The 54,414-nt window shown below is 74.6% G+C and carries 54 protein-coding genes and 1 pseudogene (2 of these 55 cut by a window edge); 31 read left to right on the top strand and 24 right to left on the bottom strand.

Going from position 1 to position 54,414, the window contains the following annotated elements; translation table 11 throughout:
- The 5 genes from ACGFNF_RS05135 to ACGFNF_RS05115 all read right to left on the bottom strand — a co-directional run.
- A protein-coding gene (locus ACGFNF_RS05135) for a condensation domain-containing protein (protein ID WP_393165843.1) crosses the window boundary here: on the bottom strand, window positions 1-1,154 show its 5' end (the start). The gene continues 1,852 nt to the left of window position 1, outside the view; only the first 1,154 of its 3,006 coding nucleotides appear in the window; it begins with the start codon at window positions 1,152-1,154; its stop codon lies off the left edge, out of view.
- 2 nt (window positions 1,155-1,156) lie between these two features.
- On the bottom strand, window positions 1,157-2,947 hold the full coding sequence (locus tag ACGFNF_RS05130) for an amino acid adenylation domain-containing protein (protein WP_393165841.1): 1,791 nt from the start codon (window positions 2,945-2,947) through the stop codon (window positions 1,157-1,159).
- A 4-nt stretch (window positions 2,948-2,951) separates the two neighbouring features.
- The gene (locus ACGFNF_RS05125) at window positions 2,952-3,773 is read right to left on the bottom strand and encodes a hypothetical protein (RefSeq protein WP_393165839.1); all 822 of its coding nucleotides are present in this window, start codon (window positions 3,771-3,773) and stop codon (window positions 2,952-2,954) included.
- Between the two features lie 76 nt (window positions 3,774-3,849).
- Entirely contained in the window at window positions 3,850-4,611 is a 762-nt protein-coding gene (locus ACGFNF_RS05120) for an ABC transporter permease (RefSeq protein ID WP_357578084.1), read from the bottom strand.
- Entirely contained in the window at window positions 4,611-5,555 is a 945-nt protein-coding gene (locus ACGFNF_RS05115; RefSeq protein ID WP_311414529.1) for an ABC transporter ATP-binding protein, read from the bottom strand. The genes ACGFNF_RS05120 and ACGFNF_RS05115 overlap by 1 nt, the downstream gene beginning before the upstream one ends.
- 154 nt (window positions 5,556-5,709) lie before the next feature.
- On the opposite strand from ACGFNF_RS05115, the gene ACGFNF_RS05110 reads away from it, so the two are divergent.
- The 6 genes from ACGFNF_RS05110 (at window position 5,710) to ACGFNF_RS05085 (ending at window position 11,165) form a co-directional block, all read left to right on the top strand.
- Window positions 5,710-6,015: a hypothetical protein gene (locus ACGFNF_RS05110; RefSeq protein ID WP_357578085.1), complete on the top strand. Its 306-nt coding sequence runs from the start codon at window positions 5,710-5,712 to the stop codon at window positions 6,013-6,015.
- Window position 6,016: 1 nt separating this feature from the next.
- Window positions 6,017-7,489, top strand: coding sequence for an amidase (locus tag ACGFNF_RS05105; RefSeq protein ID WP_393165837.1), 1,473 nt, complete (start codon window positions 6,017-6,019; stop codon window positions 7,487-7,489).
- A 121-nt stretch (window positions 7,490-7,610) separates the two neighbouring features.
- Complete coding sequence (locus ACGFNF_RS05100; RefSeq protein WP_393165835.1) at window positions 7,611-8,543, top strand: ABC transporter ATP-binding protein; 933 nt, start codon at window positions 7,611-7,613, stop codon at window positions 8,541-8,543.
- Window positions 8,544-8,551: 8 nt separating this feature from the next.
- On the top strand, window positions 8,552-9,376 hold the full coding sequence (locus ACGFNF_RS05095; RefSeq protein ID WP_393165832.1) for an ABC transporter permease: 825 nt from the start codon (window positions 8,552-8,554) through the stop codon (window positions 9,374-9,376).
- A gap of 38 nt (window positions 9,377-9,414) precedes the next feature.
- A complete protein-coding gene (locus tag ACGFNF_RS05090; RefSeq protein WP_393165877.1) occupies window positions 9,415-10,563 on the top strand; it encodes a sensor histidine kinase in 1,149 nt (382 codons plus the stop codon).
- Entirely contained in the window at window positions 10,560-11,165 is a 606-nt protein-coding gene (locus ACGFNF_RS05085; protein WP_091621387.1) for a DNA-binding response regulator, read from the top strand. The genes ACGFNF_RS05090 and ACGFNF_RS05085 overlap by 4 nt, the downstream gene beginning before the upstream one ends.
- 9 nt (window positions 11,166-11,174) lie before the next feature.
- Here the strand turns inward: ACGFNF_RS05085 and ACGFNF_RS05080 are convergent, their stop codons facing one another.
- Window positions 11,175-12,143, bottom strand: coding sequence for a peptidoglycan DD-metalloendopeptidase family protein (locus ACGFNF_RS05080; RefSeq protein ID WP_357578089.1), 969 nt, complete (start codon window positions 12,141-12,143; stop codon window positions 11,175-11,177).
- A 206-nt stretch (window positions 12,144-12,349) separates the two neighbouring features.
- Here ACGFNF_RS05080 and ACGFNF_RS05075 point away from each other — a divergent pair, with 206 nt between their 5' ends.
- Window positions 12,350-13,075, top strand: a complete 726-nt coding sequence (locus ACGFNF_RS05075; protein WP_393165829.1) for a Clp protease N-terminal domain-containing protein — start codon at window positions 12,350-12,352, stop codon at window positions 13,073-13,075.
- A 6-nt stretch (window positions 13,076-13,081) separates the two neighbouring features.
- On the opposite strand, the gene ACGFNF_RS05070 is transcribed toward ACGFNF_RS05075, so the two are convergent.
- On the bottom strand, window positions 13,082-13,600 hold the full coding sequence (locus ACGFNF_RS05070) for a hypothetical protein (RefSeq protein WP_357578091.1): 519 nt from the start codon (window positions 13,598-13,600) through the stop codon (window positions 13,082-13,084).
- Between the two features lie 123 nt (window positions 13,601-13,723).
- The gene (locus tag ACGFNF_RS05065; RefSeq protein WP_357578092.1) at window positions 13,724-13,915 is read right to left on the bottom strand and encodes a DNA repair protein; all 192 of its coding nucleotides are present in this window, start codon (window positions 13,913-13,915) and stop codon (window positions 13,724-13,726) included.
- Window positions 13,916-14,237: 322 nt separating this feature from the next.
- Here ACGFNF_RS05065 and ACGFNF_RS05060 point away from each other — a divergent pair, with 322 nt between their 5' ends.
- Entirely contained in the window at window positions 14,238-14,900 is a 663-nt protein-coding gene (locus ACGFNF_RS05060; protein WP_393165827.1) for a GNAT family N-acetyltransferase, read from the top strand.
- Between the two features lie 224 nt (window positions 14,901-15,124).
- Here ACGFNF_RS05060 and ACGFNF_RS05055 read toward each other — a convergent pair whose 3' ends face one another.
- Genes ACGFNF_RS05055 through ACGFNF_RS05045 form a run of 3 tightly spaced genes read right to left on the bottom strand, consistent with a single transcriptional unit; the run spans window position 15,125 to window position 16,891 of the window.
- A complete protein-coding gene (locus ACGFNF_RS05055; protein WP_393165825.1) occupies window positions 15,125-15,823 on the bottom strand; it encodes a TetR family transcriptional regulator in 699 nt (232 codons plus the stop codon).
- On the bottom strand, window positions 15,786-16,277 hold the full coding sequence (locus ACGFNF_RS05050; RefSeq protein ID WP_357578095.1) for a DCC1-like thiol-disulfide oxidoreductase family protein: 492 nt from the start codon (window positions 16,275-16,277) through the stop codon (window positions 15,786-15,788). Before ACGFNF_RS05050 ends, ACGFNF_RS05055 begins: the two co-directional genes overlap by 38 nt.
- On the bottom strand, window positions 16,274-16,891 hold the full coding sequence (locus ACGFNF_RS05045) for a hypothetical protein (RefSeq protein WP_393165823.1): 618 nt from the start codon (window positions 16,889-16,891) through the stop codon (window positions 16,274-16,276). The genes ACGFNF_RS05050 and ACGFNF_RS05045 overlap by 4 nt, the downstream gene beginning before the upstream one ends.
- Before the next feature lie 166 nt (window positions 16,892-17,057).
- Here ACGFNF_RS05045 and ACGFNF_RS05040 point away from each other — a divergent pair, with 166 nt between their 5' ends.
- Complete coding sequence (locus ACGFNF_RS05040) at window positions 17,058-17,414, top strand: STAS domain-containing protein (protein ID WP_393165821.1); 357 nt, start codon at window positions 17,058-17,060, stop codon at window positions 17,412-17,414.
- A 1-nt stretch (window position 17,415) separates the two neighbouring features.
- Here ACGFNF_RS05040 and ACGFNF_RS05035 read toward each other — a convergent pair whose 3' ends face one another.
- Together ACGFNF_RS05035 and ACGFNF_RS05030 are read right to left on the bottom strand one after the other, a co-directional pair.
- A complete protein-coding gene (locus ACGFNF_RS05035) occupies window positions 17,416-18,618 on the bottom strand; it encodes a PP2C family protein-serine/threonine phosphatase (RefSeq protein WP_357578098.1) in 1,203 nt (400 codons plus the stop codon).
- Window positions 18,619-18,710: 92 nt separating this feature from the next.
- Complete coding sequence (locus ACGFNF_RS05030) at window positions 18,711-20,162, bottom strand: glycoside hydrolase family 3 N-terminal domain-containing protein (protein ID WP_357578099.1); 1,452 nt, start codon at window positions 20,160-20,162, stop codon at window positions 18,711-18,713.
- Between the two features lie 166 nt (window positions 20,163-20,328).
- Between ACGFNF_RS05030 and ACGFNF_RS05025 the strand changes: the two genes are divergently transcribed.
- On the top strand, window positions 20,329-21,504 hold the full coding sequence (locus ACGFNF_RS05025) for an ROK family transcriptional regulator (protein ID WP_151455628.1): 1,176 nt from the start codon (window positions 20,329-20,331) through the stop codon (window positions 21,502-21,504).
- A gap of 154 nt (window positions 21,505-21,658) precedes the next feature.
- Here ACGFNF_RS05025 and ACGFNF_RS05020 read toward each other — a convergent pair whose 3' ends face one another.
- A complete protein-coding gene (locus ACGFNF_RS05020) occupies window positions 21,659-22,672 on the bottom strand; it encodes an ABC transporter permease subunit (RefSeq protein WP_393165818.1) in 1,014 nt (337 codons plus the stop codon).
- Window positions 22,669-23,679, bottom strand: a complete 1,011-nt coding sequence (locus ACGFNF_RS05015) for an ABC transporter ATP-binding protein (protein WP_393165816.1) — start codon at window positions 23,677-23,679, stop codon at window positions 22,669-22,671. Before ACGFNF_RS05015 ends, ACGFNF_RS05020 begins: the two co-directional genes overlap by 4 nt.
- Before the next feature lie 130 nt (window positions 23,680-23,809).
- On the opposite strand from ACGFNF_RS05015, the gene ACGFNF_RS05010 reads away from it, so the two are divergent.
- Together ACGFNF_RS05010 and ACGFNF_RS05005 are read left to right on the top strand one after the other, a co-directional pair.
- Window positions 23,810-24,604 carry an ABC transporter ATP-binding protein gene (locus ACGFNF_RS05010; RefSeq protein WP_357578102.1) on the top strand — a complete coding sequence of 265 codons (795 nt, stop codon included), beginning with the start codon at window positions 23,810-23,812 and terminating at the stop codon, window positions 24,602-24,604.
- Window positions 24,604-25,500, top strand: a complete 897-nt coding sequence (locus ACGFNF_RS05005) for a ribokinase (RefSeq protein WP_357578103.1) — start codon at window positions 24,604-24,606, stop codon at window positions 25,498-25,500. The genes ACGFNF_RS05010 and ACGFNF_RS05005 overlap by 1 nt, the downstream gene beginning before the upstream one ends.
- Before the next feature lie 62 nt (window positions 25,501-25,562).
- Here ACGFNF_RS05005 and ACGFNF_RS05000 read toward each other — a convergent pair whose 3' ends face one another.
- Window positions 25,563-26,312 carry a hypothetical protein gene (locus ACGFNF_RS05000; RefSeq protein ID WP_357578104.1) on the bottom strand — a complete coding sequence of 250 codons (750 nt, stop codon included), beginning with the start codon at window positions 26,310-26,312 and terminating at the stop codon, window positions 25,563-25,565.
- A 57-nt stretch (window positions 26,313-26,369) separates the two neighbouring features.
- Window positions 26,370-26,849: a DUF6232 family protein gene (locus ACGFNF_RS04995; protein ID WP_393165814.1), complete on the bottom strand. Its 480-nt coding sequence runs from the start codon at window positions 26,847-26,849 to the stop codon at window positions 26,370-26,372.
- Between the two features lie 698 nt (window positions 26,850-27,547).
- Between ACGFNF_RS04995 and ACGFNF_RS04990 the strand changes: the two genes are divergently transcribed.
- Window positions 27,548-27,949 (top strand): nuclear transport factor 2 family protein, encoded by a 402-nt coding sequence (locus ACGFNF_RS04990; protein ID WP_357578106.1) that lies wholly within the window; start codon window positions 27,548-27,550, stop codon window positions 27,947-27,949.
- Here the strand turns inward: ACGFNF_RS04990 and ACGFNF_RS04985 are convergent.
- On the bottom strand, window positions 27,946-28,422 hold the full coding sequence (locus tag ACGFNF_RS04985; RefSeq protein WP_357578107.1) for a DUF6232 family protein: 477 nt from the start codon (window positions 28,420-28,422) through the stop codon (window positions 27,946-27,948). The genes ACGFNF_RS04990 and ACGFNF_RS04985 overlap by 4 nt on opposite strands.
- Window positions 28,423-28,521: 99 nt before the next feature.
- Between ACGFNF_RS04985 and ACGFNF_RS04980 the strand changes: the two genes are divergently transcribed.
- Window positions 28,522-29,295 (top strand): enoyl-CoA hydratase-related protein, encoded by a 774-nt coding sequence (locus ACGFNF_RS04980; protein WP_311414554.1) that lies wholly within the window; start codon window positions 28,522-28,524, stop codon window positions 29,293-29,295.
- Between the two features lie 118 nt (window positions 29,296-29,413).
- Window positions 29,414-31,036 (top strand): acetolactate synthase, encoded by a 1,623-nt coding sequence (locus ACGFNF_RS04975; RefSeq protein WP_357578109.1) that lies wholly within the window; start codon window positions 29,414-29,416, stop codon window positions 31,034-31,036.
- Between the two features lie 45 nt (window positions 31,037-31,081).
- On the opposite strand, the gene ACGFNF_RS04970 is transcribed toward ACGFNF_RS04975, so the two are convergent.
- Genes ACGFNF_RS04970 through ACGFNF_RS04960 form a run of 3 tightly spaced genes read right to left on the bottom strand, consistent with a single transcriptional unit; the run spans window position 31,082 to window position 32,292 of the window.
- A complete protein-coding gene (locus tag ACGFNF_RS04970; RefSeq protein WP_357578110.1) occupies window positions 31,082-31,516 on the bottom strand; it encodes a PLD nuclease N-terminal domain-containing protein in 435 nt (144 codons plus the stop codon).
- A 27-nt stretch (window positions 31,517-31,543) separates the two neighbouring features.
- Entirely contained in the window at window positions 31,544-31,912 is a 369-nt protein-coding gene (locus tag ACGFNF_RS04965) for a DUF202 domain-containing protein (RefSeq protein WP_357578111.1), read from the bottom strand.
- Window positions 31,909-32,292 carry a DUF202 domain-containing protein gene (locus ACGFNF_RS04960; RefSeq protein ID WP_357578112.1) on the bottom strand — a complete coding sequence of 128 codons (384 nt, stop codon included), beginning with the start codon at window positions 32,290-32,292 and terminating at the stop codon, window positions 31,909-31,911. Before ACGFNF_RS04960 ends, ACGFNF_RS04965 begins: the two co-directional genes overlap by 4 nt.
- A gap of 40 nt (window positions 32,293-32,332) precedes the next feature.
- Between ACGFNF_RS04960 and ACGFNF_RS04955 the strand changes: the two genes are divergently transcribed.
- The 5 genes from ACGFNF_RS04955 (at window position 32,333) to ACGFNF_RS04935 (ending at window position 38,630) form a co-directional block, all read left to right on the top strand.
- Window positions 32,333-33,130: a GNAT family N-acetyltransferase gene (locus tag ACGFNF_RS04955; RefSeq protein ID WP_357578113.1), complete on the top strand. Its 798-nt coding sequence runs from the start codon at window positions 32,333-32,335 to the stop codon at window positions 33,128-33,130.
- 2 nt (window positions 33,131-33,132) lie between these two features.
- Window positions 33,133-33,540: a hypothetical protein gene (locus ACGFNF_RS04950; RefSeq protein ID WP_393165810.1), complete on the top strand. Its 408-nt coding sequence runs from the start codon at window positions 33,133-33,135 to the stop codon at window positions 33,538-33,540.
- A gap of 456 nt (window positions 33,541-33,996) precedes the next feature.
- Window positions 33,997-34,776 (top strand): electron transfer flavoprotein subunit beta/FixA family protein, encoded by a 780-nt coding sequence (locus tag ACGFNF_RS04945; RefSeq protein ID WP_393165808.1) that lies wholly within the window; start codon window positions 33,997-33,999, stop codon window positions 34,774-34,776.
- 11 nt (window positions 34,777-34,787) lie between these two features.
- On the top strand, window positions 34,788-35,747 hold the full coding sequence (locus ACGFNF_RS04940) for an electron transfer flavoprotein subunit alpha/FixB family protein (protein WP_357578116.1): 960 nt from the start codon (window positions 34,788-34,790) through the stop codon (window positions 35,745-35,747).
- A 174-nt stretch (window positions 35,748-35,921) separates the two neighbouring features.
- Window positions 35,922-38,630 carry an HAD-IC family P-type ATPase gene (locus tag ACGFNF_RS04935; protein ID WP_357580968.1) on the top strand — a complete coding sequence of 903 codons (2,709 nt, stop codon included), beginning with the start codon at window positions 35,922-35,924 and terminating at the stop codon, window positions 38,628-38,630.
- A gap of 118 nt (window positions 38,631-38,748) precedes the next feature.
- Here the strand turns inward: ACGFNF_RS04935 and ACGFNF_RS04930 are convergent, their stop codons facing one another.
- Together ACGFNF_RS04930 and ACGFNF_RS04925 are read right to left on the bottom strand one after the other, a co-directional pair.
- Window positions 38,749-39,546, bottom strand: a complete 798-nt coding sequence (locus tag ACGFNF_RS04930; protein ID WP_393165805.1) for an anti-sigma factor — start codon at window positions 39,544-39,546, stop codon at window positions 38,749-38,751.
- On the bottom strand, window positions 39,500-40,102 hold the full coding sequence (locus ACGFNF_RS04925) for a sigma-70 family RNA polymerase sigma factor (protein ID WP_132232488.1): 603 nt from the start codon (window positions 40,100-40,102) through the stop codon (window positions 39,500-39,502). The genes ACGFNF_RS04930 and ACGFNF_RS04925 overlap by 47 nt, the downstream gene beginning before the upstream one ends.
- A gap of 229 nt (window positions 40,103-40,331) precedes the next feature.
- On the opposite strand from ACGFNF_RS04925, the gene ACGFNF_RS04920 reads away from it, so the two are divergent.
- The 7 genes and pseudogenes from ACGFNF_RS04920 (at window position 40,332) to ACGFNF_RS04890 (ending at window position 46,817) form a co-directional block, all read left to right on the top strand.
- Window positions 40,332-41,162 carry a DUF4397 domain-containing protein gene (locus ACGFNF_RS04920; protein ID WP_357580966.1) on the top strand — a complete coding sequence of 277 codons (831 nt, stop codon included), beginning with the start codon at window positions 40,332-40,334 and terminating at the stop codon, window positions 41,160-41,162.
- Window positions 41,159-41,815 (top strand): class F sortase, encoded by a 657-nt coding sequence (locus ACGFNF_RS04915; RefSeq protein ID WP_393165803.1) that lies wholly within the window; start codon window positions 41,159-41,161, stop codon window positions 41,813-41,815. The genes ACGFNF_RS04920 and ACGFNF_RS04915 overlap by 4 nt, the downstream gene beginning before the upstream one ends.
- Before the next feature lie 120 nt (window positions 41,816-41,935).
- The gene (locus tag ACGFNF_RS04910; protein WP_393165801.1) at window positions 41,936-43,111 is read left to right on the top strand and encodes a cysteine desulfurase family protein; all 1,176 of its coding nucleotides are present in this window, start codon (window positions 41,936-41,938) and stop codon (window positions 43,109-43,111) included.
- A 197-nt stretch (window positions 43,112-43,308) separates the two neighbouring features.
- A complete protein-coding gene (gene mnmA / locus ACGFNF_RS04905; RefSeq protein ID WP_393165799.1) occupies window positions 43,309-44,382 on the top strand; it encodes a tRNA 2-thiouridine(34) synthase MnmA in 1,074 nt (357 codons plus the stop codon).
- Between the two features lie 104 nt (window positions 44,383-44,486).
- Entirely contained in the window at window positions 44,487-45,491 is a 1,005-nt protein-coding gene (locus ACGFNF_RS04900) for a methionine synthase (RefSeq protein ID WP_393165796.1), read from the top strand.
- Window positions 45,492-45,507: 16 nt separating this feature from the next.
- A pseudogene (locus ACGFNF_RS04895) lies at window positions 45,508-45,705 on the top strand (VOC family protein); the annotation flags it as partial.
- A 110-nt stretch (window positions 45,706-45,815) separates the two neighbouring features.
- Window positions 45,816-46,817 (top strand): ADP-ribosylglycohydrolase family protein, encoded by a 1,002-nt coding sequence (locus tag ACGFNF_RS04890; protein ID WP_393165794.1) that lies wholly within the window; start codon window positions 45,816-45,818, stop codon window positions 46,815-46,817.
- A gap of 158 nt (window positions 46,818-46,975) precedes the next feature.
- Here ACGFNF_RS04890 and ACGFNF_RS04885 read toward each other — a convergent pair whose 3' ends face one another.
- Window positions 46,976-47,506: a type II toxin-antitoxin system PemK/MazF family toxin gene (locus tag ACGFNF_RS04885; protein ID WP_393165792.1), complete on the bottom strand. Its 531-nt coding sequence runs from the start codon at window positions 47,504-47,506 to the stop codon at window positions 46,976-46,978.
- Window positions 47,507-47,706: 200 nt separating this feature from the next.
- On the opposite strand from ACGFNF_RS04885, the gene ligA reads away from it, so the two are divergent.
- The 4 genes from ligA to gatA form a co-directional block, all read left to right on the top strand.
- Window positions 47,707-49,842, top strand: a complete 2,136-nt coding sequence (ligA, locus tag ACGFNF_RS04880; RefSeq protein ID WP_357580271.1) for an NAD-dependent DNA ligase LigA — start codon at window positions 47,707-47,709, stop codon at window positions 49,840-49,842.
- Window positions 49,843-50,058: 216 nt separating this feature from the next.
- Entirely contained in the window at window positions 50,059-52,677 is a 2,619-nt protein-coding gene (locus ACGFNF_RS04875; RefSeq protein ID WP_393165790.1) for a putative bifunctional diguanylate cyclase/phosphodiesterase, read from the top strand.
- A gap of 250 nt (window positions 52,678-52,927) precedes the next feature.
- Window positions 52,928-53,233 (top strand): Asp-tRNA(Asn)/Glu-tRNA(Gln) amidotransferase subunit GatC, encoded by a 306-nt coding sequence (gene gatC, locus ACGFNF_RS04870; protein ID WP_121396190.1) that lies wholly within the window; start codon window positions 52,928-52,930, stop codon window positions 53,231-53,233.
- Window positions 53,230-54,414, top strand: partial view of an Asp-tRNA(Asn)/Glu-tRNA(Gln) amidotransferase subunit GatA gene (gene gatA / locus ACGFNF_RS04865; RefSeq protein WP_393165788.1) — the 5' portion only. The gene runs 291 nt beyond the window's last position; only the first 1,185 of its 1,476 coding nucleotides appear in the window; it begins with the start codon at window positions 53,230-53,232; the stop codon falls past the right edge of the window. Before gatC ends, gatA begins: the two co-directional genes overlap by 4 nt.

Genomic DNA, 54,414 nt, shown 5'->3' with positions numbered 1-54,414 from the left:
AACGCCGCGCGGACGGTGGTCGCGTCCTCGCCCGGCATGATGAAGAACTCGAGGTCGAAGCGGCTGTAGCCGTTCTCCACCATGACGTGGCGCACCGGCATCCCGGTCAGGGTGGCGGAGGCGTCGACGGTGCCGGGCACGTAGTTGAACAGGTGCCGGAAGAACGAGCTGCGCCACGAGGACGGCGCATCGCCGAGCACGGCGGGGGAGACGTGCTCCAGCGGTACGTCGGCGTGGCTGATCGCCTCCAGGAAGGTGCTGCGCGTCTGCTTGACGACGGCGCGGAAGTCGGCGTCCGGGTCGACCCGCACCCGCAGCGGCACCAGGTTCGCGTGGTAGCCGATGGCGTTCATGCTGCGCTGGTCGCGCACGTTCACCGGGGTGCCGATGACCACGTCGGAGCCCGCGCCGTGCTGGGCGAGCAGCACCGAGTACGCCGCGAGCAGCACGACGGCCTCGGAGGCGCGCAGTTCGCGCTGGAAGCGGCGCACCACGGCGCGGGCCGGCGCGGAGAGTTCGTGGTGGACGGTGCGGGCGCGCAGGGACGGCGCCCCGACGGGCGGCAGGGCGCACCACAGGCCCGCCTCGGCGGCCCGCAGCCCGTCGAGGTTCTTGCGCCAGTACGCGACGCTGCGCTCGTTCGGGGCGCGCTCCGCGAGCGCGGCCATCGGGGCGTCGTCGGGCCGGCCGCCCGCCGCGAGCGCCTCGTAGCCGGCGAGCAGCTCGCGGAGCAGGATCGTGGTCGACATGGCGTCGAAGTTCAGGTGGTGCACGACGACGCAGCACACGTCGGCGTCCGCTCCCGCGCGGATCCCCGCCCGCAGCAGGGGGCGGCCGTCGATCTCGAAGGGCTCGGCGGCGAACGCGGTCAGGTCGGCGTCCATCCCGTCGTCGCCGGCCGGGATGTCCACCACGGGCACGTCGAGCTGGTCGGCGGCGAGCACCTCCCGGGTCAGCGTCGCGTCGTCGGAGCGGAACACGGTGCGCAACACCTCGTGCCGGGCCAGCACCGCCCGCAGCGCCGCCGTGAACAGCCCGCGGTCGATCCGGCCGGCCACCTCGAAGGCGACCGCCACGTTGTTGACCCCGGTGTCCGGCACCAGCCGCTCGAGCAGCCACATGGCTGCTTCCTTCCTGCTGGCCGCGATGCTCATGCTCACTCGTCCCCTCGGTCGGTGTCGGCGCAGACCTCGGCGAGCCGCGCCACGGTCCGGTTTTCCAGCACGTCGCGCAGCGACAGGGTGAGCCCCCGCCGGCGTGCCTCGTTGACCAGTTGGGCGGCGCCGAGGCTGGTGCCGCCCCGGACGAAGAAGTCGTCGTCGACGCCGATCGAGGAGACGGCCGTGTAGGTGGCGAAGAGCTCGCAGAGCAGCGCCTGCAACTCGTCGGCCGGTGCCCGCCCGCCCGGGGTCGCCGCGGCCTCCGGCGCCGGCAGGGCCGCCGTGTCGAGCTTGCGGTTCACGGTCAGCGGCAGCGCCGGGAGGCTCACCACGGCGCTCGGCACCATGTACTCCGGCAGCGTCTCGGCGAGGTCCTTGCGTAGCTGCTGCGCGTCGATCCGCGCGCCCTCCCCGGGCACGACGTACGCGACGAGCTGCTTGACCTCCGGCGTGTCGGTACGGATCACCGCCGCCGCGTGCCGCACCTCGGGACGGCGCAGCAGCGCCGCCTCGATCTCGCCCAGCTCGATGCGGTAGCCGCGGATCTTGGCCTGGTTGTCGACCCGCCCGCAGAACTCGTATTCGCCGTCCTCGGTGGGCCGGACCCGGTCGCCGGAGCGGTACATGCGCGAGCCGGGCGGGCCGAACGGGTCGGGCAGGAACCGCTCGGCGGTCAGGCCCGGCCGGTGCAGGTAACCCCGGGCGAGCTGGCCGCCCGCGATGTGCAGTTCGCCGATCTCGCCGGTCGGCACCGGGCGCAGCTCGTCGTCCAGCACGTGGTAGCGCACGTCGGGCATGGGCTGGCCGATGGGCAGCGGCCCCGGCGGCACCGGCTGGTCGGGCTCGATGACCACGGTGCTGCACCCGACGGTCGTCTCCGTCGGGCCGTACTCGTTGACCACCCGCGCGCCGGGGTGCCGGCGGCGCCAGGCGTCGATGGTCTCGCCGAGCAGCAGTTCGCCGCCGGCCATCAGCTCCCCGGTCGGGGACGCCTGGGCCGGCAGCGCGGTGAGCAGCGGGATGTGCGACGGCGTCACCTTGACGAAGGTGGGCCGCTGCTGCCCGGCCGGTCCGGCGGCGGGCGTGCCCATCTCCTCCAGGGCGCCGATGTGCACGCAGCCGCCAGTCATCAGCGGCGCGTAGAACGCGGTGACCGTCAGGTCGAACGCGAACGAGGAGTGCAGCAGCGCCCGGCCGCGTACACCCGGGTAGGACCGCACGACGTGGCGCAGGTACGTGCCGAGCTGGCGGTGCTCGATCACCACGCCCTTCGGGCTGCCCGTGGAGCCGGAGGTGTAGATGACGTACGCGACGTTGGCGGGCCGCAGCGGGGTGAGCCGGTCGGCGTCGGTGACGTCGGTGTCCGGCTGGCCGGCGTACGCGTCCGGGTCGTCGAGCAGGACCCGCGGCAGGTCGGCCGCCGGCACCGCGTGCTGGTCGTCGCCGGTGGTCAGCAGCAGCATCGGCCGCGCGTCGGTGAGCATGTGCTCCAGCCGCTGCGCCGGGTAGCTGAGGTCCAGCGGCAGGTAGGCCGCCCCGGCCTTGAGGGTGGCGAGGGCGGCGACCACCAGGTGCGCCGAGCGGATCCCGATCGCCACGAGCCGCTCCGGGCCCGCGCCGAGCGACACCAGCCGGTGCGCGAGGCGGTTCGCCTCGGCGTCCAGCTCGGCGTACGTCCTGCGGTGCTCGCCCCACACGACGGCGATGGCGTCCGGGGTGCGCCGCACCTGTTCGGCGAACAGGTCGGTGAAGAGCGCGGGCTCGCCGCCCGCCGGGCCCGGTGCCACCGCGCTACCCCGCGATCCGCTGACCGGCGTCCGCACCGGTCATCAGGCCGGAGACCGTCGCGGCGACGTCGGGGTGGCGCAGCATCTGGTCGTGGTCGACGGCGAGCGGGATGGTGCGCCCGAAGCCCTGCCCGCGCTGGGTCGAGTGCGCGGAGGTGATCGCCGTCGCCGTCGCCCACTGCGGGGCGGGGTCGATCTCCGTCGCCGCCCGCAGGTAGCCGACGAACGAGGCGAAGCTGCCGCCCAGTTCGGCCCGGACGTCGTCGTCCAGGCCGAGCCGGCGGCCCGCCACGTCGATCGCGTCGGAGAAGATCCCGGCGAGCGCGGGACCGATGAGGGTGAGGTCCTCGAGCCCGTGCTTCTCCTGCACCGCCTGGCCGTCGGCGTGGAACGCGGTGATCTCCTCGGGGGTGAGGATGGTCTTCAGCGCGTCCGCGGCGGCGTGGAAGTCCCGGTACAGCCCGACGATGTTGGGCAGCTCCGGGTCCAGCAGGACCAGCCTGGGCGCCTCGTCCTGCGACTCGGCCAGCCGGGACGCGAGGGGGGCGGCGAACACCGCGCCCACGCAGTAGCCGATCACGGTGTCGACGGTGCGTTCCCGCCGGCGTACGCCCTTCGCCCACCGCTCGACGTAGTCGGCGCCGGACATGGTGTCCTCGGCGCCGGAGGCGGGTGCCACGGTCTCCCAGATCTCGCCGGGCGCGCTCAACAGGGGCACCAGGTCGCGGAAGCACGCCTGGGTGCGGCCGGTGCTGGTGAAGTCGACGGTGAGCGTGAGGCCGCCCGGCCCGCCCTTGCGCAGTATCTGCCAGGAGTTCTTCTTCACGATGGGATCCCTCGTCGTAGCGGTGCGTACGTTCGTCGTTCAGGGGTGCGGCCCGTGCGCTCCCGGTCGCGGGCGCTCAGACGCGGGCGCTGTCCTTCAGGTACCGCAGGATCACGGCGCCGCCGAGCACGACGGTCCAGCCCGCGAGCACCACGGCGGCGAGCCCGAGCCGGGCGGTGTCCTCGAACGGGCCGTGCCCGATCTCGGCCAGCCAGTGGCTCGGCATGATCGCGGACGCCGTCTGCATCCAGTCGGGGAACGCGACCGACGGGATCAGCGCGCCGCCGAGCACGCCGAGCAGCATGTGCGAGACGGAGGTGAGGACCTGCACGCTCTCGGCCGTGGCGACCTGGCCGATGAAGACGCCCAGCAGCGCGAACGGCAGCGTGCCGAGCCACACCCCGAGCACCAGTTGGAGCCAGCCGCCCACCGGCAGCCGGACGCCCTGCAACAGCGCGCCGGTGAGCGCCACCGCCGCGATCGCCGGCAGCGCCACCACCATCGCCGCGGCCAGCTTCGCCGCCAGGTAGGAGGTCGGGGACAGGGGGGTGATGCGCAGTTGGCGCTGCCATCCGGTGGACCGCTCGATCGCCACCCTCGTGCCGACGTTCAGCGCGACGAAGATCGCCCCGAAGGCGGCGAGACTGCCGAGCAGGTGCTCACTGAAGTTGATGCCGGCGCCTCCGCCCGGCCCACCGCGGGCCAGGTTGGCCTGCATCATGTCGAACAGGTTGGCCTGCATCAGGTAGAGCAGCGTCGGGAACAGGAACGCGACGATCCAGAACTTGCGGGCGCGGATCACCCGCTTCACTTCGAGCTTGAGGAAACCGGTGCTCATCAGGCGGCCCCGCCCTTCGTCGCGGTGAGGGCCAGGAACGCCTGTTCCAGGCCGAGGGCACCGATCTCGACGTCGTACGCCTGGGGAAAGCGCGCGAACAACTCGCGGGCGGTGGCGTCGGAGTCGGAACTGACGATCTCGACGCGCTGGCCCCGGGCCTCGGCGGTCATCACGCCGGGCAGCAGGCGCAGCTGCTCGACCGTCGCGTCCGGGACGGTGGCCGACAGCGAGCGGCCCGCCACCACGGAGCGGATCTCCGTGACCGTGCCGTCGGCGATGATCTTCCCGGCCTGTACGAGCACCACCCGGTCGGCGAACTCCTCTGCCTCCTCCATGTAGTGGGAGGCGAACACCACGGTGCGCCCGGAGTCGGTGAACTCCCGCATGGCGGCCCAGAACACGTGGCGGGACTCGACGTCCATCGCCACCGTCGGCTCGTCCAGCACCAGCAGCTTCGGGTCGGACACGAGGGTCATGGCCAGCCGCAGCCGCTGGCGCTGACCGCCGGAGAGCCGGCTGCGGCGGTCGGCGACGTCGGTCAGGTCGGTGCGGCGCAGCACCTCGGCGATCGGCAACGGGGCGGTGTGCAGCGACGCCACCACCGTGAGCAGCTCGCGGATCGACACGTCGTCGAGCAGCGCGCCGTCCTGGAGGGTCGCCCCGATGACGCCCCGGGTGATGGCCTCCCGGGGGGTGTGCCCGAAGACGCGGATCTCGCCACGGTCGGGGCGGGTGAGCCCCAGGATCATGTCGACGAGCGTGGACTTGCCCGCGCCGTTGGGCCCGAGCAACGCGACCACCTCGCCGGGAGCGATCCGCAGGTCGATGCCGTTGACGGCACGCACGTCGCCGTAGCTCTTGTGCACGTCCGCCACGTCGATCGCCTGTGGGTCCACCGCACCGAGCGTGGGTGTGGCCACGAGGTTCGCGATTGCGTTGCTCATTGATTTCCCCATTTAGATCGGTGCGGGTATGCGAATAGTATTTAGCAGCGCCAGGGAACGGGAGCCAGAAATTCCGGGGCCGCCGCCGCGAGAATTGGCGTCCGAGGTGCCTTATTCCGGGGTGGTGAGGGGTGACCGTAGGGGTTACCCCGCGATGGCCGTACCCGCCATCGTCGGACCTGTCGTGGTCCTGGGCTGCGCATTCCGTGGCCTGTGCGGGGAGGTGTTCGTGACACGTCAGAGCTGGAACGGTGACGGTCATTCGTCGACCGTCGACGCGGGAACGGATGTCATGGGTCGTGACGACGCCACGGCCGAGTTGTTCGCCTTTCCACACACCGACTTCTTTCGGGAAACCGTGACGGGCACCGAACGGGAATTGGCCGGTAATCGGCCCGTCAATTCCGCCGCCCCGCGAACCGTCGCGACCGGCCGGCCCGGTCACCAGGTGGTGAGCTGACATGGACCGCCTCGCCGCCGCCACCGAGCGGGCCGACCGGCTCGGGCCGATGCTCGGCACCTTCCTGCACCGTTTCCCGGCCGACGACCCCGGCACGGACGGGCCGCTGCGCGGCACGCTGATCGGCGTCAAGGACGTCGTCGCCGTCGCCGGCGCGCCGAGCACCTGCCAGAGCGTCGTGCACGACGCGAGCTGGTGGGCCGACCGCGACGCGACCGTGGTGGCACGGCTGCGCGCGGCGGGCGCGGTGATCGTGGGCAAGACCACGATGGCGGAGCACGCGCTGTCCCGGCCGGACCCGGACGCGTCCTTCCCGGTGCCGCGAAACCCGTGGGACCCCCACCGGTGGACCGGCGGGTCGAGCTGCGGCAGCGCCAACGGCATCCCCGCCGGGTTCTTCGACGCGGGTGTCGGCACCGACAGCAACGGCAGCATCCGGATCCCGGCCGCGCTGTGCGGCGTGACCGGGCTGAAGCCGACGCAGGGCCTCCTGCCGGCGGCGGGCGTCCGCCCGCTGGCGCGGTCGGTCGAGACGACGGGTCCACTGGCCCGTACGGCCCGGGAGTGCGCGCGGCTGCTCGCCGTGATGGCGGACCGGCCCGCGGAGCTGTCCCGGCCGGCGCTCGCCGACCTCGCGGGCGTCCGCGTCGGCGTCCCGGGCGACCTCGTGCGGTACGCCGCCGCGCTGACCGACGACACCGCCGCCGCCTTCGACGCCGCGCTCGACGAGCTGCGCGCCGCCGGGGCGGAGGTCGTCGACGTGCCCCTCGACGAGGCGTTCCCGCTCTTCGCCGCGCAGCTCGTGACGATGCTGGTGGAGGCGTTCGAGGTGCACGGGGCGCAGTTCCGGGCGCGCTGGAACGACTACGGCCGGCCGTTCCGGTGGAACGTCGCGCTCGGCGGCGTGCTCCCGGCGGAGACGTACCTGCGGGCCCAGCGGGTGCGTGGGTGGGGCGCCGAGGCCCTGCGGGCGCGGTTGCGGGACGTGGACGTCATCGCCACGCCCGCCTGGCCGTCCGCCGCCCCCCGCTACGACGACCAGGCCAGCCTCCAGACGATCTCCTTCCTGCCCAGCATCTGGAGCGCGGTCGGCTTCCCCGCGCTGGCGCTGCCGATGGGGGCCGACGGCGACGGGTTGCCGCTGTCGCTGCAACTGGCCGCCGCCCCCGGCCGCGACTTCGAGCTGGCCGCCGTCGCCGATGTCTACCAGCGGCGTACGGGCTGGCACGAGCGCGAGCCGAAGCTGGAGGTCGTGACGGACCTCGCGGCGGTCTGCGCCCCGGAGGCGCCCGCCGACGGGGTCGACCCCGTCCGGCGGGAGCGGCTGGCCCAGGCGTTCGGCGAGCTGGGCGTCCCGCTGGGGGAGGGGGACCTCGACCAGGTGACCATGACGTGGTCGAAGGTCCAGGCTCTCGCGGGGGTGCTGCCGGAACTCCCGGTGGACGTGCCGCCGTTCGTCGCCACCACGGGGTGAGCCGCCGGGGCGCGGGTGTCGCGCACGTGGCGGACGCACGGGTGAGGCATGCGTACGACACGGTCGGAACGTGACGCGGCGGGGGTTGGTTCTGTCGCCGGTCGACGGCAGCCTGTGAAGCATGGATGACGTCGTGATCGAAGTGGACGGGCTGCGGCGCAGCTACGGGGAGTTCGAGGCGGTGCGGGGGATCTCGCTGCGGATCCAACGCGGCGAGCTGTTCGCCCTGCTGGGCACCAACGGTGCCGGCAAGACCACCACCATCGAGGTCCTGGAGGGACTGCAACCGGCCACCTCCGGCCGGGTCCGGGTGCTCGGGCTGGATCCGGTGCGGGAGCGGGCCGCGCTGCGCCCCCGGACGGGGGTGATGCTCCAGCACGGCGGGTTCACCGGTGCGCTGACCGTCCGGGAGACGGTGGAGATCTGGCGCTCCCTCACCGTCCGGCCGCAGACCACCGCGGAGGTGCTGGACCTGGTCGACCTCGGCGGCCGGATGAACGTGGCGGTCGAGCAGCTCTCCGGCGGCGAGGGCCGGCGGCTGGAGCTGGCGCTGGCCGTGCTCGGCCGCCCGGAGGTGCTCTTCCTCGACGAGCCCACCACCGGCATGGACCCGGCCTCCCGGCGCCGCACCTGGGACGTCGTCCGCGAGCTCCAGAAGGGTGGGACCACCGTCCTGCTCACCACGCACTACCTGGAGGAGGCGGAGGTCCTCGCCGACCGGGTGGCCATCATGCGGGGCGGGAGCATCGTCGCCACGGGCGCCCCGGAGGACGTCGTACGCACCCTGCCCGCCCGGATCAGCTTCCGGCTGCCGGCGACGGACGCCCTTCCCGACCTGCCGCACGCCGCCCGCATGGTCGACGGCGACCGGGTCACGTACGAGTCCCGCCAGCTCCAGAGCGACCTCACCCGGCTGCTCGAATGGGCCAACGCGGGCGACATCCGACTGGCGTCCCTGTCGGCCCGACCGGCCACCCTGGAGGATGTCTTCCTGGACATCGCCGCCGACCACGACCAGACCGACCAGCACGCGGAACCGGAGGCCGCCCGATGAGCGGGACGATGACGACGCAGAGCCCCACCACCACCGCCACCCCGCGCGACCGGGCGACCAGGCCGCTCTGGCAGATGGCCGCGATGCTCAAGATGGAGCTGCTGGCGCTGCGTCGCAACTGGACGGCCACCGCCATGTCCGTGGTGACCCCGCTGATGATCGCCATCCTGCTCGTCAGCGAGTACGGCGGCCAGACGGTGCCCGGCGTCCGCCGGGTGGTCAGCATCACCACCCTGATCATGGTCTTCCTGGTGCACCACCACCTGACCACCGTGTACGCGTCGCGCCGCCAGGAGCTGGTGCTCAAGCGGCTGCGGGCGGGGCTCGCTTCGGACCGCACCATCCTGCTCGGCACGGCCAGCAGCACCGTGGCGATCTTCCTCGCCCAGTTCGTCGTGCTGGCCGGCTACGCCCTCCTGGTGCTCGACCTGCCGATGCCGAAGAACCCGCTGGTCATGGCGGTGGCGCTGCTGATCGGGTCCGCGATCCTGGCGGCCTTCTCGGCGGCCCTCTCCGCGATCACCCGCAGCTCCGAGGCGGCCATGCTGACCACCCTGCCGAGCCTGGTGATCTTCCTGGCCACGCCGGGTGCGCTGCTGCCGCTCGGCGCGCTGCCGGAGTCGCTGGAACGGATCCTCTGGTTCCTGCCCATGGGGCCGTTCACCGAGATCATGCGCGTCGGCTGGCTCGCCCGCACCGACGAGGGCCAGGCCCTGAGCTTCGCCGGGACGCTTGTCGAGTCGCTGCCCTCCTTCGGGGTGCTGCTGGTCTGGCTGGCGGTGTCGCTGTTCACGGCCGCCCGGTACTTCCGATGGGAGCCCCGGCACGGATGATCGAGGTCATCGCGCCACCTGGCATCGGGAGCGTGAGCATGGAGCGGGCGCAGGTCGAGCGTGATGTCGGCCTGCGCCGCGCCCGTGCCGTCACGTTGAGCACCGTCGGCAGCGGCGTCCTGGGCACGTTGCTGCTGGCCGCCGTCGGACTGTCGCGGGAGGAGGATCCCCGCTGGGCGGCGGCCGGGGCGGTGGGCGTCGTCCTGTTCGTCGCCGCGCAGAGCGGAGCCCTGTACGGGGCGATCACCCCGTGGCTGGCCGAGTCGACGCGGCGCCGCCTGCTCGCCGGGTTCGTCTGCGCCGCCGTGCTCTCCGTACCGCTGGTCGGGCCCGTGGGCGGGCCGGAGTGGGCGACCTGGGGATTCCTGGGGGCGTCCGTGATCGGCTCGGTGTCCCTGCTGCGGCAGTGGTGGGCCGCCGGCCCGGCGGTGCTGCTGTCCGTGGCGACGGCCGCCGGGGTGGCGGCCTGGAACGGGGCCCCGGTCCGCGGCCAGGTCACCATCGTGCTGGTCGCCGGCCTCTCCATGGCCGCGTGGAACGCCCTCCAGCTCTGGCTGTGGGGGCTGCTCGTCGAGGCGCAGCGGGGGCGGGCCGCCCAGGGGCGGCTCGCCGCCACCGAGGAGCGGCTGCGCTTCGCCCGCGACGTGCACGACCTGCTCGGGCACAGCCTCTCGGTCATCGCGCTCAAGGCCGAGCTGGCGTCCCGGCTGGCGGCGACGGACGCCGGGCGCGCCAGCCGGGAGGCCGCCGAGGTGCAGCGGCTGGCCGCATCGGCGCTGGTCGAGCTGCGCGAGGTGGTGCACGGGTACCGTGCGGTGGACCTCGGGGACCAGATCGCCGCGGTGGAGCAGGTGCTGCGTTCCTCCGGCATCCGGTGCGCGGTCGCGCTGCCGCCGGACGACGTACCGTCGGAGATCGCCCGGCAGCTCGTCGCGGTCCTGCGGGAGGCCAGCACCAACGTGTTGCGGCACAGCCGGGCCACCTGGTGCACCATCGAGATCAGCCAGGACGAGGACGAGGTACGGATGACCATGACGAACGACGGCGCCGAGGGGGCGTCGCCGGACCGGCACAGCTTCGGGCTGCGCGGGCTGGCCGAGCGGCTGGCCGAGGCCGGGGGGACCCTGCGCCACCGGATCGACGACGGGGTGTTCCGCCTCGACGTGACGGTACGGACCCGCCCGTGATCAGGGTGCTGCTCGCCGACGACGAGGACCTGATCCGCGCGGCGCTGGCCGCCCTGCTCGGTCTGGAGTCCGACCTGGAGGTGGTGACCGAGGCACCGGACGGGCGGGCCGCCGTGACCGCCGCGCTCGCCCACCGGCCGGACGTCGCCGTGGTGGACCTCCAGATGCCGGCCCTGGACGGGCTGGAGGTGACGGCGGAGCTGGCGCGCGTCCTGCCCGCCTGCAAGGTGGTGATCCTGACCGGGCACGGCCGGCCGCCGCACCTGCAACGCGCGCTGGCGGCCGGGGCCAAGGGGTTCCTGCCCAAGGGCGCGCCGGGCGGGACGCTCGCCGACGTCATCCGCCGCGTGCACGCCGGCGGCCGGTACGTCGACCCGGCGCTGGCCGCCGACGCGCTCACCGCGCCCGAGTGCCCGCTCACGCCGCGCGAGCTGGACGTGCTGCGGCTGGCCGAGTACGACACGCCGGTGGCGGAGGTGGCGCGGCGTACCCACCTGTCGGCGGGCACGGTCCGCAACCACCTCTCCGCGGCGGTCAGCAAGATCGGGGTGGCCAACCGGGCGGAGGCGTTCCGCACCGCCCGGGACAACGGCTGGCTCTGACGGGCCCGCTCAGATGAGCACGCTCCAGGTCACCGGGCCGACCAGGCCGTCGACGACGAGTCCGTTGCGGCTCTGGAAGTTGCGTACCGCGCTGGTGGTGACCGCACCGAAGCCGCCGTCGACGAGGAGGCTCGCCCCCCGGGCGTTGAGCGCGGTCTGCAGGCCGCGCACCACGTCACCGGAGTTGCCCTCCCGCAGGGGCAGCACGAGCGCGGTCCAGGTGATCGGGCCGACCATGCCGTCGGCGTAGAGGCCCCGGCCGCTCTGGAACGACCTGACCGAAGCGGCGCAGCCCGGCCCGTAGACCCCGTCCACCACGACGGAGACGCCGCGCGCCCGCACCAGGTACTGGATCACCCGGGGCACCCAGCCCGAGGCGCCCTGGCCGACGCTCGGGTAGCCGGTGCTGCCCACCGGGGCCGTGGAGCCGAGGGTGATGCCCCGGTTGGCCAGGAAGACCCGGGGGTCCATCGAGGTCAGCCGGGGGTTGTGGATCTCGAAGTGCAGGTGCGGGCCGGTCGAGTTGCCGGTGGTGCCCATCAGACCGATCAACTGGCCGCAGCTGATCTGCTGGCCGTCGCTGACCAGCACCCGGTACAGGTGGCCGTAGTAGGAGAAGTAGCCGTCGGCGTGGTTGATGTGGACGCTGTTGCCGGTGCGACCGGCCAGCGGGCCGCTCGCCGTGTCACCCGGGTACGAGTTGGTCTTGATGTCCCGGACGGTCCCGGCGGCCGTGGCGTAGACCGGGGTGCCCTGGCTGTTGGCCACGTCCCAGCCGGTGTGCGTCGGCCGGCTGGGGGTCTTGTAGCCGGAGGTCAGCGTGCCGCGCGTCGGGTTGCTCCAGCCGGCGACGGCGGCCATCGCCGGGCTGGGCAGGCCGACGACCCCGATCCCCACGCCGACGCCGAGCGCCGTGAGGAGGGTGCGGCGTCGGGCCGGTAGGTGGCTCAGGCCGGCTGTCTCCGGTGCGTCACACATGTTGCCTCCGATGTTCGTCCCGAAGGGGCGGTTGGACGATGGAGACCGGATCGTAAATCTTCTATATCGTCGGGGGCAATGGTGAAACTTTCCTACGATCCGTCACGCACCGTCATTCGCCGGGGTCGTGGGCCCGGGGTGCGCCACGGGCGATCATCGTCAACTTAGGGTTGACGGCCAGAGTGCCGTCAACCTATGGTTGACGCATGACGGAGCCAGTGCAGATGAACAACCCGGTACGCCTGGACGACCTGATCCGGGCGATCAAGAAGGCGCACACCGATGCGCTCGACCAGCTCACCGACGCGGTCATCGCGGCCGACCACCTCGGCGACGTCGCCGACCACCTGATCGGCCACTTCGTCGACCAGGCCCGCCGCTCGGGCGCGTCCTGGACCGACATCGGCCGCAGCATGGGCGTCAGCAAGCAGGCGGCACAGAAGCGCTTCGTGCCGAAGGCCGACGAGACGCCGCTGGACCCGCAGCAGGGCTTCGCCCGGTTCACCCCCCGGGCCCGCAACGTGGTGATGGCCGCGCAGAACGAGGCCCGCGCCACCGGCCAGGCCGAGACCCGCCCCGAGCACCTGGTGCTGGGGCTGCTCAGCGAGCCGGAGGCGCTGGCCGCGAAGGCGATCGTCGCCCAGGGGGTGTCGCTGGAGCGGGTCCGCGAGGCCGCGACGGCCGCGCTGCCGCCCTCGTCCGGCGAGGTGCCCGACCTGATCCCGTACGACGCCCAGGGCAAGAAGGCGCTGGAGCTGACCTTCCGGGAGGCCCTGCGGTTGGGGCACAACTACATCGGCACCGAGCACATCCTGCTCGCGCTCCTGGAGCACGAGAACGGTGCCGGCGCCCTCAGCGGGCTCGGCGTGACCAAGGCCGCGACCGAGGAGTGGGTGGCGGCGGCCCTGCGATCCGTCCAGCTGCGGGACTGACCCGCCTCAGGGCGCGGCGGGGAAGCCGTAGCGGCCGGCGTGCTCGGGGTCCGTCGGGTCCACCTGGCGGATCCCGGCGTCGGCGAGGCGCTTGTTGACCTCGTCGAGCCGCTCGCGCACCAACCGGGCCTCCTCCTCGGTGACCCGGCCCCGGTGCGGCCGGCCGGCGTGCTCGATCGTGCCGTAGTCGACCCGTTCCGCGCCCTTGCGGGCCTTCGGCGGGCGGACCCGCTCGGCCGTCTTCAACAGTTGCGCCATCGGCACGTCGGTCGCCATCGCGTCGAACTCGCTCGCGGTGAGCACCACCCGGCGCGGCTCGCCGTCGCCGTGCCGGTCGTGGATCTCGACCACCGCGACGTCCAGCGCGGCGTCGTCGATGCCCTCCACCTCGACCGGGGTGGCGTCCAGCCGCACGGGCCCCGCGACCAGGTCAGGGTGTTCCAGGACGACGACGCGGACCACCTCGTCGTCGGGCTGGATGACCGTGCCGCTGAAGTCGGAGACGTGGATCGTCTTCTTGCCCATGCGCGGAGCTTCTCCTGTCGTAGGCCGGGATGCCGGACCAGAAGAAATTACCCGACAGGTGTGCGAAAGCCGCCGGTGGACCGTCCGGGTGTGTCGCGCAGCCGCCCCCGCCGCGCGGGACGGTCAGCGGGTGTTCAGTCCGCCGGGCGAGGCGGCGCCGGCCGGCTGCTTGTCCACCTCGCTCCACGGCAGCGCCTCCGCCCCGGCGCGGTGACCCCGGTACGCCGACTGGGCCGGGAACCGCCCGGCGGCCTCGCTGGCCCGCCAGAGTCGCTCGGGGGCCTGGTGGTACCGGTCGTTCGGCTGATTCGGCATGACCATACCGTCCCAAACAAAGTTGTCCATGTATGAAAATGAATATGACGGACGGTCGATGCGTCTGGTTCCCGTGATCGGCCGCCGTCTCACGAATGCACGGTCATCGGCGTACCGGTACGTCTACCCGCCCGCCGCGCCGCCCAACCCTCGACGCCGGCCCGTGTGCCACGGCGCCGGGCCCGCCGGGCCACGGGAGGCCGGGCGGCCCGCCCCGTGACGGGTTCCGTGACGCGGTGCCGCCGCGCCCGCGTACGGTGATCGTCGGCGATGCGGCCCGGACGCCGAATGACCACCGACGGCCGCAAGGAGGTGGACGGCGATGCTCGACCGGCGGCTGCACCTGCACCTGGCGAGCTGGCTCGGCCAGTGGCCGGCGGGGCCCGGGCTGCACGTGGTCGGCTCGCACCGACGGGCCCGACCGGCCTGGGACGGCCGGCTCCGGCCCGCCGTCGCGGTGACCGCCGGCGCGAGCACCGTGCTCTCCGTGGCTCCCGACCGGGTCGCGGCGGTCCGCGAGCTGGCCCGGCTGCCGGGCGGGCCGCCGCTTCCGGCGCTGCCCGCCGCAGTCGGACGACCCGGCTGGGCGGTGCACGACGACGTGTTCCGGTGGAGCGTGACGCCGGCCCCGCTGCCGGACGTGGGGGAGTGGACACCCCCGGGCGCTGCCGGGCTGCCGTCCTGGCTGCGCCTGTTCGACCGGCCGGTGCTGGTGGTGCGCGACGCCCGGGGGCGCTACCTGGCGGGCGTCGGGATCAAGCGGCACGACGCGTACGGCCACGAGCTTGCCGTCGGCACCGTGCCGGCGGCCCGGGGGCGGGGGCTGGCCCGGCGGCTGGTCGCCCAGGCGGCGCGCCGGGTGCTCGACGAGGGGGCCGTCCCGACGTACCTGCACGATCCCGCCAACACCGCCTCCGCCCGGGTGGCGACCGCCGCCGGTTTCCCCGACCGGGGCTGGCGCTCGTTCGTCGTCTACCCGCCCTGACCGCGCCCGGCCCCACCCTGACCGCGTGCCCCCTCGCGGTGGGCGCGGACCGTGGATCCCGGGCCGGATCCACGGTCCGCAGTCTCCCCCAGGGTCCCGCAGGTGACGTGCGCACCGATCACGCTACGTAACTGTGGGGGTGAAGGCAAGATGCCGAAGGTGCGATCCGGGTGTCGAATAGCGGACTTGACCTGCTGCTACTCGGGGGATGGCGTCGGGAGGGGTCAGTGACGCAGCGTGCGAATGAGGTCGAGTACCTGCCGGGTAACCGGGCGCAGCACGCGCAACCGGGACAGCCCCACCAGCCGGTCGACCAACGGCACCGCCCCGTCGATGAGCTGCCGGGTGCGGGTCTGGCCGGGCGAGCGGTCGTAGACCCAGTAGAGGACCACCCCCATGTACGCCAACCAGAGCAGCTCCGGCAGGTGCGGGCGCAACTCCGGGTCGACCCGGGCGGTGGAGCCCTCCAGCGCCTCGGCGAAGAGACCGATCGCCGCCTCGCGCGGGCCGGACGACTCCGCCGAGAAGGGGCTCAGCGGGGAGGTCGGCTCCGCCGCCGTCTTGAAGAAGCTGGCGGCGAAGGAGTGCGACGGGGTGAGCACGTCGATCCCGGCGTGCATCACCCCGGCCAGCCGGGCGGCGAGGTCGGGTTCCCGGGCGAGCACCGGCCCGGCCGCCGCCCGGTGCTCCACCTGGGAACGGGCGTAGAACTCCTGGATGAGGTGTTCCTTGGAGCCGAAGTAGTAGTAGGCGTTGCCCACCGCCACCCCGGCCTCCTGGGCGATGGCGCGCATGGTGGTCCGGGCGTAGCCGCGCTCGCGGAACAGCCGCATCGCGGTGTCCAGGATGAGCTGCCGGGTCTGCTCGCCGCGCGAGGTCGCCGGCTCACCCGCAGCGGTCGTCGGCGCAGTCTGCTCGGTCATCGGGGTCACCGTATCCCGCCAGGTCGTCGCCCGGCTCCGCCCACGGGTCGCGAACGCGTTCGCGGACCGAGGAGGCGGCGGCGACCACCCGCCGGGCCAGGGGGAGCAGGTGCGGTCGGGCCAGCCGCTCGGCGGCGCCCCGGTGGTCGGCCAGGGCCCAGAGGCAGGCGAACCAGGCGCCGTCCCCCGCGTACACCTCGCCGGTGTCCGCGACCACGGTCAGGTCGCGCAGCGTGGCGTCGTGGTCCAGGCCGGGGAAGCGCCGCCGGGCCTCGGCCGAGCCGGCCGGCACGAACTCCAGGGGTACGAGCTGGGCGCGGGACGCCAGCCAGCGCCGGGCGGACCGGCACAGTGGGCAGTGCGCGTCGTAGAGGACGGTGAACCCCCGGACGCCACCGCCCCCGTGCGCGGTGGCGTCCGGGAGTCCGCCCGACCCGAGGGGCCCGGCGGTCATCGGACGGGCGGGCTGCCGGCCGGCCCGGTCTCCGCCCCCGGGCCGGCGGGGTGCGGGCCGGTAGGGCGCGGGCCGGCAGGCTGGGCGCTGGGGGGCTGGGCGCTGGCGGGCTGAGCGCCGGCCGGGTGCGCGCCAACCGGGTGCGGGCCAGCGGGGTGCGGGCCGGCAGGGTGCGGACCGGCCGGGTACGGGCCAGCCGGGTGCGGGCCGCGGGGTGCGGGCGGCATCGGCAGCCGGCCGACCGGGGCGAGCGGCGGATGGGTGGCGAACTGGCGCAGCCGGCCACGGCGGTACCGGCCGAGCGCGAAGACGTTGAAGAAGTGCAGCGCGCCGAGCACCAGCAGCACCAGGCCGATCTTGAGGGACAGCTCCTCCATGGCCTGGGCGGTGGAACCGACCGGGTCGGGGTGCTTCATGGCCACCGTGACGTAGCCGAGGTTGAGCAGGTAGAAGCCGACGACGAGCAGGCTGTTGACGGCCTTCGCCAGCCGTTCGTCGGCGAAGACCTCCTCCAGGAAGACCAGCCCGTTGCGCGACAGCGCCCGGGCCACCCAGACGGTCAGCCCGATGCTGATCGCCAGGTAGACCAGGTACATCCAGACCTTCGTGTCCATCGCCGACGCCTCTCTTGAACGTGTTCAAATGTTGTCGCCTCAGCGTAGGCGACTTCTTGAACACGTTCAAGTCGTCGCTCGCGACCGTCGGCGTGGTCCGGTCGGGCGGGGGTCGGTATGGTCGAGTCGCGCCGGAGCCGGCGCGACCTTCGACGGTGAGGCAGCCATGGACCGGGGTGAGCGGAACGCGGAGCCGGGCCAGGTGGTCCTGCGCCCGGCGGGTGAGATCGACATGGCCACCGCCGGCGAGTTCGAGGCGACGCTCACCGAGGCGCTGCGCCGACCCGGCGTCCGGGAGGTCGTCGTCGACCTCGCCGACCTGCGGTTCCTTGACTCCAGCGGCGTACGCGTCCTGGTGCACGGCGTCTCCGTGGGCCGCGAGCGCGACGTGACGATGCGGGTGACCGGCCCGCAGCCGGGCGTGGCGCGGGTCCTTCGGATCACCGGGGTCGGCACCCTGCTCGGGCTCGCCGACGCCGACGCCGACCAACCCGTCGCGCGGGGATGGCGCGGGCTGGCCTGACTCAGGGCTCCGAGTTCGCCGCCGCGGCGGCGGACCACTCGACCAGTAGCAGGGTCGCGTCGTCCTGGTGCGTCCCGCCCTGGTGTTCCGTCACCGCGTGACTGAGGCGGCGCAGCGTCTCCGCCGCCGGCCGCCCGGAACCGATGTGCCGCTCGGCGAGGTCCGCCAGGCGGGAGAGCCCGAACATCTCGCCCGCCGCGTCGCGCGCCTCGGTCACCCCGTCGGTGTGCAGCAGCAGCCGGTCACCGGGCTCCAAGCGGGTCCGCGCCACCTCGACGCGGCCGTCGGGCAGGCCGAGCGGGAGCCGGCGGCCCCCGGCCAGCTTCTGCACGGCCCGTCCCCGGCGCAGCAGCACCGGCGGCGGGTGCCCCGCGTTGACGTACCGCAGCGTTCCGGAGCCGGTGTCGAACTCGGCGAGCACGGCGGTGACGAACCGCGCGTCGTTCCACTGGCCGGCGATCGCGGCGTCCACCGCCCGGACAAGGCCGGGCAGGTCCGAGCCGGTACGCCGGGCCGCCCGCAGCGCCGCCAGCGCCACCGAGGTGGTGAGCACCGCCGGCAGGCCGTGCCCGACCCCGTCGAGGATCGCCAGCGTCAGGGTCCCGCCGTGCACCGCGTAGTCGAAGGCGTCGCCGCCGACCTCGTAGCAGGGCTCGAGCAGGGCACTGACCACCGCCTCCGAGGTGGCGAAGGTCAGCGGCGGCAGCAGGTTCCAGAGCAGCTCGGCGGAGACCCCCATCGGCCGGCTGCGCCGCACCCGGTGCAGGGCGTCCCCGTAGTCCCGTTTGCTGGTGACCAGGTGGCCGACGAGCCCGGAGACGAGCCGGCAGCCGTCCCGCAGCGCCCCGTCGGCGAGGTCGGCGTCGGCCGGCGGGAACACCTCCAGCAGTCCCAGCCGGTCGGTGCCGTTGACGATCGGCACCCACAGCCGGGGCGGTGGCCCCTGCCCCGCGTGCACCTCGACCTGGGTGAAGGCGCGACCCGCGAGGCTGGTGTCGATCGGCAGCACCTCCGGCGCCGCCCGCCTCGTCCCCGGCAGCGGGCGCAGGCCGTGCTGCTCGGCGTCGACCAGGTACACGGTCGCCGTCACGCCCAACGGCCGCAGCGCGGCGTCGACCGTGGCCGCGAGCTCGTCCGGCGGCAGCCGGTGGGACCGGGACACGAGGTCGGCCAGGGCCCGGTGCCATGGGTCGGTGGCGGTCATGCTGTCGCATACCCCGGGCGGGCCCGGTCGAAGCCGGCCGGGCCCGCCCGGGAGCGACCGCCACCTGCCGGCGCGTACCTCCGGTGTCGGCGTCAGCCGGCCAGGCCGAGCACCTCGGCGGCCGCGCGGCCGCAGGCGTGGCTCGCGCCGTACGTGGTGACGAACGCCCGTACGCCGGCCGGACGCCACCGGGAGGGCCAGCCCATCTCGACCACGGTCACCGGGTGCTCGGCGGCCAGCGCGGTCACCAGGTCCGCGCCGCCCGGCAGCCGGTGCAGGTGGCGGCCGACCAGCACGATCGGCCGGTCCCCGGCGAGCTGGCGCAGGGCGGCCGGCCCGGTCTCGGTGGCGACGACCCGCAGCTCCTCCGTGCCGTCCAGGTGCGGGCCGAGGCCCCACGGCACCCGCCCCTCGGCGATGGTCGACGCGGCGTGCAGCTGGACGACCAGCGGGCGGTCCAGGCCGGTCAGCTCCCCCTCCACCCGCACGGCGCGCCGCGCCGCGGCGTACCCGAGTCCGTCGGGGGCGGCGGGCGTCGCGCCGGCGGTCCGGGTCCAGGCGGCGAGCGCGGCGGCGCGGCCGGCCGCCTCCTCCACCCGCGAGCGGTCCAGGCGGCCGTCGCCGAGCGCGCCGACGATCTCCGCCACCACCCGCTCGACCAGCTCGGCGTCGACCTGGGCGCCGATGCACAGCAGGTCGGCGCCGGCGGCCAGGGCCCGGACGGCGGCCGGACCGACCCCGCCGGCGGCCACCGCGGCGCCCTTCATCTCCAGCGCGTCGGTGATGACCGTGCCGGTGAAGCCGTACTCGCCGCGCAGCAGGTCGACCAGGACCGCCCGGCTGAACGTGGCGGGGCCGTCACCGGTCAGCGCCGGCACCCGGATGTGCGCGGTCATCACGGCCCGCGCGCCGGCCTCGACGACAGCGGCGAACGGCGGCAGGTCGCGCCGGCGCAGCACGTCGAGCGGCACGTCCACGGTGGGCAGCTCGTGGTGGGAGTCGGCGACCGTGGCGCCGTGGCCGGGGAAGTGCTTGGCGCAGGCGGCGACCCCGGCGGCCTGGAGGCCGGTGACGGCGGCGGCGGAGTGCGCGGCGACCCGGGCCGGGTCGGCGCCGAACGAGCGGGTGCCGATCACCGGGTTCTCGTCGGCGGTGTTCACGTCCACGGTCGGCGCGAGGTTGACGGTGACGCCGAGGGCGGCCAGCTCCGCGCCGATGGCCTCGTAGACGCGGCGGGTCAGCGCCACCTCGTCGATCGCGCCGAGCGCCGCGTTGCCCGGGTACGGGCTGCCGGTGGCGTGCGCCAGCCGGGTGACGTCGCCGCCCTCCTCGTCGATCGCGATCAGCACGTCCGGCCGGCCGGCCCGCAGGGCGGCGGTGCTCGCCGCCACCTGCCCAAGGTCGTGGACGTTGGTGCCGAACAGGGTGTGCCCCGCGAGCCCCTCGGCGACCAGGTCGACCGCCCAGCCCGGGGGAACCGGCCCCGGGTACGCGGCGAGCAGCGTGCCGAGCGCGAGCCGGCGCAGTCCTGGATCCAGCCCCACGTGATCTTCCCCTTTCATCCCCGCGGCACGGAAGTCGTACCGGCGGGGGTCGGTGACGTACCGGGTCGGCCGACCACCCCGCTCCCGGGCGGCCGATACGCTGTCGGCTACCCGCTCGCAGGTCGGTTTACAGTTAGCAAGGTTTACCAAAACTAGAGGACGTGGCATGAGTGCGACCCGGCTGCCCGGCACCCCCCGCCTGTTGCGGGCGCTGAACGACCGCGCGGCGTTGGAGCTGCTGCTGGAGCGGGGGCCGCTGACCCGGGCCCGGCTCGGCGAGCTGACCGGGCTGTCCAAGGTCACCGCCTCGCAGCTCGTCGAGCGGCTGGAGGAGCGGGGCCTCGTCACGCGCGTCGGCGAGCAGGCCGGCGGGCGGGGGCCCAACGCCCAGCTCTACGCCGTGCGGCCCGGCAGCGCGCACGTGGTCGGGGTGGACGTGGGCGCCGACCGGGTGGTCGCCGCCTGCGCGGACATCACCGGGGCGGTGATCGGCCGCGTCGAGCAGTCGGTCCGCGACACCGACGACCCCGTCGGGGTGGTGCACAACGCGGTCGTCCAGGCCGCGAGCAGCGCCGGGGCGCAGCTGTCGAGCGTACGGCGGATCGTGCTGGGCACCCCCGGCCTCGTCGACCCGGGCACGGGCGACATCACGTTCGCCTTCAACCTGCCCCGCTGGCACACCGGTCTGCTCGCCGCGCTCCGGGACGACCTGCACACCCCGGTGGTCTTCGAGAACGACGTGAACCTGGCCGCCGTCGCCGAGGCGCAGTCGGGCGCGGCCCAGGGGCTGACGGACTTCGTGCTGGTCTGGGTCGGCGCCGGCGTCGGCCTGGCGATCGTGCTGGGCGGCCGGCTGCACCACGGCAGCAGCGGCGCCGCCGGCGAGATCGGCTACCTGCCGGTGCCCGGCGCGCCCATCCCGCGCGACGTGTCCCGTCGGGCGAAGCCGGCGTTCCAGCAGCTGATCGGCGCGGACGCGGTCCGCGACCTGGCCCGCGCGCACGGCTACCCGGACGACAGCGGCGCGGTCGCGGTACGGGCGGCGGTGGCCGACGGCACGGCGGGCGGCCCGATGCTCGACGAGGTGGCCCGCCGGCTGGCGCTGGGCGTGGCCAGCACCTGCGTCGTGCTGGACCCGCCGCTGGTGGTGCTCGCCGGCGAGGTCGGCCAGGCCGGCGGGGCGGCGCTGGCCGAGCGGGTGCAGCACGAGGTCGCGGCGATCACGCTGGTCCGCCCCCGGGTCGTGCCGACGGGGCTGACCGAGGAGCCGATCCTGCGGGGTGCGCTGCGTACCGCGCTGGACGCCGTCCGCGACGAGGTCTTCGGCTCGACCGTCGGCTGACCGGGGTCGGCCCGCGGTCGGCGCGGGCCGCGCGCCGGACCCCGCCGACCAGGGTCGGCGGGGTCGGCGGCGGCCCGGCGTCATGTGAAGGAATATTTCATCGCAGGCCGGGGTGCTGCAAGGTCCTGCCGCGCCCGCCGGCGGCGGGCGGGCGTCACATCAGGTCGCGGCGGCGGAACGCCACGAAGGCGGCGGCGACCAGCGCGCCGGCCAGCCCGAGCAGCAACACCAGCGCCGGCTGCCAGGTCACCACGTAGAGGCCGTCGCAGGAATTGGAGATCCCGTTGTCGCACGCCCGGTAGTCCCAGAACTCGACCCGGCCGTTGAGCAGGGCGGCGGCGTAGCTGGAGAGCATGTACCGGTCCACCTTGACGACCTCCAGGATCTCCATCACCAGCCGGGCGCCCAGCTCCCACACCACCAGGTAGCCGGCGATCGCGCCGAGCGCCGCCGAGGTGTGCCGGCCCAGGGTGGCGACGGCGAACCCGACCACGGTGAGCAGCAGCACCAGCAGCATGCCGCGCCCCCAGTTCGCGCCCAGCGAGCCCCAGAACTCCCCGTCGAGCCGCCCCGGCCGCCCGGCGACCTGCGCGATCAGCCAGAACGTCCCGAGGTACGCCGCCGAGGCCAGCACGGACAGCAGCGCCGTCCCGCCGAGCAGGGTGCCCAGCTTGGTGCCGAGCACGGTCATCCGCCGGGGACGCCAGAGCAGCAGGTTGACCACGCCACCGGAGTTCAGGTCGGCGCCGATGTAGGAGGCGCCGACCAGGAAGCCGAAGAGCGCGAGGAAGGCGATGAGGAAGTAGAGCAGCGGCTTGGCCTCCTCGGCGAAGGTGAACACCCCGGCGAGGTAGTCGGACGCCACGGGCGCCCGCTCCATCAGGGCCGGGTCGACCTCGCTGCAGTTGTCGGGGACGTACTCCTGCACGTCGTCCGCCTGCACGACGCCGCGCTGCCGGTCCAGGCAGAGCTGGTGGGTGCGCTCCAGCTCGCTGCGCGCCGCGGCGGCGGCCTGCTGGGCGTCGAAGACCTCCTGAGCCGTGGGCCGGTGGGAACTCGCCAGGGTGGTAGCCGCCGTGACGCCGAACGCGAGCACCAGCAGGACGAGCATGAGCTGCACGAAGCGCCGGGCGCCGAGACGCTCCAGCTCGGCACGGACCAGGTTCACGCGTCCACTCCCCGCTCGTCGAGGTCGATCACCGGTTCGGAGGCCCTGCCGTCGGGCAGCACCGAGTCGTCCACCTGCCGGGGCAGCGTCGGGTGCGTCGCCGTGCCGGTCAGTTCGAGGAAGGCGCTCTCCAGGTCGGGCCGCAGCGGGGTCAGCTCGCGCACCCAGAGGCCCGCCTCACCGAGGGTGCGGCTGACCTCGGTGGCGTCGTCCACGCCGCCCACCACCAGGTGGTCGTCGTAGCCGGTCGCCGCCAGCCCGGCCGCCGTCAGCAGCTCCACGGCCCGCTGCGGATCGTCCACCCGCACCAGCAACTCGTGCCGGTCGAAGCCGGCCAGCACCTCGTCGACGCGCCCGGCTGCCACCCGCCGGCCCCGCGAGATGATCGTCACGTGGTCGCAGATCAGCTGGATCTCGGCCAGGATGTGGCTGGAGACCAGCACGGTCACACCCGCCTCCGCCAGCGAGCGCATCAGGTCCCGCATCTCCCGGATGCCGGCCGGGTCCAGGCCGTTCGCCGGCTCGTCCAGGATCAGCAGCTCCGGGTCCTTGAGCAGGGCGGAGGCCACCGCCAGCCGCTGCTTCATGCCCAGCGAGTAGCCCTTGACCCGCTCGTCGCCCCGGTCCCGCAGGCCCACCTGCTCCAGCACCTCGTCGACCCGGGCGACCGGCACGCCGCCGGCCCGGGCGAGCAGGCGCAGGGTGCGGTGGCCGGTGAAGTTGCCGAAGAACTGCGGGCTCTCCACGATCGCGCCGACCCGCCCGGCCACCAGGGGCAGCCCGTCCGGCGAGGGGACGCCCAGCACCGTCATCCGACCCGCGTCGGCCCGAACCAACCCGAGCAGGGCGCGCAGCGTGGTGGTCTTGCCCGACCCGTTGGGGCCGAGGAAACCGTGGATCTGGCCGGCCTCCACCAGCAGGTCGAAGCCGTCGACCGCCACCCGGCGGCCCTGCCGCACGCTGTGGAAGGTCTTACGCAGCCCCTCGATCTCGATGACCGCGCTCATCCGCGCGGCTCCCTGCTCCGACCGGGCATGGACCGTCCTCCGGTTGTGGTGACCAACGACACGGCGCCCCACCCTATGGCCGGGGCGCCGCCCGTGGGGGGCGCCCCGCGTTGCGTGGTTGGATGGTCGGGTGACTGGGGACGAGGATCTGGTGGTCAGCCTCGACGGCGTCGGCGTACGCCGGGCTGGCACGGCACTGCTGCACGACGTCGACTGGCGGGTCGAGCTGGACGAGCGCTGGGTGGTGCTCGGGCCGAACGGCGCGGGAAAGACGACCCTGCTCAACCTCGCCGCCGGGCGGCTGCACCCGACCACCGGCACCGCCCACGTGCTCGGCGAGCGGATCGGCCGCACCGACGTCAACGAGCTGCGGACCCGCATCGGGCTCTCCACCGCCGCCCTCGCCGAGCGGGTGCCCGCCGACGAGCGGGTCAGCGACGTCGTCGTCACGGCCGCCTGGTCGGTGCTCGGTCGCTGGCGGGAGAGCTACGACAGCAGCGACGAGGCCCGGGCCCGCGCCCTGCTGGGTCAGCTCGGCATCGGCGGCCTCGCCGAACGCGCCTACGGCACCCTCTCCGAGGGGGAACGCAAGCGGGTGCAGATCGCCCGCGCGCTGATGACGGACCCGGAGCTGCTGCTGCTCGACGAGCCCGCCGCCGGGCTCGACCTGGGCGGGCGCGAGGACCTGGTCGCCCGGCTGGCCGAGCTGGCGTACGACCCGGACGCCCCGGCGCTGGTGCTGGTGACCCACCACGTGGAGGAGATCCCGCCCGGCTTCACCCACGCGCTGCTGCTGCGCGAGGGCGGCGTGGTGGCGCAGGGGCTCCTCGACGACACGCTGACCGGGGACAACCTCTCCAAGACCTTCGGGCTGCCGCTGGTGGTCGAGCGCTCCGGCGACCGGTTCACCGCCCGCGCCGCCTGATGCGGCAGACCCGGGTCGTCGTGGTGGGCAGCGCCAACATGGACCTGGTGGGCACCGCCCCCGCCCTGCCCCGGCCGGGGGAGACCCTGCTCGGCACCGACTTCGTCATGGTGCCCGGCGGCAAGGGCGCCAACCAGGCCGTCGCCGCCGCCCGGGCCGGCGCCTCCTGCGCGTTCCTCGGGGCGATCGGCTCCGACTCGTTCGGCGTCACCCTGCGGGCGCGGATCACCGCCGCCGGGGTCGACACCGGGCAGCTCCGCACGACGTACGGCACGTCGGGCGTGGCGCTGGTGATGGTCAACGCCGAGGGCGAGAACGCGATCCTGGTCAGCCCGGGCGCCAACGCCTCGATGACCGGCCTGACCGAGCCCGAGCTGACCGCCGTACGCGGGGCGGACGTGCTGCTCGCGCAGCTGGAGATCCCGGTCGCGACGGTGACCGAGGCGGCCGTCGTCGCCCGGGCGGCCGGCACCCGGGTGGTGCTCAACGCCGCCCCGGCCGTGCCGGTGCCGCCGGAGCTGCTGGCGGCGACCGACCTGCTGGTGGTCAACGAGACGGAGGCGCAGGCGCTCACCGGGCGCGGCCGGGACGAGCCTTCGGCCCTGCTCGACCTGGCGCCCCGGGCGGTGCTCACCCTCGGCGCGGAGGGCGCCTGGTACGGGGACCGGGACGGCACCGCCGTGCACGTGCCGGCGGTCAAGGTCGACGTGGTGGACTCCACGGCCGCCGGGGACGCCTTCACCGCCGCGCTCGCCGTGGCCTGGGGCGAGGGCCGGGACGTGGTCGACGCCGTGCGCTGGGCGGCGGCGGCCGGGGCGGCCTGCGCCCGCCGGCTCGGCGCCTCCGTGGCGCTGCCCACCCGGACCGAGATCGACGAGCTGTACGTCCCCGCCTGATCCGGCCGACCCGCCACCCGGGGGAGTCCGTCCGACAGGACGATCGCGACGGTGCGCGGCGGTCACGCCTCGGCGTCGTCGGTGAGCTTCTCGCCCCGGCGGCGGAGCATGCCCAGGCCGGGGATGCCGGCGACGGCGAGCTTCAGGTCCCGGGTGACGTCGAGCAGGTCGTGCAGGTCCGGGCCGACCCGGTCCAGGGTGGCGAGGATCGGCAGGATGTCCGCGGTCAGGTGCTGCTTGAGCTTCGGCAGCTCGTCGACGAGCCGGATCGCGGCGTTCACCTCCTCGTGGCTGAGCTGCTCGACGAAGCGGTTCGCCATCGGGGCGCCCCGGCGCAGCGCCGGCTCGTACGCCGTCAGCAGCTCGGCGGCGGTCGCCGCCGCCTCCGCCGCGGTGCCCACGGTGCCGGCGGCCCGTACGGCCACCGCGTCGGCCTCGGCGACCACCGCGCCGGCCGTGCGGGACACCTTCTCCGCCTCGCCGACCACGACGGCCGCGGCGGCGGCCACCCCGGTGGCCGTCTCGATCGCGGTGGTCGCGGCGGCGCTGATGACGGCCACCTCCCGTACCGCGCCCTCGGCGTCGGTGAGCACCCGGTCGGTGCGGTCGAGGGTCTGGTCGATCCGGTCCACCACGCCGTCGATGCGGTCGACCACGCCGTCGACCCGCTTCAGCAGGGCCTCCACCGAGTCCAGCACGGCGAACGCGCGGGCCGGCACGGCGGCGAACGAGGCCGCCGAGCCGAGGGCCTGGTCGAGGGCGGAACGGGTCAGACCGACGACCGCGGCGGGCCGGGGGAGGGGAATCACCATGGCACCAAGTGTGCGTCGCCCGCGCCCGCGCCGCCGGACAGGGCGGCGGGAGCGGCGTCAGGAGTCGGTGTACTGCTCGACCGCGCGCTGCACCGCCCGGTAGATCTGCCCGAACCGCAGGGCGTCCGGGGTGCGCAGCAGCAGCACCTCCCGGCCGTGGTGCTGGACCCAGAGCTCGTGCACCTTGCTGCCCCGCTCGTAGGAGCGGTCGAGCCAGCCGAGCGGGATCTCCAGGAAGGGGGTCAGGGCCAGCGCGCCGACCACGCACGCGGCGAGAATGATCAGCGCCAGCTGCCACTCGCCCCGGTCCTGCGCCGACCAGGCCAGCGAGAGCACGCAGACCACCGCGACCAGGGGCGGCAGCGAGAGAAGCAGGACCAGGACGCCGCGCCCCAGCACCCGCCCCCGTACCGCCAGCGTCTTCGGTCCCTGCGCATGCCAGACGTACGTCACGTCGGCGATCGCCACGGCGTGGCCCCCGGCCCGGATCGACTCCGACGTCACCTGCACCGCGTCGTCCCGGTAATAGATGGTCATCACTAAGCCTAACCACTGCCGTGCGGGTCGCGCCGCTCGCGCCGCCCGCTCCGGCGGAGGTGGCGCCGGGCGGGGCGCTGCCGGGCCGGGCGGAGGTGTTGTCGCGTGGAGGTTGTGGCCGGGCGGAGATGGTGTCGCGTCGGCCCTATCGAGCTGAATCGGCTATGACATCGCCCTGTGGGTCGCTGGCGCGCGTCGGGAGGCCGGACCGGCTGAGTCGTTCACGTCATCAGCTCGAAAGGGCGCGCGAGGCGTGCCGCTGCTGCCGTGCGACGGGTGCGCCTCGATCCGCCTCCGGACCTGGTGCCCCACCGCAACGCATTGGAGCACCACCCCAACGGCGTCGAAGCGGCGTCGAAGCGGCGTTGGAGCGCCACCGCAACGGTGTGGGAGTGACCCGGGAGGCCACGGAGCCCGCCCGGGCGGCTGTCGAGCTGCCCCGTTCATGGGACCGCTCGGGGCGTGCGAGCCAGGGGTCGACCGGCGTGCCTGCCCCATCGGGCGGGGCAGCTCGACAGTGCGGGCGGTAGGCCACCGGGCCCGACGAGGGGCCTTGAGGCCCGCCTTGCCAGCGCGTCTTCCGGGGCGGCGCGGGCGGTTCGGGCGGCACCGGCCGTTCGGGCGGCCGGGGCGGTGCCGGGCGGTCCCGGGCGGTGCCGGGCGGTGCCGGGCGGTTCGGGTCGGTACCGTGACCGGTCATGACGGAGCAGGAGCGCAACGTCGAGGTGGTCCGCCGCTACCTGCGGACCTTCGTCACCAGGGACCTGGCGGAGTTGCGCGCGGTGGTCGACGAGGACGTGCTGATCTACGGCTCCGGCACGCCGGTCCGGGGGCGGCACTTCGTCGAGGGGGCCGTCACCTCGCCGGGGCTGACGGTGCTCGACCAGGAGATCGTCGAGAGCTTCGCGGCCGGCGACCGCGTGGTGGTGTCGCTGGCGCAGACCTACCGGCGGGACGCGACCGGCGCGACGGCGGTGCAGAGCGCCTGCAAGATGTACCGGCTGGCCGGTGGCCGGATCGTGCAGTTCTGGGGCGAGCAGGACCTGTTCGGACTGCTGCGCGGCCTGGGCATGCTGCCGGACGAGCCGATCAGGTTCTAGCGGCGGCGGGGCGACACGGGCTGGCCCGCCTCGATGGCCCGCTGCACCGCCCGGTAGATCTGGCCGAAGCGCAGCGCGTCGCCGGTGCACAGCAGGCGCACCGGCTGGCCGCGCCAGCGGGCCCAGATCTCCAGCTGCCGGCTGCCCCGGGCGTACGAGCGGTCGAGGTGCTCGAAGAGGAAGTCGGCGACCGGGCCGACCGCGAGCCCGATCAGCACCGAGGCGCCGACGATGGCGATGGTGACGGTGAGGGAGCGGTCCAGCCAGAGCGCCAGCGCGATGCCGAGGGCGGCGGCGACCAGGGGGCCGGCGAGCGCCGCGCCGATCGCGCCGCGCCCGACGAGCACCCGCCAGGACCGGCTGCCGCGCTGGTGCCAGACCATGCTGATGTCGGCCAGCCGGAAGGTCCGGCCGTCCACCCGGACGGCCGTCGAGGTGACCTGCACGGATCTGTCGTCGTAGTACGTGATCATGGCGGTACTCCCGGTGGCGGGCCTGAGACCACACTACTTACCCCAACGATCCGGGCCGTAAGGTTGGCACGCGACTTCGACGAGGAAGTGAGGGCCAGCGTGGGCGAGTTCGTGCGGTTGGAGACCAGGGACGGCATCGGCACCATCCGGCTGGAGCGGCCGCCGATGAACGCCCTCAACACCCAGGTGCAGGAGGAGTTGCGCGCCGCCGCTGCGGCGGCCACCACCGACCCGGGCGTCCGCGCCGTCATCGTGTACGGCGGGGAGAAGGTCTTCGCGGCCGGCGCGGACATCAAGGAGATGGCCGACATGTCCTACGTGGACATGGCGGACCGGGCGGCCGACCTGTCCAGCGCGCTCGGCGCGATCTCCCGGATCCCCAAGCCGGTCGTCGCCGCGATCACCGGCTACGCCCTCGGCGGCGGCTGCGAGCTGGCGCTGGCCTGCGACTGGCGGGTGGTGGCCGAGGACGCCAAGCTCGGCCAGCCGGAGATCAAGCTCGGCATCATCCCCGGCGCGGGCGGCACCCAGCGGCTGGCCCGTCTGGTCGGCCCGGCCCGTGCCAAGGACCTGATCATGTCCGGCCGGATGGTCGACGCCCAGGAGGCCCTGCGGATCGGCCTGGCCGACCGGGTCGCCCCGGCGGCCGAGGTCTACGACACCGCGGTCGAGCTGGTCCGCCCGTACCTCACCGGTCCGGTGCAGGCCCTGCGCGCCGCCAAGCTCGCCGTCGACGCCGGTCTGGACATGGACCTGAACTCCGGCCTGGCCTGGGAGAGCCAGCTCTTCGCGGCGCTGTTCGCCACCGACGACCGGCGCGAGGGCATGGCGGCGTTCGTGGCGAAGCGCAAGCCGGACTTCACCGGTCGTTGATCGGCCCGGGCCGGCGGGGTTTCCCGCCGGCCCAGGCATCGAGTCGAGAACTGTTCACATTCCGCCTACCGGTGAGTAGCGTGTGACTCCGGCCATGCGGACGAAGGGGAGAGCGGCGATGACGGAGCGGATCGAAGGTCACGGCGGGGAGCTCGCACTCGCGGCGCTGCGTGCGTACGGGGTGCGGGAGATGTTCACCCTCTCCGGCGGGCACGTCTTTCCGCTCTACGACGCCGCGCACAAGACCGGCTTCCCCCTCTACGACGTACGGCACGAGCAGTCGGCGGTCTTCGCCGCCGAGGCGGTGGCGAAGCTCCAGCGTCGACCCGGCCTCGCCGTGCTCACCGCCGGCCCCGGCGTCACCAACGGCATCTCCGGGCTGACGAGCGCATACTTCAACGCCTCCCCGGTGCTGGTGCTGGGCGGCCGGGCCCCGCAGTTCCGCTGGGGCTCGGGCAGCCTCCAGGAGATGGACCACCTGCCGCTGGTCGCCCCCGTCACCAAGCACGCCGAGACGGTGTTCAGCCCCGACGACATCCCGCGCGCGGTGACCGCGGCGCTGACCGCGGCGCTCACCCCGCACCGGGGCCCGGTCTTCCTCGACTTCCCCCTGGAGGCGGTCTTCTCGGTCTCCGACGCCGAGCTGCCCGCGCTGCCGGGCATCGCGCCGGTCGAGCCGGACACCGACGAGGTGGCGAAGGCGGCCGGCCTGGTCGCCGCCGCGAGCCGCCCGGTGATCATCGCCGGCTCCGACGTCTACGCCGGGGACGCGGTCGACGCCCTGCGGGCCGCCGCCGAGTCGCTCCAGGTGCCGGTCTTCACCAACGGGATGGGCCGGGGCGCGCTGCCGCCGGAGCACCCGCTCGCCTTCGCCAAGGCCCGTCGCGTGGCGCTGCGGGGCGCCGACGTGGTCGTGGTGATCGGCACCCCGCTCGACTTCCGGCTCAGCTTCGGCGACTTCGGCGACGCCCAGGTGGTGCACATCGTCGACGCGCCCAGCCAGCGGGCCGCGCACGTGCAGCCGGCCGCCGCCCCCGCTGGCGACCTGCGGCTGATCCTCACCGCCCTGGCCGATTACCCGGGCGACCGGGCCGACCACGCCGACTGGATCGCCGAGCTGCGGGTCGCCGAGGACGCCGCGAAGGCCCGCGACGCCGAGGAGATGGCCGCCGAGACGGACCCGATCCGGCCCGCCCGGGTCTACGGCGAGCTGCGCAAGGTGCTGGCCCGCGACGCCATCACCATCGGCGACGGCGGCGACTTCGTCTCGTACGCCGGCCGCTACCTGGAGCCCGCGCAGCCCGGCACCTGGCTCGACCCCGGCCCGTACGGCTGCCTGGGCACCGGCATGGGCTACGCGATGGGCGCCCGGGTCAGCCACCCCGACCGGCAGATCTGCGTCCTCATGGGCGACGGCGCGGCCGGCTTCTCGCTGATGGACGTGGAGTCCCTCGCCCGGCAGAAGCTGCCGGTGGTGATCGTGGTCGGCAACAACGGCATCTGGGGCCTGGAGAAGCACCCCATGCGCGCCATGTACGGCTACGACGTCGCCGCCGACCTCCAGCCGGAGCTGCGCTACGACCACGTCGTGAGCGCCCTCGGCGGGGCCGGCGAGACGGTGGCGAAGGCGGGCGACCTCGGCCCGGCGCTGCGGCGGGCGTTCGACGCCGGCGTGCCGTACCTGGTCAACGTGCTCACCGACCCGGCCGACGCGTACCCCCGCTCGTCGAACCTGGCCTGAGCCGGGCCCGCCGCCGTCGCCGGGAGGCCGGCGACGGCGGCGCGCTCAGGACGCGGGCGTGGACCCCTCGGGCCGATCCTCCTCGCGCGGCGGCTCGCCGTCGCGCCGGCGCATCTCGTCCTCGCGGCGGCGCAGGTCCTCCTCCCAGCGGCGGAACAGCTCGCCGTCCTCGCGCCGGGAACGCTCGCCGAGCGAGCGGAGGAACTCGGGGTCGTCGTCGGGGGCGACCGGGCGGGGCCGCTCCCGGGGCGGCAGGAGCCGGCCCTTCGGCGTTCCGCCGGCGGGCCGCCCGGGGACGCGCTCTCGCCCGGCGGCGAACCAGGCGAGGGAGCCGAGCAGCGGGAAGAACAGGATGATCAGCACCCAGGCGATCCGGGGCAGGGCTTTGATCTCGCCCTCCTCGGCGGAGAGGCAGCTGATCAGCGCGCAGACGGCGAGGACGATCTGCACGACGAAGAGGAGGACGTAGAACCGGGCCATGCGTCAATCATGGCGCACCGGTCCCCATCAACCCAGGCCGCTCGCCGCCAGGAGGGTGCCGAGCAGCGCGAAGCCGGCCGTGGCGAGGGCGACCAGGGGCAGCGACCGCCCGTAGCCGGGGGCCGGGCCCGTGCCGGTGGCCCGCCGCCAGCAGACCGTCAGCGCCGCGCCCCAGCCCAGCACGGCGGCCCCGGCGACGAGCGCGCCGAACGCCCCGCCGGCGGGCGGTCCGGTGAGCGCGAGCCGCACGGTCAGCACCATGATCACGGTGAGTGCCAGGGCGGTACGCCGCCAGGCCAGCCGGGTCCGCTCGGGTTGCAGCCCGGGGTCGCGCGCCGGCCGGTCCCGCCCCGGCGGCTGCGCCCCGTGCCCGCCGGCTCCGCCGGGCCGGCTCACGGGCCACCGACCGCCCGGGCCAGCACCGCCGCCACCAGCAGCAGCGCGCCGAGGCCGACGGCGAGGGCGAGCACCGCCGGGAAGCGTGAGGCGGGCAGTTCCTCGCCGAGGCGGATGGCCCGCTCCGTACGCGCCCAGTGGTCGACCGCGCGCACCGCCACCGTGCCGCCGAGCAGCAGCAGCGCGATGGCGATCACCTCCCGCAGGTGCGCCGGCGGCAGGAACTGCGCGGCGGCCAGTCCGCCCGCGACCAGCGCCAGCCCGGTACGCAGCCAGGCCAGGAACGTCCGCTCGTTGGCCAGCGAGAAGCGGTAGTCGGGGGTGCTGCCCACCGCCCGCAGCTCGCGCGGGTCGAACCACCGCCTGATCGTCTGCCACACGTGGCCATTATCCGTTTCCGGTCGGTCGTAGCCTCGGGTGATGACCGATCTTGACGCCCGCACGTTGCGAGACGCCTACGACGCCCAGATCCGCCCGGAGATTCCGGACCCGCTGCCGGCCGGGGTCACCGTGGAACGGGACGGCCCGCTGGTCCGGGTCCTCGGCCTCGACCGGCGCGGCTTCCTCACGTACCGCACGCTGGACGGGCTCGCCGGGGCCGAACTGGACGCGTTGATCGCCCGGCAGGTGGAGTTCTTCCGTCGGCGCGGCGAGGCGGTGGAGTGGAAGCTCAACGGCCACGACCAGCCGGCGGACCTGCCCGATCGGCTGCGCGCCGCCGGGTTCGTCGCGGAGGCGGAGGAGACCGTCGTGGTCGGTCCGGTCGCGACGCTGGCCGCCGCCGTGCCCGTGCTGCCCGAGGGCGTACGCCTGCGCGAGGTCGGTGCCCGGGAGGACCTGGAGCGCATCGCGGCGATGGAGGAGGCGGTCTGGCACGACGACCGCAGCCACCTGGTGACCGGCCTGGCGAGGGAGATCGAGGCCGACCCGCAGTCCATCTCGATCGTCGTCGCCGAGGCGGACGACACGGTGGTGAGCGCGGGCTGGGTCCGCTACCAGGCGAACACCGGCTTCGCGACCCTCTGGGGCGGCTCGACCCTGCCGCAGTGGCGGCGGCGAGGCGTCTACCGGGCGTTGGTCGCGTACCGGGCGCGCCTGGCCGAGCAGCGCGGCAGGACGCTGCTCCAGGTGGACTGCTCGCCGGAGAGCCGGCCGATCCTCCAGCGGCTCGGTCTCGTCCCGGTCACGACCACCACTCCGTACGTCTACACTCCGTGATCATGGAGCAGCGGTTGACGGACGAGGAGCGGCTGACCCTCAAGACGGGCGCGTTCGGGGCGGTGTTCCTGGTGGCCAACGCGGACCCGGGGATGCTCGCCCTGTTCCGGGAGAGCTTCGCCGCCTCCGGCGCGATGGCCGACAGCAGCGGGGTGGTGAAGGAGGCGCTGACCAGCGGTCCGCTGCCGAAGCTGCCCCGGGACTCGGCGCTGGAGATCGAGGCGGTGGTGCTGCCGGCGCTGGGCCGCTCGGTGCGGATCCTGCGGGAGAAGTCGCCCCGGGACGTGGCCGGCTACCGCGAGGTGGTGCTCTCGGCGGCCGAGCGGGTGGCCGGCGCGCACCGGGGGGTCGCCCCGGCCGAGGCGGCGGCCATCGAGCGGATCAGGGACGCGTTGGATCAGCCGGCGTGAGCCGTGCCGTGGTCCCGGCGCGGACGGCCGCCGTGGTCGCCTCCGGGCGCGGGGGCGCGTCGGGGTGGGCGGTCCCGCCGTGGGCGGCGCGTCGGGTCGGCGACCAGAGCGCCCGGACGGCGGCCCGTACGCACCGGTCGCGCAGTCGGCCGCAGGCGCACCGGTACGCCTCGGGTCGGGTCCGGCGACAGCGGTGCCGTGGGGCGTTGGTACGGCCGGTGCTGGTGTTTTCTGGCATTTCATGACACCTCCCGATTCGTCAGATTACCCGCCCGCATGGCCGTCGGTGAGCTGTGTCACCCTGAGGTCGCCGGAGGCAGATGCTACTGGCAGGTAACATTGCGCCGTGGGCAACTGCACAGCACCTCGCGGTTGACCGGCGTCAACGGAAGCGCGAGGCTGCGCCCCAGACCGGGCGAGCGATCGCAACACCTACAGGAGGGTCGTCGAAGCGCGATGAACATCGTCGTACTCGTCAAGCAGGTGCCCGATTCGGGCGCGGACCGCAACCTGCGCAGTGACGACAACACCGTCGACCGCGGTTCGGCGAACAACGTCATCAACGAGATGGACGAGTACGCCATCGAGGAGGCGTTGAAGATCAAGGAGGCCCACGGGGGCGAGGTGACCGTCCTGACCATGGGTCCGGACCGGGCGACCGAGTCGATCCGCAAGGCGCTCTCCATGGGTCCGGACAAGGCCGTGCACGTCGTGGACGACGCCCTGCACGGCTCCTGCGCCGTGGCCACCTCGAAGGTGCTCGCCGCCGCCCTCGGTCAGCTCAACGCCGATCTGGTGCTCTGCGGCAGCGAGTCGACCGACGGCCGGGTGCAGGTCATGCCGCACATGCTCGCCGAGCGGCTGGGCGTCGCGGCGCTCACCGGCGCCCGCAAGCTCACGGTCGACGGCTCCACCCTGACCGTCGAGCGGCAGACCGAGGAGGGCTACGAGGTGGTCACCGCCACCACCCCCGCCGTGGTCTCGGTCTGGGACACCATCAACGAGCCGCGCTACCCGTCCTTCAAGGGCATCATGGCCGCCAAGAAGAAGCCGGTGCAGACGCTCTCCCTGGGTGACCTCGGGGTCGCCCCGGCCGAGGTGGGCTTCGAGGGCGCGACCAGCGCCGTGCTGGAGCACAGCAAGCGTCCGCCGCGCTCCGGCGGCGCGAAGGTCACCGACGAGGGCGACGGCGGCGTGAAGCTGGTCGAGTTCCTCGCCACCGAGAAGTTCGTGTGAGAGGTCTGGACATGTCTGAGGTTCTGGTCGTCGTCGAAGCCACCCGGGAATTCGGCGTCAAGAAGGTCACCCTGGAGATGCTCACCCTCGCCCGCGAGCTGGGCACCCCGAGCGCGGTCGTGCTCGGCGGCCCCGGCGCCGCCGAGGCGCTGAGCGCCAAGCTGGGCGAGTACGGCGCGGAGAAGATCTACGCGGCCGAGAGCGAGGAGATCGACGGCTACCTGGTGGCTCCCAAGGCGACCGTGGTGGCCGAGCTGGTCTCGCGGGTGCAGCCGGCCGCCGTGCTGCTCGCCTCCTCCCAGGAGGGCAAGGAGATCGCCGCCCGGCTGGCCGTCAAGCTGGACAACGGCATCCTGACGGACGTGGTCGGCCTGGCGGCCGACGGCACCGCCACCCAGGTGGCCTTCGCCGGCTCCACCATCGTCAAGTCCAGGGTCACCCGCGGCCTGCCGCTGGTGACCCTCCGGCCCAACTCGGTCAACCCGACCCCGGCGGCGGCCAGCCCGGCCGTCGAGCAGCTCACCGTCGCGGTCACCGACACCGACAAGCTGGCCAAGGTCGTCGACCGGGTCGCCGAGCAGAAGGGCTCCCGCCCGGAGCTCACCGAGGCCGGCGTGGTCGTCTCCGGCGGTCGTGGCGTCGGCAACGCCGACAACTTCAAGCTGGTCGAGGAGCTGGCCGACCTGCTCGGCGGCGCCGTGGGCGCGTCCCGCGCGGCCGTCGACTCCGGCTACTACCCGCACCAGTTCCAGGTGGGACAGACCGGCAAGACGGTCTCCCCGCAGCTCTACGTCGCTCTCGGCATCTCCGGTGCCATCCAGCACCGGGCCGGCATGCAGACCTCGAAGACCATCGTCGCGGTCAACAAGGACGGCGAGGCGCCGATCTTCGAGCTGGCCGACTTCGGCGTGGTGGGCGACCTGTTCAAGATCGTCCCGCAGGCCGCGGACGAGATCCGCAAGCGCAAGTGAGCTGACGCCCGTCCGGCGCGGGCCGGGAACCGCGACGCGGTTCCCGGCCCGCGTCTTTCCGCGGGCGGCACCGGTGAAACGACCGGCGGGTCCCACGCCGGCCTGCGACCATGGAGACGCTCTCCCCGGGGTGCCCCCAGCGCGGCCGTCCCCGTGCCGAACAGGAGTGTGCCGATGCCGGCCAGGACGCCCGACGGCGATCACCACGCGCTCGCCGTGCACGAGGTCGTGCTGCTGCTCGGCACCGACACCGAGCACGGGCTGACCGACGAGGAGGCGGCGGCGCGGCTTGAGCGGTACGGGCCCAACGTGCTGCCCAGCGCGGCCGAGGGCGGGGCGCTGCGTCGGCTGCTGCGGCAGTTCCACAACCCGCTGATCTACGTGCTGGTCGCCGCCGGCGTGGTCACCCTGCTGCTCGCCGAGTACGTCGACTCGGCGGTGATCTTCGGGGTGGTGCTCGTCAACGCCGTCGTCGGTTTCCTCCAGGAGTCCCGCGCGGAGGCGGCCCTCGACGCGTTGCGGGCGATGGTGCGTACGCAGGCCCGGGTGCTGCGCGCCGGCCGGCAGCGCCACGTGCCGTCCGACGACGTGGTCCCCGGGGACGTGGTGCTCGTGGAGGCGGGGGAGAAGGTCCCCGCCGACCTGCGGCTCGTCCGCGCCGCCGAGCTGCGCGCCGACGAGTCGGCGCTGACCGGCGAGTCGCTGCCCGTACGCAAGGACGAGCTGGTGGTGCCGGCCGACGCGCCGGTGGCCGACCGCCGCAACCTGCTGCACTCCGGCACCCTGCTCACCGGCGGTACGGCGGTCGGCGTCGCGGTGGCCACCGGGGCGGAGACGGAACTGGGCCGCATCCACCGGCTGGTCGGCGGCGCGCAGGTGCTGGACACGCCGCTGACGGTGAAGCTCGCCCGGTTCAGCCGGCTGCTCACCGTGGCGATCCTGCTCCTCGCGGCGGTGACCTTCGGCATCGGCCTGGTGCGGGGGCAGGACGCCGGGGAGACGTTCACCGCCGCCGTGGCGCTCGCCGTGGGCGCGATCCCGGAGGGGCTGCCCGCCGCCGTGACGATCACCCTGGCGATCGGCGTGTCCCGGATGGCCCGCCGCCGGGCGGTGATCCGGCGGCTGCCGGCGGTGGAGACGCTGGGCAGCACCACGGTGATCTGCACCGACAAGACCGGCACCCTCACCGAGAACCAGATGACCGTCCAGGTGCTCTGGACGCCGCAGGGCCGCTACGACGTCGGCGGGACCGGCTACGTCCCGACCGGCGAGATCCGGGACCCGGCGGGCGGCCCGGCCCCGACCGGGGAGGGCCCGCTGCGCTGGTCGCTGCTGGCCGGCGTGGGCTGCAACGACGCCCGCCTCGACGAGCAGGACGGCCGCTGGGCCGTGCTCGGCGACCCCACCGAGGGCGCGATGCTCGTGGCCGGCGCCAAGGTGGGGCTGAACGCGCACGAGGTCGCCGCCGAGCTGCCCCGGGTGGCCGCCGTCCCGTTCACCTCGGAGCGGCAGTTCATGGCGACCCTGCACGAGCGTCCCGAGGGCGGGCGGGTGGTGCTCGTCAAGGGGGCGGTGGAGCGGGTGGTCGAGTGGTCCGGGGCGGCCCTGCGCCCCGACGGCTCGACGGGACCGCTCGACGCCCCGGCCGTGCTGGCCGCCGCCCACGAGCTGGCCGGCGAGGGCCTGCGGGTGCTCGCCACCGCGATGCGGCCGGTCGGCCCGGCGGACGGGCTCGTGGAGGAGGAACTGGCCGGCACGCTGGTCTTCACCGGGCTGCACGCGATGCTCGACCCGCCCCGGGCCGCCGCGGCGGCGGCCGTCACGTCCTGCCACCGCGCCGGGATCGACGTGAAGATGATCACCGGGGACCACCTCGCCACCGCCAGCGCCATCGCGCGCCGGATCGGGCTGCTGCGTACCGAGCCCGGCCCGGGCGACGTGCTGACCGGCGCCGACCTGGCGGCGCTGCCCGCCGCCGAACTGCCCGAGGCGGTGCGTGGGGCGTCGGTGTTCGCCCGGGTCTCGCCCGAGCAGAAGCTGCGGCTGGTGGAGGCGTTGCAGGCCGACGGCCAGGTGGTCGCGATGACCGGCGACGGGGTCAACGACGCCCCCGCGCTGCGCGCGGCCAACATCGGGGTGGCGATGGGCCGCAGCGGCACCGAGGTGGCCAAGGAGGCCGCCGACGTCGTGCTCACCGACGACGACTTCGCGACCATCGAGGCGGCCGTCTCGGAGGGGCGCGGCGTCTTCGCCAACCTGACGAAGTTCATCACCTGGACGCTGCCCACCAACGCGGCGGAGGGCCTGGTCATCCTCGTCGCGATCGTGCTCGGCTCGGCGCTGCCGATCCTGCCGAGCCAGATCCTCTGGATCAACATGACCACGGCGGTGTTCCTCGGCCTGACGCTCGCCTTCGAGCCGAAGGAGCCCGGGATCATGGACCGGCCGCCCCGCGATCCCGGCCAGCCCCTGCTGACCGTCGCGCTGGTGGTCCGCGTGCTGCTGGTCTCCGCGCTGCTGGTGGTGGGCGCCTGGTGGCTGTTCGAGTGGGAGCGCTCCGGCGGGGCCGACCTGGCGCAGGCGCGGACCGCGGCGGTGAACCTCTTCGTCACCGTGATGGCGTTCTACCTGTTCAGCTGCCGTTCCCTGACCCGCTCGCCGTGGCGCCTGGGCCTGTTCCGCAACCGCTGGCTGATCGCCGGGGTGCTCGTGCAGGCCCTCGGCCAGCTCGCCCTGACCTACCTGCCGGTGATGAACGACCTGTTCCGTACGGCGCCCATCGACGGGCAGACGTGGCTGCGGATCCTCGGCATCGCCGTCGTGGCCTCGGCCGTCGTCGCGCTCGACAAGCGGTTCGGCCGGTTCGGCCGCCGCCTCGGCTGATCTTCGCTCCGGCTGCCGAGCGGGCCGGGTGCGGGTCCGGCCGCCGCCCTGCGGAGGCGGCGGCTGAGGCCGCGATGGGAGCTGATCGGCGGGCCGGGGAGCTGAGCCGGCCCGCCGATCAGCCCGTCAGGGTGCCCCTCAACAGGCTCTTGCCGGAGTGGGCGGTGTTGTTGTCGTACGCCTCGGCGGAGACGTCGACAACCGAGTATGCCTCAAGGTCCACGTTCGGTGGCAGCGGCAGCAGTTCGTCCGTCGCGTCGCCGAGCACACCGACCGAGAACATCTGCATGTTCCGTGGGTTGATGAGCCACACCTCGTAGTACCCCGGGACGTCCGGGAGATTCGCCAGGTGCAGGTGCAGTCGGCCGTTGTCGAACACCCGGGCCTCGCCGTTGGCGTCCGGCGGCGTCCCGCCGTACGCCTTCAGGGGCGCGCTGGCCAGCACCACCTGCGGTGGGGCGGGCTCCGGCACCGGTCCGGTCCGGTCGATCGCGACGAGGGTGCCGACGACGCCGAGCACCGCGGCGGCCGTCGCGGTCGCGGCCGTCGCGGCCCAGCGCGACCACCGGCCCCGCCGGCGGGCCGGGGTGAGGACCACGCCGCCCGCCCCGCCGGCGTCGCCCGGCCGCTCGGTCGGGGGGCGCTCGTCGGCGGACCGCTCGGCGCGGGGCCCGGACAGCGTCGGCAGGGCCTCCGCCGCGCGGATCTCCGCGACGATGCCCTGCCAGACGTGCTCCGGCGGATCGGGCAGGTCGTGCAGGCCCTGGGCGCCGGCGCCGAGGCCGGCCACGTGCTGGAGGGTCTCCATCTCGGTCCGGCAGTGCGCGCAGGTGTCGAGGTGGGTGTTCTCTCCGGCGTCCGCCTCGGTCTCACCGAGCGCCAGGAAGACCAGCCGGTCGTGGTCCAGGTGCGGCACCGTCCACCTCCCATCTGCGTTTCAAGCTCGCCATGCCGCGCCGGATGTGACTCTTGACCGTGCCGAGCGGCACCCCGGTCACCGTCGCGATCTGCTGGTGGGTCAGGTCGTCGAAGAACGCCAACTCCAGCATCCGCCGCTGGTCGTCGGGCAGCCGGGCCAGCTCGTCGGCGACCACCAGCCGGTCGACCACCGTGTCCGGATCCGGGCCGGTCGGCGCCGACTCCGGCAGCTGCCGGACCGTCTCGACCACCCGGGTCTCCCGCGCGGAGGCCCGCAGCCGGTCGACCACCTTGCGGCGGCCGATGCCGAGCAGCCAGCCGACCAGCGAGCCCTTGGCCGGGTCGAAGGTGTCCCGCCCCAGCCAGGCGGCGACGAAGGTGGTCTGGGTCACGTCCTCCGCGTCGCTGCGGTTGGCCAACGTGCTGGTGGCCAGGTGCAGGACCGCCCGGCCGTACCGGTCGTACGCCTCCCGCAGTGCCCGTTCGTCGCCCGCGCGGAAGCGGGCGGCGAGGTCGTCCTCGGGTGGGTACGGCTCCTGCCGTGCCGCTGTCACAGGGCGGCTCGCCTTCCAGGGGGCATGCCCGACTGTAGCTCCCACAGCCATCGCCCCCACCTCCGGTCGGTCTGGTCTCAGCAGCTCTTCGCTCCGCGGGCGGCTCTCGGATGCGGCTGCGCCGGACGAAAAGAAGTTGCCTCCGGTCGCATCCGGCGGCGGTGGACCGGGCGTAACTCGTTTTGCACACCAGGCCTGACGAACCAGCACCAATCACCAGGAGGCAGACATGCAGCTCTCGTACTTCCGTCGGGTCGCCGCGGGCGGCGCGGTCGCCGCGCTGACGTTCGCCGGAGCCGGCGCCCTCACCGCCACCCCCGCGTACGCCGCCACGTCCAAGGTCTCCGTCGTGCACGGCATCCCGGACACCCCGGTCGACGTGTACGTCAACGGCGAGAAGACGCTTGACAACTTCAAGCCCGGCGACGTGGCCGGCCCGCTGAACCTCGAGGAGGGCGCGTACGACATCGCCCTCACCAAGCCCGGCGAGCCGATCGCCCAGGCCATCCTCAGCGTCGACGACGCCGCGGTGCCGGGCGGGGCGAACATCAGCATCGCCGCCCACCTCGACGCCGCCGGCAAGCCGAAGATCACGCCGTTCGTCAACGACACCGGCAAGGTCGCCGCCGGCAAGGCCCGGCTGATCGTCCGGCACACCGCCGCCGCCCCGGCGGTGGACGTGCGCGCCGGCGGCACCCCCGTCTTCGAGGACCTCACCAACCCGAACGAGGCCAAGGGCGACGTCGACGCGGGCGCCGTCAAGGCGGACGTGGTGCTCGCCGGCACCGACACCGTGGCGATCGGGCCGGCGGACCTCGACCTCAAGGAGGGCACCGCGACGATCGTGTACGCCATCGGCTCGGCCGAGGCGAAGAACCTCGACGTCGTGGCGCAGACCATCACCGGCCTGCACTCGGCCCCGGCCGGGGTGCCCAGCGGCGACGGCGGCCGGGCCGGCACCGGCGTGGACACCTGGTGGTACGTGCTGACCGGCGCCGGCGTGCTGCTCCTGGTCGGCGGCGGGGCGCGGGTCGCCACCGCCCGGACCGGTCGCCGGTGACGGTGCGCCACCGCGGGGCGCTGGCGGCCGTGGCCGCCGGCGTCGCCGCGCTCACCGTCGCGACCGTGGTCGCCTGCGGCTCCCGGCCGGCCGGGGACGTCGGCGCCACCGAGGCCGCCGACCTGGCCGGCGCCGCCGCGAGCCCGCCAGCCGCCGGCCCGTCGGTGCCGGTGACCCGGGGCGGGCTGCCCGGCGGTACGCGGACCGTCCCGCCCGTACGGCTGGTCATCCCGGCCATCGACGTCACCGCCACGGTCGACGCGGTGGGCGTCAACGGCGCGACCGGCGAGTTCGAGGTGCCGCCCAGCGTGGACCGGATCGGCTGGTACCGCCACGGCCCCGGGCTGGAGGCGCAGGCCGGGTCGGTGGTCGTCGCCGGGCACGTGGACAGCGCCACCCAGGGTGAGGGCGCCTTCTTCCGGCTCCGCGAGCTGGATCGCGGCGACACCCTCACCGCCACCGGCGGCGACGGCGTCCGCAGGGAGTACCGGGTCGTCGCCCGGGAGGAGTACCGGAAGACGAAGATCCCCCTCGACCGCTACTTCGCCCGGGACGGCAAGCCCCGGCTGACCCTGATCACCTGCGGCGGGCCGTTCGACGCCGAGGCACGCCGGTACCGCGACAACATCGTGGTCACCGCCGTGCCGGCCTGACCGGATCCCCGGTTCCACGCGGGCGCGGGCCGGGACGGGAAGCGCACGCCTCCCGCCCCGGCCCCGCACGGCGTACTCCGGCCTCCGCCGGGTCCGGCTGCGGTCGTAGGCTGAACCGTGATGGCTTACCTGGATCACGCGGCGACCACTCCGATGCTCGACGAGGCACTGGAGGCGTACGTCGCCACCGCCCGCGAGGTCGGCAACGCGTCCTCACTGCACGCGGCGGGCCGCCGTGCCCGGCGACGGGTGGAGGAGTCGCGGGAGCGGGTGGCCGCCGCGCTGGGCGCCCGGCCCTCCGAGGTCGTCTTCACCGGCGGCGGGACCGAGAGCGACAACCTCGCGGTGAAGGGCATCTTCTGGGCCCGCCGGTCCGCCGACCCCCGGCGGGACCGGGTGGTCTCCAGCGCCGTCGAGCACCACGCCGTGCTCGACGTGGTGGACTGGCTCGTCGACCACGAGGGGGCCGGCGTGGGCTGGCTCTCCGTCGACGCCGCCGGCCGGCTCAGCACCGACGAGCTGCGCGCCGAGCTGGCCGCCCACGGCGACCGGGTCGCCGTGGTGACCGCGATGTGGGCCAACAACGAGGTCGGCACCGTGCAGCCGGTCGCCGAGTTGGCCGCGGTCGCCGCCGAGCACGGGGTGCCGTTCCACACCGACGCGATCCAGGCGGTCGGGCAGGTGCCTGTCGACTTCTCCGCCGCCGGGGTCGCCGCGCTTACCGTCACCGGGCACAAGCTCGGCGGTCCCGCCGGGGTCGGCGCCCTGCTGCTCGCCCGCGACGTGTCGGCCACCCCGCTGCTGCACGGCGGCGGCCAGGAGCGCGACGTGCGCTCCGGCACCCTCGACACCGCCGGCATCGTGGCCTTCGCGGTCGCGGTGGAGGCGGCGGTCAAGGGCCAGCAGGAGTACGCGGCCCGCGTCGCCGCGCTCCGCGACGACCTGGTGGAGCGGGTCCGGCACGCGGTGCCCGAGGTCGTCTTCAACGGCGACCCGAACGACCGGCTGCCGGGCAACGCGCACTTCTCCTTCCCCGGCTGCGAGGGCGACGCCCTGCTGCTCCTGCTGGACGCGCAGGGCATCGCCTGCTCGACCGGCTCCGCCTGCTCCGCCGGGGTGGCCCAGCCCTCACACGTGCTGCTCGCCATGGGCGCCGACGACGACCGGGCCCGCTCCTCGCTGCGCTTCACCCTCGGCCACACCAGCACCTCCGCCGACGTTGACGCCCTCATCGCCGCCCTCCCGGCCGCCGTCGAGCGCGCCCGCCGCGCCGCCGCCCTCCGCACCCCCCGCTGACCCCCTCCCCTCCCCTCCCACCCCGCCTCGCGCCCGCCCCACCCGTGGGCCGATCATGCAGTTGTGGCGCCCGAACCATGACCTTTCGCGGCATCCGCCCACCGCCACACCTCCATGATCGACGGGGTGGCGGAGGGCGGGGTGGGTGGGTGGGGGTTGGGCGGGGATAGGGTCGGTGGGGTGAAGGGAGTGAGCCGGTGAGGGTGTTGGCGGCGATGTCGGGCGGGGTCGACTCGGCGGTCGCGGCGGCGCGGGCCGTCGAGGCGGGGCACGACGTGACCGGCGTGCACCTGGCGCTGGCCCGCAACCCGCAGACCTATCGCACGGGCGCGCGCGGCTGCTGCACCCTGGAGGACTCCCGGGACGCCCGGCGGGCCGCCGACGTCATCGGCATCCCGTTCTACGTCTGGGACATGGCCGACCGCTTCCACGCCGACGTGGTGGACGACTTCGTCGCCGAGTACGCGGCCGGCCGTACGCCCAATCCCTGCCTGCGCTGCAACGAGAAGATCAAGTTCGCGGCGGTGCTGGACCGGGCCGTGGCCCTGGGCTTCGACGCCGTGGTCACCGGCCACCATGCCCGGCTCGGCGCGGACGGCCTGCTGCGTCGCAGCGTCGACCTGCCCAAGGACCAGTCGTACGTGCTGGCGGTGCTCACCCGCGATCAGCTGGACCGGTCGATCTTCCCGCTCGGGGACTCGACGAAGGCGCAGGTCCGCGAGGAGGCCGCGCGGCGGGGGCTGGCGGTGGCCGACAAGCCGGACTCGCACGACATCTGCTTCATCGCCGACGGGGACACCCGCGGCTTCCTCGCCCAGCGGCTCGGCGAGGCGCCCGGCGAGGTGGTGGACGCCGCCACCGGCGCGGTGGTCGGCAGCCACACCGGCGCGTACGCGTACACGGTCGGGCAGCGGCGCGGCCTGCACCTGGACCGCCCGGCGCCGGACGGCCGGCCCCGCTACGTGCTCTCCATCACGCCGAAGACCAACACCGTGACCGTGGGCCCGGCCGAGGCGCTGGAGGTCTCCCGGGTGCGCGCCGAGCGTCCGGTGTGGACGGGCGCCCCGCGCCCCGACGCGCCGCTGGAGTGCGAGGTGCAGCTGCGGGCGCACGGGGACGTGGTGCCGGCGACGGTCGAGCTGACCGCCGACGGGCTACGCGCCGAGCTGCGCCGCCCCGTCCGTGGCGTCGCCGCCGGCCAGGCCGTGGTGGCGTACCGGCCGGACCCGGCCGGCGACGTCGTGCTCGGCTCCGCCACCATCGCCGGCTGACCCGGGACCGGGAGCGCGCCTCCGGCGCGGGCGTCGGCAGGTCGCCCCCGTCCGGTCCCGGTCGGCCGGGCGGTGGGCGTCCGCGTACCGGATAGTCTTCGGCCGTGACAGATCAGGTGTGGCCCTGGCCGGCCGGCGCGGCGACCGGCATCGGTTCGCTTCCCGGCACCGACATCGCCGAGGCGCAGCGGATCGTCCTCGGTGAGCTTCCCGCCCTGCCCCACCTGCCGGAGCTGCCGGGCCGGGGCCCCGGCGCCGACCTCATCGGCCGGACCGCCGGCCTGCTGGTCGAGCTGCCGGTGGAGCTGTACGCCGCCCGCTGGCGGATCGCGCCGCGCCCGGGACGGGACCTCCGCCGCGCCCGCGACCTGATGGAACGCGACCTGGACCAGCTCGCGGAGCAGGCCGAGGAGTACGCGGGGCCGGTCAAGATCCAGGTCGGCGGCCCGTTGACCCTGGCCGCGTCCCTGGAGCTGCCGATCGGCGGCCGGATGCTGCGCGACCCCGGCGCGGTCCGCGACCTCACCAACTCGCTCGCCGAGGGGCTGCGCGGGCACGTGGCGGCGGTCGCCCGCCGGCTGCCGCGCGCCACCGTGCTGCTCCAGCTCGACGAGCCGTCGCTGCCGACGGTGCTCGCCGGGCGGGTGCCCACCGAGAGCGGGCTCGGCGCGTACCGGGCCGTGGATCCGAGCGTCGCCGCGTCGCTGCTGCGTACGGTCGTCGAGGCGGCCGGGGTGCCGACGGTGGTGCACTGCTGTGCGCCGGACGTGCCGCTGGAGCTGATCCGCTCGACCGGAGCCGTGGGCGTGGCCCTCGACCTCGGCCTGGTCACCGACCTGGATCCGCTGGGCGAGGCGATCGACGCGGGGCTCGGGCTGCTGGCCGGCGCCGTGCCCACCGGACCGTCGGCCGCCGGTCGCGCGCCGACCTCGGCGCAGGTCGCCGATCGCGTACGCCAGCTCTGGGACCGCCTCGGGTTCCCCCGCCGCCAGCTCGCCGAGCAGGTCGTGGTGACCCCGGCCTGCGGCCTCGCCAACGCCACCGGGCAGTACGCGCGCGCGGTGCTCGCCGCCTGCCGGGACGCGGGTCGGCGGCTCGCCGAGGACTGACGTTTGCCAGAAGGCACCCGACCTGCGCCCGCCAGCGTGGCCCGACCCGGAGCGCCCCCAGCAGTTCCACCTGGACGTGCAGGTGGCGGACGTGGAGGCGGCCGAGAAGCGGGTGCTGGAGCTCGGCGCGCGGCGGCTGCCCAGCGAGGGAGACGACTTCCGGGTCTACGCCGACCCGGCCGGTCACCCCTTCTGCCTGGTCTTCTCCGACTGACCCGGACCCGTCACGCTCCGGGCGGTCCCGCACGCCCTCGCGGCCGGGTGGCGGGTGCCGGCGACGGCGCCGAGTGGTGCGGGTTGCGGGCGGGCGGCATGATCGCGGGAATGATCGACACCTCGCTCCGGCGGGCCGCCGGCTCCCTCTTCGGCCTCGCCTACGGTGACGCGCTGGGCAAGCCGACCGAGTTCCTGACCGTCGCCGAGATCGTTCGCCGCTACGGGCCGGCCGGCCCGCGCGACCTCGCCGGCGATCCGGCGCTGGTGACCGACGACACGCAGATGGCGCTGGCGGTCGGCTGGGCGCTGCACGACGCGCCGGCGCCGACCCCGGAGGCGGTCGAGCCGCTGCTGCGGAGGCGTTTCCTCGACTGGGCGGCCAGCCCGGAGAACAACCGGGCGCCGGGCATGACCTGCCTGCGGGCCTGCGCCGAACTGGAGCGCGGGGTGCGCTGGCAGGAGGCGACGGTGGCCGGCTCGAAGGGCTGCGGGGCCAACATGCGGGTCACCCCGGTCGGCCTGGTCGACGTCGACCTCGACACCCTCGCCGGGCTCGCCCAGCTCCAGGCGGGGCTGACCCACGGCCACCCGACCGGCCTCGCGGCCAGCGAGCTGACCGCGTACGCGGTGCGGCTGCTGCGCGACGGCGCGGCGCTGGCGGAGCTGCCCCGGCTGCTCGTCGACCGGGCCCGCGACCAGCGGCGGGTCTACCGCGCCGACTGGCTCGGCGACCTGTGGCAGCGCCCCGGCGTGGACGCGCCGGAGGACTTCATCGCCCGGGGCTGGGACGAGTGCCTCGCGGTCCTCGACCGCCTCGACGCCGCGCTCGCCGGCCCGGACGACGGCGGCGACCCGTGCCGGCACACCGGCGAGGGCTGGATCGCCGAGGAGGCGCTGGCCACGGCCCTGTTCTGCGCCATCCGGCACGCCGACGACCCGGTGGCGGCGCTGGCCCGGGGCGCCACCACCGCCGGCGACTCCGACTCGATCGCCGCGCTGGCCGGCGCCTTCGTCGGCACCGCGCTGGGCATGGCGGCCTGGCCCGCCCCGTGGGCCGCCCGCATCGAGTACGCCGACCAGCTCACCACCCTGGCCCGCGCCTGGGACTGACCCGCGCAGCTTCCCGGGCTGGCTGGCGGGCGGCGCGGTCGGCCCGGGATAGCGGGCCGTCACCGTCGCCGGCGGCCACGCTCCAACGCGGGTCAGGCGCCCGGCAGGGTCGCTCCGGCGCGGTCAGGCACCCGGCACGGTCGCCCGTTCGGCGCGGTTCAGGCGCCCGGCAGGTGGGGGAGGCGGCGGATGCGACGCCACAGGGCGGGGTCGCAGTCGCCGGCACGGCGGGAGAAGTCGGCGAGCGGGACGTGCGCCGGCTCGGCCAGGTCGACGAAGCTGTCGTGGTCGGCGTCGGGGTCCCACTCGCGGGTGGGGATGCGGACGTGGTCGTCGCGGGCGCTCTTGTCCTGACTGGTGATCTTCAGGACGTCGGCGCCCCCGTCGTCGGTCCGCAGCACCAGGCAGGGCCGCACCTTCGAGCCGGTGCCGTCGGCGTACGGCACGTCGGCCCACCAGATCTCGCCGGGACGCGGCGCCCCGGCGGGGGACCGCTCGGCGGTACGCGGTCGGGGCGGCGCGGTGGACCGGCCGGGACCGCCCGACGGCCTCCGGCGGCCGGGCCGGGTGCCCGGTCGACGGGGCGGACGCGGAGCGGCGTCACGGCCGCCCCGCCGCCGGTCGTTCCACGCCCAGCCGGCGGCCACGGCCAGCACGATCACCGCCGCCCAGAGCAGCCATTCCGGCATCCGTACCCCCGCCTGGTCAGTGGGCGCGGCGCGGACGCCGCGGGTTCGACGGCGGAGCGGATCGGACCCCTGCGGCCCCGCCGTCCGGCGATCCTCGCACGGCGGGGGCCCCCGCGCCGGTCGGGCGCGACGGGCGGCCGGCGGATTGTCCCACCGGACCGATACGGTGCCGAGGTAGCGGAATCACGGGAGGTCGCACGGTGTCCGAGGAAACCATCGCCCAGCAGGTCACTCCGGCACAGGAGGCGGCCGCCGGCGCTGAACCGACCCCCGACGCCCGGGAACGGCACGCCACGCTCAGCCAGGAGCTGACGGAGCACCAGTACCGCTACTACGTGCTGGACGCGCCGACCATCCCCGACGCCGAGTTCGACCGGCAGCTGCGGGAGCTGGAGGCGCTGGAGGAGCAGTTCCCGGCGCTGCGCACCCCCGAGTCGCCGACGCAGCGGGTCGGTGGCACCTTCTCCACCGACTTCACTCCCGTCGCCCACGCCGAGCGGATGCTCTCGCTCGACAACGCCTTCGCCGACGAGGAGCTGGCGGCCTGGGCCGAGCGGGTCGAGCGCGACGCGGGCGGGTCGGTTCCCTATCTGTGCGAGCTGAAGGTCGACGGGCTCGCCATCAACCTGACCTACGAGCGCGGGCGGCTGGTCCGGGCGGCGACCCGGGGCGACGGCCGCACCGGCGAGGACGTCACCGCCAACGTGCGCAGCATCCGCGACGTGCCGGGCCAGCTCGCCACGTCGGCCGAGTTCGGCGACGTGCCCGAGTTCGTCGAGGTCCGGGGCGAGATCTACTTCCCGGTGGCGGCCTTCGCCGACCTCAACGCCGGGCTGGTCGAGCAGGGCAAGCCGCCGTTCGCCAACCCGCGCAACGCCGCCGCCGGCAGCCTGCGCCAGAAGGACCCGCGGGTCACCGCCTCCCGGCCGCTGCGCCTGGTGGTGCACGGCATCGGCGCCCGCCGCGGCTTCCAGCCGGTCACGCAGTCCGAGTCCTACGCGGCGTTGAAGGCGTGGGGGCTGCCGACCAGTGACCGCTGGCGGGTGGTGCCCGACCTGGCCGGAGTCGCGGAATACATCGCCCACTACGCGGAGCACCGGCACGACGTCGAGCACGAGATCGACGGCGTGGTGGTCAAGGTCGACCCGGTCTCCATCCAGGGTCGGCTCGGCTCGACCAGCCGGGCGCCACGCTGGGCGATCGCCTTCAAATATCCGCCGGAGGAGGTGAACACGAAGCTGCTCGACATCGACGTCGAGGTCGGACGCACCGGCCGGGTCACGCCGCGCGCCGTCCTCCAGCCGGTCAAGGTGGCCGGCTCCACCGTCGCCTACGCCACCCTGCACAACGCCCGGGAGGTCGAACGCAAGGGCGTCCTGATCGGCGACACCGTGGTGCTGCGCAAGGCCGGCGACGTGATCCCCGAGGTGCTCGGCCCGGTGGTCGACCTGCGTCCCGCCGACGCCCGGCCGTTCGTCATGCCCACCACCTGCCCGGCCTGCGGCACGCCGCTCGCGCCGGCGAAGGAGGCGGACGTCGACATCCGCTGCCCCAACTCGCGCACCTGTCCCGGTCAGCTGCGCGAGCGGGTCTACCACCTCGCCGGCCGCAAGGTGTTCGACATCGAGGCGCTCGGCCACAAGGGCGCGGCGGCGCTGCTCGACGCCCAGGTCATCACCGACGAGGGCGACCTGTTCTCGTTGGACGAGAAGCAGCTGTCCCGCTCGCCCTTCTTCGTCAACAAGGACGGCACGCTCGGCAGCAACGCCGTCAAGCTGCTCGACAACCTGGCCGTGGCCAGGGAACGCGACCTGTGGCGGGTGCTTGTGGGCCTGTCCATCCGGCACGTCGGCCCCACCGCCGCGCAGGCGCTCGCCCGGCACTTCCGCTCCATCGAGGCGATCGACCGGGCCGGCGAGGAGGAGCTCTCCTCGGTCGACGGCGTCGGGCCGACGATCGCGGCGAGCATCCGGGAGTGGTTTGCCGTCGACTGGCACCGCGAGGTGGTCCGCAAGTGGCGCGAGGCCGGCGTACGGATGGCGGAGGAGGCGGTCGACGAGGGGCCGCGTCCCCTGGAGGGGCTCACCGTCGTGGTGACCGGCACGTTGCCCGGGTTCAGCCGCGACCAGGCGTCCGAGGCGATCCAGAGCCGGGGCGGCAAGGTCAGCGGGTCCGTCTCCAAGAAGACCTCCTTCGTCGTGGTGGGCGAGAATCCCGGCTCGAAGGCCGACAAGGCGGCCAGCCTGAAGGTGCCGGTCCTGGACGAGGACGGCTTCCGGGTGCTGCTCGACGCCGGCCCGGAGGCCGCCCGGGAGGTCGCCCGCACCGAGGAGTGACGACCAGGCGGAGGCGGCCACCGACCCGGCGGGGCAGGCCGGACGGGGGCCGACTGACCGGGCTGCGACGCGGGGGCGCCCGGTCGAGATACCAACTTAATTACGACTACGACCGATTCGCGACTGTCGTGCCGGGCATTACGACACGGAGGGCGTTTCATTGGTGGCACGGCGTGCGACCGGTCACGCCCGTGGACCGAGCCCTCGGGAGGTGTGATGGAGTCCGCGGACTCGCGAAACTCCGTTCCGCCTGGCCGGGCACGCCCGTTCTTCGCCTTCGTCTGGTCGGTGTCCGCGCTGGCGGCGGTGCTCTGCGTACGCCCGCTGCTCGACCTCCCCGCCGAACTGCCGCGGCTGCCTGTGGCGTTCTGGGTGATGGCGGCCCTGGCCGTCGGCTGCGACGCGCGCCCGTTCGTCCCGCCCGGGCGCCGGCAGACCTCCGCGGTCTTCCCGTCCACCTGCTTCACCTTCGCCATCCTGCTCGGCTGGGGGTTCGGCCCGGCGGTCCTGGTGCAGGCGGTGGCAGTCGTCGTCTCCGGCTGGCGGATGGGCCACGCCCCGTGGCGGACCGCCTTCAACGCCGCCCAGTACGCGGCAGCCCTCGGCGCCGCGTACGCGGTCACCTGGCTGGGGCCCGGGAGCATCTTCGACGGCGGCCGGCTGCGCGGCACGGACGTGCTGGCGGTGGGCGGCGCGACGGTGGCCTGGTTCGCCGTCAACTACGCGCTGGTCAGCGCGGCCGTCCGGCTGCGCTTCGGCGACCGGTGGTGGCCCAGCCTGCGGCAGGGGCTGGGCTTCGAGCTGCTCTCCACCGGCTCGTTGCTGCTGCTCGCTCCGGTGCTGGTCGCGGCGGCGCGGGCCAGCGCGGCGCTGATCCCGCTGGTGCTGGTGCCGCTGTTCGCCGTCTACCGGATGGCCCGGCTCAGCGTCGAGCAGCAGCAGCTCGCCTCGCTGGACCCGCTCACCGGCCTGCCCAACCGCAAGGCGTTGCTGGCCGAGGTCGGCGAGCAGGTGCACGTGCACTCCGAACGGGCGGCCCGCGGCGAGCCCGCCGCCCGGCTGGCCCTGCTCCTGATCGACCTCGACCGCTTCAAGAACGTCAACGACGCGCTCGGGCACGCGGTGGGGGACCGGCTGCTGGTCGAGGTGAGCGCGCGGCTGACCGACGTGGTCGGCGAGGGCATGGTCGCCCGGCTGGGCGGGGACGAGTTCGCCATCGTGAAGACCGGCCTGGCCGATGTCGACGAGGCCCGGGAGCTCGCCGGCCGGGTGGTGCGGGCGCTGGCCGAGCCGGTGTCGCTGGACGGGTTGCCGCTCGACGTGGGCGGCTCGATCGGCATCGCGCTCTTCCCGGAGCACGGCGAGGACTTCGCGACCCTGATGCGCCACGCCGACGTGGCGATGTACGACGCCAAGCACCGCAACGACACCGTGGCGATCTACGCGGCCGAGTCCGACCACAACTCCGCCGAGCGGCTCGGCCTGCTCGCGGACCTGCGCCGGGTGCTGGAGGCGGGCCGTCCCGAGACCGCCCCGCCCGCCGGGGACGGTGCCGGCGCCCCGGGCGACGGGGCGGTGGCCGTCCCGGCGACGCCGGGCGGCCGGCTGCGGGGTGACGGGCGGGCCGGCGGCGCGCGGGGCGGGGACGGGGCCGAACTCCCGGCCGACGTCGCCGGCCTCACGCCCGGCTCCGGCCCCATGCCCGGCTCCGGCCTCACGCCCAGCTCCGGCCGCTGGCGGCTGCGCCGTCGCCGGGAGCGGCCCGGTCCGCCGCCCGGCGACGAGCTGATCAACCGGATCGTGACCGCCGCGGACCCGATCCGCCGCCGGACGATGGCGGCGGGGGAGACCGGCCCCGACCGGGGCGACGGTCCCGGCCGCCGCAACGGCGCCGGGCACCCCGGCGGGCAGGGCGGCGCGGTCGTACGCCGGCAGGGACCGCCCGTCGACGACGGCGCGGGGGATCGCGGCGGCGACCGGGCCCCGACCGGCCGGCGTGGTGCCCGGCACGACGCGGCCGGCCGGCGGGACGCGGACACCGCTGCGGCCGTCGACGCGGGCGAGATCACCATGTACTACCAGCCGCAGGTCGCCATCGCGACCGGCGAGGTGGTCGGCGTGGAGGCGCTGCTGCGCTGGCGGCACCCCCGCCGGGGGATGGTGGACCCGGAGGAGCTGATCCGGGTCGCCGAGCAGAGCGCGGTGATGCGGCTGCTCACCCGCCGGGTGGTGGACGACGTGGTGGAACAGCTCGCCAAGTGGTCGGCCGCCGGGATGGGCCTGCCGGCGGCGCTCAACGTCAGCGTGCGGGACCTGCACACCGGGGAGATCGCCGACCAGATCGCCGACCGGCTCGCCCGCTACGGCGTGCCGCCGCAGCGGCTGCAACTGGAGATCACCGAGGGCGCCCTGATGGCCGACCCTCGGCGGGTGCTGGCCACCATCACCCGGCTGCACCGGATCGGCGTGGGCATCTCGCTGGACGACTTCGGCACCGGCTACTCCTCCCTCCAGCACCTGCGGCGGCTGCCACTGTCCGAGGTGAAGGTGGACCGCTCCTTCGTGCTGGGGATGGTCGAGGACGCCGACGACGCGGCGATCGTCAAGTCGACGATCGAGCTGGCGAAGGCGCTCGGGCTGCGAGTGGTCGCCGAGGGCGTCGAGGACGAGCGCACCTGGCGCATGCTGCACGCGGCGGGCTGCGACGCGGCACAGGGCTGGTTCTACGCCCGCCCGATGCCGGCCGAGGAGCTGGTCGGCTGGCTGGCCCGCTACCGGCCGGTCCGCCCGACGCCCAGCCCCGACGCGGAGATCCCCCGCCGGCACGCCCGCTGAGCCACCGCCCCGCGCGGCGCGGCCGTCGGCACACGACGCCCCGCCGCGTCGGTCGCGTCGTGTCCCGGCCGGCGGTCCGGTGGCGCGGGCGCGGAGGGAAGTTGGAGGCGCCCCGCCGCGCCGGAGGGGGAGTCGGGGACGCGCCGCCGGGGCGGAACAATAGACTCGCTCCGGTCACCGCGCGTCACGCATCTCGGCCGCGCGGCCGACACCCGGTCCGACCCGCAGCACCGTCACGAAGGGGGCACCGATGGCCGCCATCTCCCGCGAGGAGGTCGCGCACCTGGCGCGACTGTCGCGGCTAGCCGTCACGGAGGAGGAGCTGGACACCTTCGCCGGCCAGCTCGACGTGATCCTCCAGGCGGTCGCGCAGGTCGGCGAGGTCACCGCGGCGGACATCCCGCCGACGTCGCACTCGGTGCCGCTGACCAACGTCCTGCGCGACGACGTCGTGGTGCCCGGGTTGACCCCGCAGGAGGCGCTGTCGGGTGCGCCCGACGCCGAGGAGCAGCGGTTCCGCGTACCGCGGATCCTGGACGAGGATGTGGCGTCATGAGCGATGTGACCAGACTGACCGCGACGGAGATCGCCGGGCTCGTCGCCTCCGGTGAGGCCTCCGCCGTCGAGGTGACCCGGGCGCACCTGGACCGGATCGCCGCCGTCGACGACCGGGTGAACGCGTTCCTGCACGTCGACTCCGAGGGCGCGCTCGCCGCCGCCGCCGAGGTCGACGCCCGCCGCGCCGCAGGCGAGGAGCTGGGCCCGCTGGCCGGCGTGCCGGTCGCCGTCAAGGACGTGCTGACCACCAAGGGCGTGCCGACCACCGTCGGGTCGAAGATCCTGGAGGGCTGGCGCCCGCCGTACGACTCGACGATCGTGCAGCGGCTGCGCGCCGCCGGCACGGTGATGCTCGGCAAGACCAACATGGACGAGTTCGCGATGGGCTCCTCCACGGAGTACTCGGCGTACGGGCCGACGCACAACCCGTGGGACCTGAGTCGCATCCCGGGCGGCTCGGGCGGCGGCAGCTCCGCAGCGCTGGCCGCGTACGAGGCGCCGCTGGCGATCGGCTCCGACACCGGCGGCTCGATCCGGCAGCCCGGCGCGGTCACCGGCACCGTCGGCGCGAAGCCCACCTACGGGGGCACCTCCCGCTACGGCCTGGTGGCGTTCTCGTCCTCCCTGGACACCCCCGGCCCCTGCGCCCGTACGGTGCTGGACGCCGCGCTGCTGCACGAGGTGATCGGCGGGCACGACCCGCGCGACTCCACCTCGATCCCGCAGCCCGTGCCGGACGTGGTGGCCGCCGCCAGGCTCGGCGCGACCGGCGACCTGACGGGCGTGAAGCTCGGCATCGTCACCGAGTTCGCCGCCGAGGGCGCCGAGCCGGGCGTGATGGCGGCGTTCCGCGAGTCGGTCGACGCGCTGGCCAAGCTGGGCGCCGAGATCGTCGAGGTGTCCTGCCCCCACTTCCGCTACGCGCTGCCGGCGTACTACCTGATCGCCCCGAGCGAGGCCTCCTCCAACCTGGCCCGGTTCGACGGCGTCCGCTTCGGCCTGCGGGTCGGCGACGACGGCAACCGGTCGCTGGAGGAGGTCATGTCGCTGACCCGGGAGGCCGGCTTCGGCGCCGAGGTCAAGCGCCGGATCATGATCGGGACGTACGCGCTCTCGTCGGGCTACTACGACGCCTACTACGGGCAGGCGCAGAAGGTCCGTACCCTCATCACCCGGGAT

Source organism: Micromonospora sp. NPDC048868 (assembly GCF_043198195.1).
GTDB classification, from domain to species: domain Bacteria; phylum Actinomycetota; class Actinomycetes; order Mycobacteriales; family Micromonosporaceae; genus Micromonospora; species Micromonospora reichwaldensis.
The sequence above is the reverse complement of the archived record's forward strand: the minus strand, read 5'-3'. Positions and strand labels throughout refer to the sequence as shown.

What these genes read in the sequence shown, in the direction of transcription:
- ACGFNF_RS05115 (WP_311414529.1), bottom strand. Translation starts at nt 5,555, where the DNA reads ATGAGCAACGCAATCGCGAACCTCGTGGCCACACCCACGCTCGGTGCG.
- ACGFNF_RS04940 (WP_357578116.1), top strand. Translation starts at nt 34,788, where the DNA reads ATGTCTGAGGTTCTGGTCGTCGTCGAAGCCACCCGGGAATTCGGCGTC.
- ACGFNF_RS04920 (WP_357580966.1), top strand. Translation starts at nt 40,332, where the DNA reads ATGCAGCTCTCGTACTTCCGTCGGGTCGCCGCGGGCGGCGCGGTCGCC.
- ACGFNF_RS05035 (WP_357578098.1), bottom strand. Translation starts at nt 18,618, where the DNA reads ATGACCGCCACCGACCCATGGCACCGGGCCCTGGCCGACCTCGTGTCC.
- ACGFNF_RS04950 (WP_393165810.1), top strand. Translation starts at nt 33,133, where the DNA reads ATGGAGCAGCGGTTGACGGACGAGGAGCGGCTGACCCTCAAGACGGGC.
- ACGFNF_RS04955 (WP_357578113.1), top strand. Translation starts at nt 32,333, where the DNA reads ATGACCGATCTTGACGCCCGCACGTTGCGAGACGCCTACGACGCCCAG.
- ACGFNF_RS04875 (WP_393165790.1), top strand. Translation starts at nt 50,059, where the DNA reads ATGGAGTCCGCGGACTCGCGAAACTCCGTTCCGCCTGGCCGGGCACGC.
- ACGFNF_RS05055 (WP_393165825.1), bottom strand. Translation starts at nt 15,823, where the DNA reads ATGACCGAGCAGACTGCGCCGACGACCGCTGCGGGTGAGCCGGCGACC.
- ACGFNF_RS04970 (WP_357578110.1), bottom strand. Translation starts at nt 31,516, where the DNA reads ATGGCCCGGTTCTACGTCCTCCTCTTCGTCGTGCAGATCGTCCTCGCC.
- ACGFNF_RS05100 (WP_393165835.1), top strand. Translation starts at nt 7,611, where the DNA reads ATGGATGACGTCGTGATCGAAGTGGACGGGCTGCGGCGCAGCTACGGG.
- ACGFNF_RS05040 (WP_393165821.1), top strand. Translation starts at nt 17,058, where the DNA reads ATGGACCGGGGTGAGCGGAACGCGGAGCCGGGCCAGGTGGTCCTGCGC.
- ACGFNF_RS04975 (WP_357578109.1), top strand. Translation starts at nt 29,414, where the DNA reads ATGACGGAGCGGATCGAAGGTCACGGCGGGGAGCTCGCACTCGCGGCG.
- ACGFNF_RS04995 (WP_393165814.1), bottom strand. Translation starts at nt 26,849, where the DNA reads ATGACCATCTATTACCGGGACGACGCGGTGCAGGTGACGTCGGAGTCG.
- ACGFNF_RS05015 (WP_393165816.1), bottom strand. Translation starts at nt 23,679, where the DNA reads ATGAGCGCGGTCATCGAGATCGAGGGGCTGCGTAAGACCTTCCACAGC.
- ACGFNF_RS05110 (WP_357578085.1), top strand. Translation starts at nt 5,710, where the DNA reads ATGGCCGTACCCGCCATCGTCGGACCTGTCGTGGTCCTGGGCTGCGCA.
- ACGFNF_RS05070 (WP_357578091.1), bottom strand. Translation starts at nt 13,600, where the DNA reads ATGGGCAAGAAGACGATCCACGTCTCCGACTTCAGCGGCACGGTCATC.
- ACGFNF_RS05120 (WP_357578084.1), bottom strand. Translation starts at nt 4,611, where the DNA reads ATGAGCACCGGTTTCCTCAAGCTCGAAGTGAAGCGGGTGATCCGCGCC.
- ACGFNF_RS05050 (WP_357578095.1), bottom strand. Translation starts at nt 16,277, where the DNA reads ATGACCGCCGGGCCCCTCGGGTCGGGCGGACTCCCGGACGCCACCGCG.
- ACGFNF_RS05045 (WP_393165823.1), bottom strand. Translation starts at nt 16,891, where the DNA reads ATGGACACGAAGGTCTGGATGTACCTGGTCTACCTGGCGATCAGCATC.
- ACGFNF_RS05025 (WP_151455628.1), top strand. Translation starts at nt 20,329, where the DNA reads ATGAGTGCGACCCGGCTGCCCGGCACCCCCCGCCTGTTGCGGGCGCTG.
- ACGFNF_RS05080 (WP_357578089.1), bottom strand. Translation starts at nt 12,143, where the DNA reads ATGTGTGACGCACCGGAGACAGCCGGCCTGAGCCACCTACCGGCCCGA.
- ACGFNF_RS04910 (WP_393165801.1), top strand. Translation starts at nt 41,936, where the DNA reads ATGGCTTACCTGGATCACGCGGCGACCACTCCGATGCTCGACGAGGCA.
- ACGFNF_RS05090 (WP_393165877.1), top strand. Translation starts at nt 9,415, where the DNA reads ATGGAGCGGGCGCAGGTCGAGCGTGATGTCGGCCTGCGCCGCGCCCGT.
- ACGFNF_RS04935 (WP_357580968.1), top strand. Translation starts at nt 35,922, where the DNA reads ATGCCGGCCAGGACGCCCGACGGCGATCACCACGCGCTCGCCGTGCAC.
- ACGFNF_RS04985 (WP_357578107.1), bottom strand. Translation starts at nt 28,422, where the DNA reads ATGATCACGTACTACGACGACAGATCCGTGCAGGTCACCTCGACGGCC.
- gatC (WP_121396190.1), top strand. Translation starts at nt 52,928, where the DNA reads ATGGCCGCCATCTCCCGCGAGGAGGTCGCGCACCTGGCGCGACTGTCG.
- ACGFNF_RS04885 (WP_393165792.1), bottom strand. Translation starts at nt 47,506, where the DNA reads ATGCCGGAATGGCTGCTCTGGGCGGCGGTGATCGTGCTGGCCGTGGCC.
- ACGFNF_RS05065 (WP_357578092.1), bottom strand. Translation starts at nt 13,915, where the DNA reads ATGCCGAATCAGCCGAACGACCGGTACCACCAGGCCCCCGAGCGACTC.
- ACGFNF_RS04890 (WP_393165794.1), top strand. Translation starts at nt 45,816, where the DNA reads ATGATCGACACCTCGCTCCGGCGGGCCGCCGGCTCCCTCTTCGGCCTC.
- ACGFNF_RS05095 (WP_393165832.1), top strand. Translation starts at nt 8,552, where the DNA reads ATGACGACGCAGAGCCCCACCACCACCGCCACCCCGCGCGACCGGGCG.
- ACGFNF_RS05075 (WP_393165829.1), top strand. Translation starts at nt 12,350, where the DNA reads ATGACGGAGCCAGTGCAGATGAACAACCCGGTACGCCTGGACGACCTG.
- ACGFNF_RS05105 (WP_393165837.1), top strand. Translation starts at nt 6,017, where the DNA reads ATGGACCGCCTCGCCGCCGCCACCGAGCGGGCCGACCGGCTCGGGCCG.
- ACGFNF_RS05005 (WP_357578103.1), top strand. Translation starts at nt 24,604, where the DNA reads ATGCGGCAGACCCGGGTCGTCGTGGTGGGCAGCGCCAACATGGACCTG.
- ACGFNF_RS04945 (WP_393165808.1), top strand. Translation starts at nt 33,997, where the DNA reads ATGAACATCGTCGTACTCGTCAAGCAGGTGCCCGATTCGGGCGCGGAC.
- ACGFNF_RS05000 (WP_357578104.1), bottom strand. Translation starts at nt 26,312, where the DNA reads ATGGTGATTCCCCTCCCCCGGCCCGCCGCGGTCGTCGGTCTGACCCGT.
- ACGFNF_RS05060 (WP_393165827.1), top strand. Translation starts at nt 14,238, where the DNA reads ATGCTCGACCGGCGGCTGCACCTGCACCTGGCGAGCTGGCTCGGCCAG.
- ACGFNF_RS04990 (WP_357578106.1), top strand. Translation starts at nt 27,548, where the DNA reads ATGACGGAGCAGGAGCGCAACGTCGAGGTGGTCCGCCGCTACCTGCGG.